General features: G+C 35.2%; 61 protein-coding genes and 3 pseudogenes (1 of these 64 cut by a window edge). 45 read left to right on the top strand and 19 right to left on the bottom strand.

All coding sequences use genetic code 11. The features are described from left to right. Positions 1 to 98: 98 nt before the first annotated feature. Positions 99 to 1,139, bottom strand: coding sequence for a tyrosine-type recombinase/integrase (locus IGL07_RS11050; RefSeq protein WP_010817604.1), 1,041 nt, complete (start codon positions 1,137 to 1,139; stop codon positions 99 to 101). A gap of 170 nt (positions 1,140 to 1,309) precedes the next feature. Between IGL07_RS11050 and IGL07_RS11045 the strand changes: the two genes are divergently transcribed. Then, on the top strand, positions 1,310 to 1,957 hold the full coding sequence (locus IGL07_RS11045; protein WP_010817603.1) for a hypothetical protein: 648 nt from the start codon (positions 1,310 to 1,312) through the stop codon (positions 1,955 to 1,957). 1 nt (position 1,958) lies between these two features. On the opposite strand, the gene IGL07_RS11040 is transcribed toward IGL07_RS11045, so the two are convergent. The 3 genes from IGL07_RS11040 to IGL07_RS11030 form a co-directional block, all read right to left on the bottom strand. Next, on the bottom strand, positions 1,959 to 2,150 hold the full coding sequence (locus IGL07_RS11040; protein ID WP_181033788.1) for a hypothetical protein: 192 nt from the start codon (positions 2,148 to 2,150) through the stop codon (positions 1,959 to 1,961). Between the two features lie 89 nt (positions 2,151 to 2,239). Continuing rightward, positions 2,240 to 2,707: a hypothetical protein gene (locus IGL07_RS11035; RefSeq protein ID WP_010817601.1), complete on the bottom strand. Its 468-nt coding sequence runs from the start codon at positions 2,705 to 2,707 to the stop codon at positions 2,240 to 2,242. Positions 2,708 to 2,761: 54 nt separating this feature from the next. Next, positions 2,762 to 3,298 carry a helix-turn-helix domain-containing protein gene (locus IGL07_RS11030; protein ID WP_258080278.1) on the bottom strand — a complete coding sequence of 179 codons (537 nt, stop codon included), beginning with the start codon at positions 3,296 to 3,298 and terminating at the stop codon, positions 2,762 to 2,764. Between the two features lie 58 nt (positions 3,299 to 3,356). On the opposite strand from IGL07_RS11030, the gene IGL07_RS11025 reads away from it, so the two are divergent. Both IGL07_RS11025 and IGL07_RS11020 read left to right on the top strand, forming a co-directional pair. Continuing rightward, entirely contained in the window at positions 3,357 to 3,536 is a 180-nt protein-coding gene (locus IGL07_RS11025; RefSeq protein WP_010817599.1) for a hypothetical protein, read from the top strand. Positions 3,537 to 3,631: 95 nt separating this feature from the next. Further along, the gene (locus IGL07_RS11020; protein ID WP_010817598.1) at positions 3,632 to 3,862 is read left to right on the top strand and encodes a hypothetical protein; all 231 of its coding nucleotides are present in this window, start codon (positions 3,632 to 3,634) and stop codon (positions 3,860 to 3,862) included. 23 nt (positions 3,863 to 3,885) lie between these two features. Here the strand turns inward: IGL07_RS11020 and IGL07_RS11015 are convergent, their stop codons facing one another. The 3 genes from IGL07_RS11015 to IGL07_RS11005 all read right to left on the bottom strand — a co-directional run bounded on the left by IGL07_RS11015 (position 3,886) and on the right by IGL07_RS11005 (position 5,889). Further along, on the bottom strand, positions 3,886 to 4,260 hold the full coding sequence (locus tag IGL07_RS11015) for a hypothetical protein (RefSeq protein ID WP_010817597.1): 375 nt from the start codon (positions 4,258 to 4,260) through the stop codon (positions 3,886 to 3,888). A gap of 236 nt (positions 4,261 to 4,496) precedes the next feature. Then, positions 4,497 to 4,979, bottom strand: a complete 483-nt coding sequence (locus IGL07_RS11010; RefSeq protein ID WP_010817596.1) for a DUF2321 domain-containing protein — start codon at positions 4,977 to 4,979, stop codon at positions 4,497 to 4,499. 286 nt (positions 4,980 to 5,265) lie between these two features. After that, positions 5,266 to 5,889 carry a hypothetical protein gene (locus IGL07_RS11005; RefSeq protein ID WP_010817594.1) on the bottom strand — a complete coding sequence of 208 codons (624 nt, stop codon included), beginning with the start codon at positions 5,887 to 5,889 and terminating at the stop codon, positions 5,266 to 5,268. Positions 5,890 to 5,962: 73 nt separating this feature from the next. On the opposite strand from IGL07_RS11005, the gene IGL07_RS11000 reads away from it, so the two are divergent. From IGL07_RS11000 to IGL07_RS10945, 12 genes and pseudogenes are all read left to right on the top strand, one after another. Then, the gene (locus IGL07_RS11000; RefSeq protein WP_010817593.1) at positions 5,963 to 6,244 is read left to right on the top strand and encodes a hypothetical protein; all 282 of its coding nucleotides are present in this window, start codon (positions 5,963 to 5,965) and stop codon (positions 6,242 to 6,244) included. Positions 6,245 to 6,301: 57 nt separating this feature from the next. Continuing rightward, entirely contained in the window at positions 6,302 to 6,463 is a 162-nt protein-coding gene (locus IGL07_RS10995) for a hypothetical protein (RefSeq protein ID WP_010817592.1), read from the top strand. A gap of 197 nt (positions 6,464 to 6,660) precedes the next feature. Continuing rightward, positions 6,661 to 6,795, top strand: coding sequence for a hypothetical protein (locus IGL07_RS10990; protein ID WP_010784281.1), 135 nt, complete (start codon positions 6,661 to 6,663; stop codon positions 6,793 to 6,795). After that, complete coding sequence (locus tag IGL07_RS10985) at positions 6,788 to 7,018, top strand: hypothetical protein (RefSeq protein ID WP_010784282.1); 231 nt, start codon at positions 6,788 to 6,790, stop codon at positions 7,016 to 7,018. The genes IGL07_RS10990 and IGL07_RS10985 overlap by 8 nt, the downstream gene beginning before the upstream one ends. Before the next feature lie 106 nt (positions 7,019 to 7,124). Continuing rightward, positions 7,125 to 7,559, top strand: a complete 435-nt coding sequence (locus IGL07_RS10980) for a hypothetical protein (RefSeq protein ID WP_010817590.1) — start codon at positions 7,125 to 7,127, stop codon at positions 7,557 to 7,559. A 20-nt stretch (positions 7,560 to 7,579) separates the two neighbouring features. Then, entirely contained in the window at positions 7,580 to 8,320 is a 741-nt protein-coding gene (locus tag IGL07_RS10975; protein WP_438747400.1) for a hypothetical protein, read from the top strand. A gap of 259 nt (positions 8,321 to 8,579) precedes the next feature. Next, complete coding sequence (locus IGL07_RS10970) at positions 8,580 to 8,876, top strand: hypothetical protein (RefSeq protein ID WP_010817588.1); 297 nt, start codon at positions 8,580 to 8,582, stop codon at positions 8,874 to 8,876. 203 nt (positions 8,877 to 9,079) lie between these two features. Then, complete coding sequence (locus tag IGL07_RS10965) at positions 9,080 to 9,385, top strand: hypothetical protein (protein ID WP_010817587.1); 306 nt, start codon at positions 9,080 to 9,082, stop codon at positions 9,383 to 9,385. Between the two features lies 1 nt (position 9,386). Next, positions 9,387 to 9,548, top strand: coding sequence for a hypothetical protein (locus IGL07_RS10960; RefSeq protein ID WP_010817586.1), 162 nt, complete (start codon positions 9,387 to 9,389; stop codon positions 9,546 to 9,548). 33 nt (positions 9,549 to 9,581) lie between these two features. After that, positions 9,582 to 9,908, top strand: a pseudogene (locus IGL07_RS10955) (Holliday junction resolvase RecU); the annotation flags it as partial. After that, positions 9,902 to 10,081 (top strand): hypothetical protein, encoded by a 180-nt coding sequence (locus IGL07_RS10950; RefSeq protein WP_010817584.1) that lies wholly within the window; start codon positions 9,902 to 9,904, stop codon positions 10,079 to 10,081. The pseudogene IGL07_RS10955 and the gene IGL07_RS10950, both read left to right, overlap by 7 nt. 73 nt (positions 10,082 to 10,154) lie before the next feature. Next, a pseudogene (locus IGL07_RS10945) lies at positions 10,155 to 10,287 on the top strand (1,4-beta-N-acetylmuramidase); the annotation flags it as partial. Positions 10,288 to 10,331: 44 nt separating this feature from the next. Here the strand turns inward: IGL07_RS10945 and IGL07_RS10940 are convergent. After that, positions 10,332 to 11,476, bottom strand: a protein-coding gene (locus IGL07_RS10940; RefSeq protein ID WP_104879641.1) for an IS3 family transposase whose coding sequence is annotated in 2 segments (ribosomal slippage) — positions 10,332 to 11,203 and positions 11,203 to 11,476 — 1,146 coding nt in all. Because the reading frame shifts where the segments join, the coding sequence is not laid out codon by codon here. 84 nt (positions 11,477 to 11,560) lie between these two features. On the opposite strand from IGL07_RS10940, the pseudogene IGL07_RS10935 reads away from it, so the two are divergent. From IGL07_RS10935 to IGL07_RS10915, 5 genes and pseudogenes are all read left to right on the top strand, one after another. Further along, positions 11,561 to 12,350, top strand: a pseudogene (locus IGL07_RS10935) (LysM peptidoglycan-binding domain-containing protein); the annotation flags it as partial. A 105-nt stretch (positions 12,351 to 12,455) separates the two neighbouring features. Then, a complete protein-coding gene (locus IGL07_RS10930) occupies positions 12,456 to 13,190 on the top strand; it encodes a hypothetical protein (protein WP_010817580.1) in 735 nt (244 codons plus the stop codon). 344 nt (positions 13,191 to 13,534) lie between these two features. Then, positions 13,535 to 14,743 (top strand): hypothetical protein, encoded by a 1,209-nt coding sequence (locus tag IGL07_RS10925; RefSeq protein WP_010817579.1) that lies wholly within the window; start codon positions 13,535 to 13,537, stop codon positions 14,741 to 14,743. A 36-nt stretch (positions 14,744 to 14,779) separates the two neighbouring features. After that, complete coding sequence (locus IGL07_RS10920) at positions 14,780 to 15,175, top strand: hypothetical protein (RefSeq protein WP_010817578.1); 396 nt, start codon at positions 14,780 to 14,782, stop codon at positions 15,173 to 15,175. 104 nt (positions 15,176 to 15,279) lie between these two features. Further along, entirely contained in the window at positions 15,280 to 15,582 is a 303-nt protein-coding gene (locus IGL07_RS10915; protein WP_010817577.1) for a hypothetical protein, read from the top strand. Positions 15,583 to 16,023: 441 nt separating this feature from the next. On the opposite strand, the gene IGL07_RS10910 is transcribed toward IGL07_RS10915, so the two are convergent. Continuing rightward, positions 16,024 to 17,526 carry a glucosyltransferase domain-containing protein gene (locus IGL07_RS10910; RefSeq protein WP_002374072.1) on the bottom strand — a complete coding sequence of 501 codons (1,503 nt, stop codon included), beginning with the start codon at positions 17,524 to 17,526 and terminating at the stop codon, positions 16,024 to 16,026. A gap of 194 nt (positions 17,527 to 17,720) precedes the next feature. Beyond that, positions 17,721 to 18,551, bottom strand: a complete 831-nt coding sequence (locus IGL07_RS10905; protein WP_002356429.1) for an AraC family transcriptional regulator — start codon at positions 18,549 to 18,551, stop codon at positions 17,721 to 17,723. 148 nt (positions 18,552 to 18,699) lie between these two features. Here IGL07_RS10905 and IGL07_RS10900 point away from each other — a divergent pair, with 148 nt between their 5' ends. From IGL07_RS10900 to IGL07_RS10890, 3 genes are all read left to right on the top strand, one after another. Further along, positions 18,700 to 20,199 (top strand): amino acid permease, encoded by a 1,500-nt coding sequence (locus IGL07_RS10900; RefSeq protein ID WP_002376526.1) that lies wholly within the window; start codon positions 18,700 to 18,702, stop codon positions 20,197 to 20,199. Then, entirely contained in the window at positions 20,177 to 23,254 is a 3,078-nt protein-coding gene (gene ebgA / locus IGL07_RS10895; protein ID WP_010817576.1) for a beta-galactosidase subunit alpha, read from the top strand. The genes IGL07_RS10900 and ebgA overlap by 23 nt, the downstream gene beginning before the upstream one ends. A gap of 180 nt (positions 23,255 to 23,434) precedes the next feature. Next, complete coding sequence (locus tag IGL07_RS10890) at positions 23,435 to 23,683, top strand: GlsB/YeaQ/YmgE family stress response membrane protein (RefSeq protein WP_002356434.1); 249 nt, start codon at positions 23,435 to 23,437, stop codon at positions 23,681 to 23,683. Between the two features lie 71 nt (positions 23,684 to 23,754). Here the strand turns inward: IGL07_RS10890 and rlmD are convergent, their stop codons facing one another. Then, positions 23,755 to 25,125 (bottom strand): 23S rRNA (uracil(1939)-C(5))-methyltransferase RlmD, encoded by a 1,371-nt coding sequence (gene rlmD / locus IGL07_RS10885; protein WP_002384079.1) that lies wholly within the window; start codon positions 25,123 to 25,125, stop codon positions 23,755 to 23,757. Positions 25,126 to 25,256: 131 nt separating this feature from the next. Between rlmD and recX the strand changes: the two genes are divergently transcribed. The 4 genes from recX to IGL07_RS10865 all read left to right on the top strand — a co-directional run bounded on the left by recX (position 25,257) and on the right by IGL07_RS10865 (position 29,159). Next, complete coding sequence (recX, locus tag IGL07_RS10880) at positions 25,257 to 26,057, top strand: recombination regulator RecX (RefSeq protein WP_010817575.1); 801 nt, start codon at positions 25,257 to 25,259, stop codon at positions 26,055 to 26,057. Next, positions 26,047 to 27,231, top strand: coding sequence for an A/G-specific adenine glycosylase (gene mutY, locus IGL07_RS10875; RefSeq protein ID WP_010817574.1), 1,185 nt, complete (start codon positions 26,047 to 26,049; stop codon positions 27,229 to 27,231). Before recX ends, mutY begins: the two co-directional genes overlap by 11 nt. A 180-nt stretch (positions 27,232 to 27,411) precedes the next feature. Next, positions 27,412 to 28,536, top strand: a complete 1,125-nt coding sequence (locus tag IGL07_RS10870; RefSeq protein WP_002368824.1) for an LCP family protein — start codon at positions 27,412 to 27,414, stop codon at positions 28,534 to 28,536. A gap of 137 nt (positions 28,537 to 28,673) precedes the next feature. Then, the gene (locus tag IGL07_RS10865) at positions 28,674 to 29,159 is read left to right on the top strand and encodes a hypothetical protein (RefSeq protein WP_002356444.1); all 486 of its coding nucleotides are present in this window, start codon (positions 28,674 to 28,676) and stop codon (positions 29,157 to 29,159) included. Positions 29,160 to 29,203: 44 nt separating this feature from the next. Here IGL07_RS10865 and IGL07_RS10860 read toward each other — a convergent pair whose 3' ends face one another. The 4 genes from IGL07_RS10860 to IGL07_RS10845 form a co-directional block, all read right to left on the bottom strand. Next, a complete protein-coding gene (locus IGL07_RS10860; protein ID WP_002356445.1) occupies positions 29,204 to 29,728 on the bottom strand; it encodes a GNAT family N-acetyltransferase in 525 nt (174 codons plus the stop codon). Between the two features lie 16 nt (positions 29,729 to 29,744). Then, the gene (locus tag IGL07_RS10855) at positions 29,745 to 30,584 is read right to left on the bottom strand and encodes an NUDIX domain-containing protein (RefSeq protein WP_002384084.1); all 840 of its coding nucleotides are present in this window, start codon (positions 30,582 to 30,584) and stop codon (positions 29,745 to 29,747) included. Between the two features lie 144 nt (positions 30,585 to 30,728). Continuing rightward, positions 30,729 to 31,916, bottom strand: coding sequence for a toxic anion resistance protein (locus IGL07_RS10850; protein ID WP_010817573.1), 1,188 nt, complete (start codon positions 31,914 to 31,916; stop codon positions 30,729 to 30,731). A 19-nt stretch (positions 31,917 to 31,935) separates the two neighbouring features. Further along, the gene (locus IGL07_RS10845; protein WP_002356448.1) at positions 31,936 to 32,616 is read right to left on the bottom strand and encodes a 5-bromo-4-chloroindolyl phosphate hydrolysis family protein; all 681 of its coding nucleotides are present in this window, start codon (positions 32,614 to 32,616) and stop codon (positions 31,936 to 31,938) included. Between the two features lie 402 nt (positions 32,617 to 33,018). Here IGL07_RS10845 and IGL07_RS10840 point away from each other — a divergent pair, with 402 nt between their 5' ends. Genes IGL07_RS10840 through IGL07_RS10830 form a run of 3 tightly spaced genes read left to right on the top strand, consistent with a single transcriptional unit; the run spans position 33,019 to position 34,607 of the window. Then, complete coding sequence (locus IGL07_RS10840; RefSeq protein ID WP_002367189.1) at positions 33,019 to 33,603, top strand: NUDIX domain-containing protein; 585 nt, start codon at positions 33,019 to 33,021, stop codon at positions 33,601 to 33,603. Beyond that, positions 33,600 to 33,896 (top strand): cell wall synthase accessory phosphoprotein MacP, encoded by a 297-nt coding sequence (gene macP / locus IGL07_RS10835; protein WP_002356451.1) that lies wholly within the window; start codon positions 33,600 to 33,602, stop codon positions 33,894 to 33,896. Before IGL07_RS10840 ends, macP begins: the two co-directional genes overlap by 4 nt. A gap of 15 nt (positions 33,897 to 33,911) precedes the next feature. Further along, positions 33,912 to 34,607, top strand: a complete 696-nt coding sequence (locus IGL07_RS10830; RefSeq protein ID WP_010817572.1) for a 5'-methylthioadenosine/adenosylhomocysteine nucleosidase — start codon at positions 33,912 to 33,914, stop codon at positions 34,605 to 34,607. Positions 34,608 to 34,673: 66 nt separating this feature from the next. Here IGL07_RS10830 and IGL07_RS10825 read toward each other — a convergent pair whose 3' ends face one another. After that, positions 34,674 to 34,940, bottom strand: a complete 267-nt coding sequence (locus IGL07_RS10825; protein WP_002356455.1) for a GIY-YIG nuclease family protein — start codon at positions 34,938 to 34,940, stop codon at positions 34,674 to 34,676. Beyond that, positions 34,930 to 35,664, bottom strand: coding sequence for a tRNA1(Val) (adenine(37)-N6)-methyltransferase (locus IGL07_RS10820; protein ID WP_002356457.1), 735 nt, complete (start codon positions 35,662 to 35,664; stop codon positions 34,930 to 34,932). Before IGL07_RS10820 ends, IGL07_RS10825 begins: the two co-directional genes overlap by 11 nt. A gap of 188 nt (positions 35,665 to 35,852) precedes the next feature. Between IGL07_RS10820 and IGL07_RS10815 the strand changes: the two genes are divergently transcribed. From IGL07_RS10815 to elrE, 10 genes are all read left to right on the top strand, one after another. Further along, positions 35,853 to 36,479 (top strand): lysophospholipid acyltransferase family protein, encoded by a 627-nt coding sequence (locus IGL07_RS10815; protein ID WP_002356461.1) that lies wholly within the window; start codon positions 35,853 to 35,855, stop codon positions 36,477 to 36,479. Between the two features lie 51 nt (positions 36,480 to 36,530). Further along, complete coding sequence (locus IGL07_RS10810; protein ID WP_173958990.1) at positions 36,531 to 37,799, top strand: exonuclease SbcCD subunit D; 1,269 nt, start codon at positions 36,531 to 36,533, stop codon at positions 37,797 to 37,799. A gap of 4 nt (positions 37,800 to 37,803) precedes the next feature. Continuing rightward, positions 37,804 to 40,941 (top strand): SbcC/MukB-like Walker B domain-containing protein, encoded by a 3,138-nt coding sequence (locus tag IGL07_RS10805; protein WP_010817570.1) that lies wholly within the window; start codon positions 37,804 to 37,806, stop codon positions 40,939 to 40,941. Positions 40,942 to 40,960: 19 nt separating this feature from the next. Further along, a complete protein-coding gene (locus tag IGL07_RS10800) occupies positions 40,961 to 44,158 on the top strand; it encodes a DEAD/DEAH box helicase (protein WP_010817569.1) in 3,198 nt (1,065 codons plus the stop codon). A 67-nt stretch (positions 44,159 to 44,225) separates the two neighbouring features. After that, on the top strand, positions 44,226 to 45,131 hold the full coding sequence (elrR, locus tag IGL07_RS10795; protein ID WP_002385708.1) for an Rgg family transcriptional regulator ElrR: 906 nt from the start codon (positions 44,226 to 44,228) through the stop codon (positions 45,129 to 45,131). A gap of 189 nt (positions 45,132 to 45,320) precedes the next feature. Beyond that, on the top strand, positions 45,321 to 47,492 hold the full coding sequence (gene elrA / locus IGL07_RS10790) for an enterococcal leucine-rich protein ElrA (RefSeq protein ID WP_010817568.1): 2,172 nt from the start codon (positions 45,321 to 45,323) through the stop codon (positions 47,490 to 47,492). A gap of 3 nt (positions 47,493 to 47,495) precedes the next feature. Then, the gene (elrB, locus tag IGL07_RS10785; protein WP_002356469.1) at positions 47,496 to 47,864 is read left to right on the top strand and encodes an LPXTG anchor domain-containing protein ElrB; all 369 of its coding nucleotides are present in this window, start codon (positions 47,496 to 47,498) and stop codon (positions 47,862 to 47,864) included. Position 47,865: 1 nt separating this feature from the next. Beyond that, the gene (gene elrC, locus IGL07_RS10780) at positions 47,866 to 48,648 is read left to right on the top strand and encodes a WxL domain-containing protein ElrC (protein WP_195526172.1); all 783 of its coding nucleotides are present in this window, start codon (positions 47,866 to 47,868) and stop codon (positions 48,646 to 48,648) included. Between the two features lie 39 nt (positions 48,649 to 48,687). After that, on the top strand, positions 48,688 to 49,464 hold the full coding sequence (elrD, locus tag IGL07_RS10775; RefSeq protein WP_002376545.1) for a WxL domain-containing protein ElrD: 777 nt from the start codon (positions 48,688 to 48,690) through the stop codon (positions 49,462 to 49,464). A gap of 74 nt (positions 49,465 to 49,538) precedes the next feature. Further along, positions 49,539 to 50,564, top strand: coding sequence for a transmembrane protein ElrE (elrE, locus tag IGL07_RS10770; RefSeq protein ID WP_002376547.1), 1,026 nt, complete (start codon positions 49,539 to 49,541; stop codon positions 50,562 to 50,564). Between the two features lie 36 nt (positions 50,565 to 50,600). Here the strand turns inward: elrE and IGL07_RS10765 are convergent, their stop codons facing one another. After that, on the bottom strand, positions 50,601 to 51,314 hold the full coding sequence (locus tag IGL07_RS10765; protein ID WP_002356474.1) for an HAD family hydrolase: 714 nt from the start codon (positions 51,312 to 51,314) through the stop codon (positions 50,601 to 50,603). Between the two features lie 327 nt (positions 51,315 to 51,641). Between IGL07_RS10765 and IGL07_RS10760 the strand changes: the two genes are divergently transcribed. After that, positions 51,642 to 53,357 (top strand): ABC transporter ATP-binding protein, encoded by a 1,716-nt coding sequence (locus tag IGL07_RS10760; protein WP_104879668.1) that lies wholly within the window; start codon positions 51,642 to 51,644, stop codon positions 53,355 to 53,357. Between the two features lie 43 nt (positions 53,358 to 53,400). Here IGL07_RS10760 and trpS read toward each other — a convergent pair whose 3' ends face one another. Beyond that, positions 53,401 to 54,411 (bottom strand): tryptophan--tRNA ligase, encoded by a 1,011-nt coding sequence (gene trpS / locus IGL07_RS10755; RefSeq protein WP_002359559.1) that lies wholly within the window; start codon positions 54,409 to 54,411, stop codon positions 53,401 to 53,403. A gap of 359 nt (positions 54,412 to 54,770) precedes the next feature. On the opposite strand from trpS, the gene spxA reads away from it, so the two are divergent. The 4 genes from spxA to pepF all read left to right on the top strand — a co-directional run. Continuing rightward, on the top strand, positions 54,771 to 55,169 hold the full coding sequence (spxA, locus tag IGL07_RS10750; RefSeq protein ID WP_002356477.1) for a transcriptional regulator SpxA: 399 nt from the start codon (positions 54,771 to 54,773) through the stop codon (positions 55,167 to 55,169). A gap of 342 nt (positions 55,170 to 55,511) precedes the next feature. Further along, on the top strand, positions 55,512 to 56,174 hold the full coding sequence (locus tag IGL07_RS10745) for an adaptor protein MecA (RefSeq protein WP_010712746.1): 663 nt from the start codon (positions 55,512 to 55,514) through the stop codon (positions 56,172 to 56,174). Positions 56,175 to 56,262: 88 nt separating this feature from the next. Then, a complete protein-coding gene (locus tag IGL07_RS10740; RefSeq protein ID WP_010712745.1) occupies positions 56,263 to 57,438 on the top strand; it encodes a competence protein CoiA in 1,176 nt (391 codons plus the stop codon). A 50-nt stretch (positions 57,439 to 57,488) separates the two neighbouring features. Beyond that, positions 57,489 to 57,671 carry the beginning of an oligoendopeptidase F gene (gene pepF / locus IGL07_RS10735; RefSeq protein WP_010817567.1) on the top strand. It continues 1,629 nt past the right edge of the window, so only the first 183 of its 1,812 coding nucleotides appear in the window; its start codon is at positions 57,489 to 57,491; its stop codon lies beyond the right edge, outside the window.

Here is a 57,671-nt window from a genome sequence, read left to right as displayed (position 1 = left end):
GTTACATGGTTGTAGATATTTAGGGTTGTTTGAATTTTAGAGTGTCCCATTCTTTCTTGAATAACTTTCAACCATTGGCTAATATCTCCGTTTTGAGATTACTCCATAGCACTTTCAAATAACAAACTACAATGAGTGTGTCTAAAGCCGTGTATTTTTATATCTTCAAAATGGTATTCTTTACATACATATTTCAGCCATCGATTAGGGGTAGTTAAAGCAACTATTCCATTTTTTTCTGTTGAAAATACTTGCTGTTCTTTTTGTAAAGAAATTCCTCGCTTAAAGAATTCTTCTTTTTGTGGCATGTACCATTTCTTTAGAACAAGCATAGTTTTTTCATCTATACTTAAAGTACGTACAGAAGCTTTTATTTTAGGTGTTAACCCTAGTATTAATTCACCATTGGAATTTTTTGTTATAGTTCGTTTAACATGTATTTGAGATTTTGAAAAATTGATATTATCCCAAGTTAATGCCAACATTTCGCCTTTTCGTAATCCTGAAAAAGAAACTAATCTAAAAAAAGTAAAGATATGATAAGGTTGAGTTTTTTCTACGGTTTCAAGGAATTTTATTAATGTATCTTTTTCATAAAATTTAATTTTATCAGTACTGTATTTCTTTCTAGGGGTATCAATGATAATCATTGGGTTAGAATCAATTATTTCTAATTTTTGTGCATAGTTGAAAACTTTTGTAGTATATGATTTTAACGCACCAAACGTAGTGTATTTTTCATACCAATCATTTATCACTTTTTGGCAATAAGCTGGTTTGATGTGTTCAATACGTAGATTACCAAAAGCTGGAAGTATTTGTTTTTTAAACAAACTTTTAACACGTATAAAAGTATTTGGTGTAACAGTTCGTTCGTAAGATTCTATCCACAAATTATAGACATCTTCAAAATTATATTTAACTTTTAAATCTCTAATTGATAATCCTTTTTCTGCTACTTCAATTTTTAAACGAGAAAGAGCAAGATCAGCTTTCTTTTTAGTTTTGAATCCTCGCCGTGTAGTAAATTTTTGCTTACCTGTTAAGGGGTCAGTACCCAAATATACTTTAAATAGATATGCTTTAGTACCATCTTTTTTTGTATATTCTTTTATTGATTTACTATATTGTTGAACCATTTATTATTACCTACTTTCTTATTTCTTTAAATGCTCGCCAGCGTATAGAAAGAAATGTATTATAGGGAATGTATGTTCTTGTTTTTTTATAAAGAAAAGCCCTAAGGCTAATCTTTATGTTATAATTGGATTAGGTAAAACTAATCCAATTTGAAGGGGTACGTAAATATATGTTAGAGCAAAAAGATATATTAGATATAATATTGAAATTAGTAGGAACATCAGTACCAGGATATGTTGCATATTTGACCTTATACAAATTAAACATGATTTCTATAAATCGTCAGCGTTCAGACGAAAATAAAGTAATATTGGCAATTTTGTCAGGAATTAATTGTTTCCTAGGTTTATCTATACTACAAACATTTGAAAGTAATCAAATCTTAGGGAATCCAATTATTGTTAGCATATTGATTTTAATCATATCTGTGTTGATATATCCCAAGGTGTTTCCTCTAACAAGTGAATATTATCAAAAGTATATAAATAAATTTAGAAGGAAACAAGAGTTTGGAGAGGTAAGACAGCTATCAAGATATAAACAAGTTTTTGATAAAAGTGGAAAACTACGTATAGCAATTTTTGATTTTAATGGAACCTGTATAATTAATGGTAGAGTTGCTTCAATGCCAGAAGATATTGAATTTGATTATTTTGACATAGTTTTTACATCAATTATAGAAAATCCTAGTGATTGGTCTGAAGCAGAAATAATTGATTTGTACAAAGAAAATGAAAAAAAAGGAGCAGGTACTTATTCAGTCTACATAGATATAGAGAAAAAGATTAAGATACATGTCTTTCATCAATTAGCTTAAGTTATTTTTTCTTAAATAAATCATCTCCTGTAGTTTCGTGAGTTTCAAATTTTAGCGAGTTTCTATATTCAGTGTTATTTGAATGTTTTAATATTTCATCGCTACTTGGATACTTTTTACTAGGTGCTGGTTCTCTGCGTGGGTGCGTACTTGATTTGTCATAATTTGGTTTTTTTGTTGTCATTTCAATCAATCCTCATTTCTGATATAATTAATTTGGTTTTTTTATGTCCTGATCGTTTACTAGCGATTGGGATTTTTTTGTGAGAAATAGTATTAAATTTAAAATTCTTTGATAAAAAGAGAAGATTCAGTAACAAAGTTAAATTGATAATTTTTGTAAGTAAAACTCACACCATTCTTTTCTTTAATATGTTGAATGGCTTTATAAACATATTCAGAAGTAAAACCTAGGAATTCAGCGCATTCCCAATAGTAAATATGCCCAAGTTTCCAAGATGCTATTAAATCATCAAGGCTAATAGCTAATTCTGAACCATAATTTCTAGCAAGTTTTTCTTGCTTTCTATTTTCTGTAACGTCTTGAGAGAGAATTATACCAGCACTAGTTTTATAGTGCCCGTATTCCTCATACAACCGTTCTTTTTTATCAATAGTACATAAATCTTTATCAATAAATATAGTACCTCTGTAGAAATAAGCCGTATCGTTAGTTTTAGATTTCAGGCTTATTTCTTTTATCGGTACTTCTTTATTAACTATATCAACTAACGCTTCATAATCATTCATAGGGGACACCTGCTTAAGTTATGTGTATTTCTTTGTATATATAAATACTATGTTTTATTCGTCAATAAATTGATCTAAATATTCCATGATACCTTTTATTTCTTCTTTGGAATAAACACGACCATCAATTTCAGAATGAGCGGCTAAATCAATAACTTCTTCTTTTTTTAGTAGATGAGTTATTTTATTAGCTGACTTGTTTTCTTGTTTAGCAAGTTTTTGTTCAGCGTAGTTATATACATCTTGTTGATTCTCTTCGGTAAGTTTAGTATAAATACTTATTATGTTTAAATTATCATTATTACTTGTTGCATGTTCAAATAAATATTGAGGAGTTACATTTAATGCTTTTGCATAGATGTTAATGTCAACTTCATCTAAAGAACGATTCATATTTTCATGATTAGAAATAGTATTTTGACTAAACCCAGTTAATTTACTTAAATCTTTTTGAGTAAGTCCTTTACTTTTTCTTATGTCACGTATGACATTTCCGAGTATGTTTTTCATTGTTTCACCACCTCTTGAGATAAATATATCACATTGAGATATTTTAGTAAATAATAAAATCTCTTTTTGAGATATTTCCACCTTGACTTATATCTCAAATTGAGATGTATTTGTTGTGACAAGAAGGGAGGATATAAAAATGTCAGTAAAACAAATAGATAAAAAAGCTTTAAAAGTACAATATTTACTACCAAAAACAAAGCTTAAAGAAGTAAGACGTTTGAAGAAAGTAACCACAGCCGAAATTGCAAAAGTTATCGGTGTATCTCGTGAACATTATGAAAAAAAAAGCTGGAAAGTATCCGTTTCAAGATTATGAAATGATTTTGATTTCTCAAGAATTAGGAGAAGAAGTATCAAAATTATTTTTTTAAATAGAAATATCTCAATTTGAGATATGTAGGTGGTGAGAAGATGGACAATGTAAAAGACAGAGTGAGAAAAGCCCAGTGGAAACTTATGGAAGTCACAAAGCAACTAGCTAAAGAATTACTAGATGATAGTGAAACTTATGAAGAAGCACGTAAAAAATTGAAAGATGTTCGTTGGAATCTAATTGGTTCTTATAGTGAGGAACTCATAGAAACAGTAGATGCAATAATTGAAAAACAGGCAATGAAAGAAAAAATTAGTGTCGGTCGTTAAACAGACACTAATTAAATAAGTTGTTACTTGTTAATAGAATTTGAGTAGTTTTTAAGCATTTCATCAACTATTTCATGTTCATCTTGGTAATTTTCAAACTCACCTACTAAATAAGATTTGTTTGAATCACCATTTTCAACTATTTCTTTCATTTCCTGAAAGGTTCTATCCCAGAAAGAAATAAGTGAAGTTAGTTCGTAGTGTTGTAGTTCAAACTTTATTTTAAGAAATAAATCCAATTTATCTCTTAAAGAATAAATTTCGGAAAGTCGGAAATCGATGATAGGTATATCAGAAATATCTGTAGTAGTCATTTCTTTATATAATAATTTAGTTTTTAAATATAAATCAGTTTCCAAATTTATCGTTTCATCTACAAAATACGGCTTATCTTCCATTAGTATTCACCTCACTTTCATAATAATTATATCAATAAATGAAGTGAGAAAGAAACATCAATTAGCTTAGAAAGGTGGTGAGTAGATGAAACGTAGAATTAAGAAAAAAGTAAAGAAGATGTTTTATAAAAACTTCTATTTTAAATATTTAAAAAGAAAACACGACTATACCAACTGTTATTGGTGTAATCGTGTAATTAAGAAAAATTCAAATTATTGTCAATGGTGTAGTAAGCCTAATTTGGAAAAATAGACTTTTTAACTGTTTCAGAAACAACGTCTACAAGTAAATTATAAAGAGAATCTTTCACTAACGATGAAGCTCTTGAAAATCCCTTTTTAAATTTAGCTTCAGCGACTTTTGTTTTAGGCGTATCAATTAGTAAATCTGGAAGTGCAGTTTTAATTAATTCTTTATCAGTTTCAGAAATTTCATCATCAAGAGCTAGTAATTCAGTTGCACCATCCAATATTAATTTTGTCCAAGGATATGGCTGAGCGCATTGTTTACAATAGTATGGTAATTCAGCAGTACGCTTAGTTAAGTCAAGTATACCGTCTACTTTGTAGTAACCTCCAATAGGGTAGTGACATTCTTGGCAAGTAGAAATTAATTTTTTACCGCATTTCTCACAAAATTCTTTTGGGTCTTCTGGAACGTTAGAAGTAACGCTAACTTGATGACCGTTGATACAAACTTTTTGAAATTGTTGTCCCATAGTATTCACCTCACTTTCAACTTGATTATACCAATAAATAAAGTGAGAAATAAACATTAATCAGCTTAGAAAGGTGGTGGGAAGATGACAAATAAAAACTCCTCCAAAGCTATTTGTGAGGAATTAGAGAAAATTACTAATGGTATGCTGAATAATTTTATTGAACAACAAGGAAAACCACCAGAAAAGATTGAGATTACTTTAAACGAGAGAAAAGCTTTTCAATTGCAAAAGTACAACCTTGAAGCAGAAATAGATATGTTTGTTAATCAATATAACTATTATCCTAATCAAATAGAGATTCTTCTGGAGGGACGTAGCCAGTCTTCAATTTGGATACGTAGGATTTACAAACAGTTAAAGGTACAGTTTTAAGACCTCTTGATGTACGTATATTAAGCTTGTTAGTTCCTACTAAAGACTGTTTGTAATGGAAAAATAGAATTCCTGCAGTAGATTCGTAGGGTGCTAAAGTTACGGGGAGGCTAATCATATGTTTTTCATTTAAGACATGAGTAATAGCTTCTTCGCCGTCAGTAGTAAATGCAATTACTCCATTTCCGAGTTCAGTTGTATTTGTTTGATAAGTTGTTGTATAAGAATTTCCGTATTCGGTGAATAATGTATAAGATTCTTCATTATTCAGTTGAAAATCTATAAGTGTAATTGGGCGTGAACTATTATTTGTAAGTACTACATTGGGGAATAATCTGTATTTTGTATGCCAATATTTATCAGGTGTATCATTACTACTTCTATCTACTAAGCATTCAAACAGGCATTCATCTAAAAGAATAACTTCAAGATTAAATTTTTGGCTAAATTCTCTTTTTAAAGAAAGATATAAAGCTACTGCTGAAATGAATAGTGATACTATGCTAAAAAAATTATTTTGTATAAATTCTAACATTTTAGATGTCTCGCTTTCAGTCTAATTAAACCAGTAAATGAAGCGAAAAATAAATATAGAAAGGAAGTTTTAAATGGAAGTAATGTTACCAATTCAATTACCTGATTCATTCAAAGATGAATTAAAAGAAGATATTAAAAATCTGGCTTTAAATGTTTTTAGTCAAACTGCTCAAGGTTTAGAAGATTTGCCACCTTATTCGAAAAAAGCAGAAGTGAAGAAAGTTCTTCATATTGGAGAAGATAAGCTCAACCAATGGATTTCAGAAGGTTTACACCTAGTTAAATTTTCAGCAAATGACCATAGAATTGATAAAGAAGAATTAAAAATGTTTTTAAACAGTAGAAAAATATAAGAACGCTCGCCAGCGTATGGAAAGAAAAAGTAATCATTTTGATTGGAGAAATATAGTATGAAAAAACATATTAAAACAGCTTTACCTGATTTTATTTTATTAGCATCGCTAGTTTATATTACAACCTTAAATGCAAAAACAGGAATTGTAATGGTCATTTCCTTGTTTATTTCAAGTTTAATTGCGGAGAGTGAAAAAAATGGATACAAAAACTTATAATGAAATATTTATAGAAAGTGATGAAAGATGTCTATGCCCTAGATGTGGCGTGAATTATATGGAACGTGAACTAGAAAAAAATGCTTTATCACGACATGAACCAAATGTTTACATTTGCTCTTTATGTGTGGGACAGATGAAGCGGTATTAGATATGTTTGGTGAGAAAGTGCCATCAGAGAAATGGAGTTGCAACGCATGGTAAAGAAAAAACATAAAGGCTATTTTAAACAGCCTACCCAAGTGTTAAAGGATATTGAGGTAAAGAAAGTAAATAAACTGTACAATTCTTTATTTTCTGAAATGAGAAAAAGAGGTAATAAACATGGTTAAAGTAAACACATTAAACGCAATTGCAAATATTGTTGTTGAAGATCCAGAAAATGGTATTTCAACAATTAGCGCCACAGAATTTTTCTTTAATGTCTGTGAAGGTGTTGTTTCTAACCTTCTTAGATTAGTGGAAGGTCGATTAGTAGAAGTTGGTGGGGTTAAATATTATATTGCCCCATATTTCGAGCATGATAAAGTAGCACAAGCTTATTTAGAAAGTTAGTTGATTATTATGGAAAAAGAGCAAATAAGAAGCTGTGCAGGGCAAACTACACAGCAAACGAAAAGTTAAGTTATTTAAATTATAGCATGAAAGGACTGTAAAGCAAGTGAAAAATATTAATTTGGATTTATCTACTATTGGCGAAGGCGCATTACAAGAGCGTTTTATAGCTTCAATGGAAAAAGTAATTGAAAACATTCTTGATTTAAACACAGAAGCAACAAAGAAACGTTCTGTAGTTATTCAGTTAGACTTTACACCAGATGAGTACCGAGAAGTAACCAATATTGAAATGCAAACTAAAGAAAAATTAGTACCACGTACCCAAGTATCTGCTCGAATGATTGTTAATAGAAGCTTTGAAACTGGTTATCCAGAAGCAAATGAACTTTTAAGTAATGTTAAGGGACAAACGTATATGGATTTCCAAAAAGGAGAATTAGCAACAGATACTGGGCAACCAGTGAGTGAGGTAGAAAAACAGGAAGCTACCGAAGCTCAAGAAGAAATGACTGTTATTGATTTTAGAAAAATTAATTAAACATAAAAAGGAGAATGAATATGTCAGAAGAAAATATTAAATCAGCGTTACAGTATGCAGTGGACTTAGCCGAAGGTCAAAATGTTATCTACGAACAAGAACACGGTAAGTCATTTTATGATGCAAGCAAAGCAAGCTTGAAAGAATTATATCCAATTCCGTACGCAAGTTCTTTAGAAGTTAATTCATTAACAGAACTAGTTGACTATTTAAAATCTGATGCAGATTTTACTTACAAACCAATAATTCTACATGTAGAATCACCAACACTAGTTAAAGTTTTAAGTCCACTGAACGAAGATAGAAAGCGTGAATGTTTAGTTTATGCCAAAGCTATTTTAGATGATTTCCCGTTTAGTCGTTTTATGGATTCAGAAAGCTTCATTATTAATATTATGTCGCTGTTTGATAGAACGGAAGATGTAGAGGCAATTAGAGCTTGCACTAGTTCTTTACGAATTGAAGGCGGAGCTGACATTAAAGACGATGGTACTTCTCAAGTTGTCGCTGTGAAGCAAGTTGCTACAGTCCAACAAGCGAAAGTACCAAGTCCTGCGATTTTAAGACCATACCGCACCTTTTTAGAGGTTGTACAGCCAGAAAGCCCATTTATTTTCCGTGTTAATGATCGTGCAGATTGTGCGTTATTCGATGCCGATGGCGGTTTATGGAAATACGAAGCTATGAACAATATCAAAGAGTATTTATCTGAAGCGTTACAAGAAGAAACTGAAAATGAACTAATTAAAATCATTGCTTAAATGAGTAATAAAAAAATAGCAATCCATTGCCCCAAAAAAAATCGGGCTCTAGTTTTGCTAAAAAATAAAAGACCCAAGTTTACCAAAGCAAACTCAAGTCTATAGTTATTTCGACAAGACAACTATAACATATTTTTGCTTCAGTAACAAGATTAAACGCTGAAATAACAAGCGTTTGACGTCCTTGTATAGGGTATTAACATTCACGGGAAACTAAAAAGTGTAAATATCAAAATAGAAATTAAGGAGATAGCAAAATATGTTTATTAGAGAAAAAGTCTTATCTTGTGGAGAATATGTAGAGGTATATTTAATTCCAAGAACTGTAGATGCAGAAAGAGCAGCTAGAGGAGTGAAGGCAAAAAAGAAAAAGTTATCACGTTCTGCACAAGATAAAGTGAACCATAAAAATTCAGCAAGAAGTATTACACAGTTAGCAAACGTCAATTTTAAGAATTATGGAGATTATTGGCTAACGTTAACTTATCAACCTAAATTTTTACCAGCAACTTTAAAAGAAGCAGAAAAAGAAATAAAAAATATTTGGAACGCTTGAGCTATCGTTATAGAAAAATAGATAAAGAATTGAAATACATTCTAGTAACAGAATACGAATTAGACGAAGAAGGCAACCAAGTTAAAAATTTCCATCATCATTTAATTTAAATGATGTTTTAGATTGCGAGGAAATAGAAGGGTGTTGGTCTAAAGGGCGGGGAAAAAAATAAAGAGAGAATTGGGAGGGCAAATTGTCGCCGTTTGCAATTTGATAATGATGGTATAGCAGGCATTGCTAATTATGTGATGAAACCAAGATTCGGTAAAAGAGATAAGAAAAAATGGTCAAGTTCACGTAATTTAAAAAGACCAACTTTAATTGCTAACGATTATAAATATACACCAAATCAAATAGAAAAAATGGCTTTATCAAACGATTACGGGGAAGAACACCTTGTACGTATTTATAAAAATTATGACATTGCAGAAGTTCAACCAATTTACTACGAAGATACGGGTCGGCATTTCTATTTGAGAATGTGGAAGAAAAAAAGAAAGGTGGAGTGATATGTATAGTAAGTCAGTTCAAAGCAAGATGAAAAACGAACAAGGAAAGAGGTTTGAAAAATTAATTCTCGCTGGTTGTGATTATTACAAGAAAAAGGGGATGGCGATTATTGAAAAAACTCCAGAGCCATTTTCCGTTAAACGTAAGATGCAGGGTGGGTAATTTGTCGGACAGTTCCACAAAAACCAAAAAGCCCAACCTGATTTCCAAGGAACATTAACAGGTGGTAGGTCAATTATTTTTGAAGCTAAGAGTACCTTAGAAGATAAAATTAAGCAATCAGTAGTGAGTGATGCACAATTTAATTATTTAAAATTACATGAAGAATTAGGTGCTTGCGCTGGTGTTTGTGTTCAAGTGAAAAAAACTTATGCTTTTATTCCGTTTGATATCTGGCGTGATATGAAAGAATTGTATGGACGTAAATACATGACTGAAAACGAAATAAAGAAATTTGAAGTAAATACATTTGGTTATATTGCTTTTCTTGATTATGTAACAGAGGAGCGATGGGAATGTTAACAGAAGATATTTTAAAAACCATTTTAGAAGCATACTTTGAAAAACATGAAATAATTTTTGAGGGTTCCTATCCAATTAATGAAAAAGGGCAACGTGTATTAATGATTCAAGCTTTTGGAAAGAAAGGGCGCTTTATGATGAAGATGGGAGATGATTTTAAATTATGGTGCTAGTCATTAAGTGGCAAATGGTTTTTAATTGAAAGTTATAGCGTAGAACAGGAGGCAAAGTAAAAAAGAGGACTTAGTAGAGTTCTCAAAAACTACAATGGATTATTTCTTGCCTAAGATTCAAACGCCTAAAAATTCCATCGTTGCATTAGATTTTGAACAATGCGCAAGCTCGAATAAAAAAAGCTGGATATACGCCGATGTATTATGGAACTGACCTAAGATTGTGAGACAGGAATAAAAAAGCATTTTCCTAGACTGCTGATTTCCGATAGTCTATCGGCGATTGGTAGTCTAGTTTTTGTTGAATTCGACTTTCATTATAATAAGTAATGTATTTTTTTACAATTTCTATTACAATAGATGTAGGTTCATTTGTGAGCCCATCTAAGTAGAACGTTTCAGACTTTAGTGAGGCATGAAACGATTCGATGCAGGCATTATCTGAAGGTGTCCCTTTGCGGGACATACTCATGGTAATGCCTTTTGTTTTTATTTGATTCTGGTAGTCAAAAGAAGTATAAACAGAGCCTTGATCACTATGCAATAGACAATCCGTTGTTTGGGGTAATTGATCAAGTGTATCCAGAATAAAAGCCGTATCTTGCTTATCACCGATGGTATAGGCGATAATTTCACTATTGTATAAATCCATAATTGAAGATAAATACAATTGCTTTTGACCAAAAGGCAGATAAGTAATATCTGTTACCAATTTCTTTAAAGGAGCATCTGAAGAAAATTGTCTATTCAGCTTGTTCTCGACAACCGTGTAAGGTTGTCCCACTTTACTGCGTTTCTTCATTTTCACACGACAATTCCAATGATATTTCTGCATAATCTTTTGTACGGTGTTTTTATTTACTTTGTATTCCTTGTTAATCAGCGCAGTAATTTTTCGATAGCCATATCGAAACTTGTGCTGGAAACAAAGACGACGAACAGCTTCTTCAAGAGGTGTTAACTTTCCCAAGTCTTTTCGATGAGTCCAACGATAATAAGTCGCTCGCGAAACGCCGAAAAGTTGACACAATGCAGTAATGGTTAATTTCCCTTTCACTCTTTTAACTAATTCTACAAATACTTCTGGCTCCACATCCTTTCCAATTCTTTGTACTTTTTTAGCACTTCAATGTGCATTTTTAAAAATTTATTTTCATTTTTAAGCTGTTGTTCCTTGGATTGATTTTCTGGCCCTTTTCCATACGAATATTGTTTTCCAACCGGTTGAACCAATCGATGATTCTCACCATTACGGTACCAACGCCACCATGTTTCAATTTGTGTTTTGTTTTTAATTCCTAATTCTTCCATGATCGTTTTTACAGGAATGTTCTCTTTTTTCATTTGTATAGCCATTTCTTTGATGTGAATCGGATAAGAAACTCGATTTCCCATTGAAAAAGCACCTCCTAGTTAAATTCATTTTAACGTGAATTCAACAAGAGGTGCTTTTTTATTTTGTCTCAGTTTATTGGGTCAGTTCATTATAGCCATAAACCTTTTACATTGAAATACGTGGAATCCATAAAGAATTTCCCAATTCTTTATGGATCGCTGGTTATCCTAGTTACGATGTAACACCAAATCCATTATATAGCTATTTCCCAAGCATGGATGGCATTGCTATTTGGCAATTCACATCCACTTACATTACTGGTGGACTAGATGGTAATGTGGATTTAACAGGAGTTACGGATAATGGTTATACAGATACTGATAAGCCAGCAACAGATACTCCAGCAACTAACGATAAGCCAAAATCAGAAATTAAAACAGGAGATACTGTTAAAGTGAAATTTAACGTTGATGCTTGGGTAACTGGTGAATTAGTTCCTCAATTGGTAAAAGGAAATAGTTACAAAGTCCAAGAAGTAACTGGAAGCAAAGTATTGCTGGAAGGTATCTTGTCATGGATTAGTAAAGGCGATATTGAGCTATTACCAGATGCGAATGCGGTTCCTGATAAACAATCAGAAACAATACATGTGGTACAATGTGGAGAAACTCTATCTTCAATCGCTACAAAATATGGAACAACCTATCAAGCATTAGCATCATTAAATGGCTTGAGTGATACTAACATGATTTATGTTGGGCAAGTCTTAAAAGTGAGCGGAACAACAAGTACTACTAGAACATCACAGTTCAATCAGGAGATAATTTATCATCAATCGCATCTAAACTAGGTACAACGTATCAAGTATTAGCACAGAAAAATGGACTATCAAATCCTAATTTGATTTATCCTGGGCAAGTGCTATCATACTAAAAATATCCCCTCAAATTTTGAGGGGAAGTACATAAAATGTATAGCTTATTCAATTAGGATATGTGATAATTGTATTATATAAAATAATTAGAAAGGGATTTGAAAATGGATAAAAAATGGGTAAATGAGCATCCAATAAAATTCTTGTTATGTATGTTTACTCCAATCGGAATTATTACTTTATCGGGTAAAGAATGGCAAATTGTAGCAATATTTTTAGTAGCCACAATAATATATTTTGTTTTAAACGGTTTAGGAGATTTTGATGTTTTTAAAATTACCAAAGAAGGTATTGAATTAAAAAGAACAATTAATAAAGCAAAAGATACGTTAGAAGAAATTTCAAAACAATCTATTACAATTTTAAAAATGAATTTAAGGCAATCATTAAAATTAGGCTATTTGAATGGATTGTATGCAATTATAGATTATAAATTTTTTAAAAAATACTATGTAGAGGTAGAAGGAACTGATAAGGAATTAGATAATTTATTTTTAGAATTGAAACAGAATGTACTACATCTAATTAGTTATAATATTATACATTCTATTAACAACGTATATGATTATTTGAAAACATTGAACGATAATTATACTCAAATCTTAATAGAGTTAGAAACAATAAAAAGTAAAATGAACAATGACAATATTCCGTTATGGGAATTAAAAGATAAAAATGAGTATTTTTATGAATTTGATTTTTTAAGAGAAACTCTAAATAAGGAAGCCGAAATTTTTGAAGTCCTTAAACAGGAGGGTATTTTTGAATCAGAAGAAACCAAGCAAATTTATAAATATTTTAATGAGTTGTTAAAAGAATTCGAAGATTTATTGGATTAATAATATTTCATCAGAAAAGAACCTTAACTAATTATTCTTTGGCTGAGTTTTTTTGTACCGCAAGCATTTTTCGATACATCATGTATTAATCTTTGACCACAAAATACAGAACTCTACAGAATCATATATAAATGTAGACTATCACATATTATTCAATATGCGTAATTTCTCAAATGAAGTGCACCACTTAAAGTTAGATTTTTAGTTTAGAGGGTGTACTTCATTGAAGATTAATACATAAAAATAAAAATTTTTCTTTTCTCTATTAAAGTACTGAATAATCTGGTAAAATTTATGTAGATTTTAGGTTAATACATAAATATATTTTTTGCGGAGGAAGAAGATTGGAAGAAAAAATAGATGAGGTAGAAGTAATAGAAAATATAGAACATAAGAATACTTTTGCAGACATTTTGACTTTTTATGATTTACAAAAATTGCCATCTGATATTCTGAAAGAAGTTGCAGAAAATTTAGGTTATGAGCCTAGTAACCATAAAAAAGTAGCTTTATCTGAATTAATTTGGGAACAAATTAGTTCAGATAAAGCTACCAAACAAAATGCTTTTTCTGATTTTGAACTGTCTTTATTTTCCAATAAAGTTACATTTACTTGGTATAAAGCAGTAACTTTAAAAGGATTAATGGATTTGATCGTTAAAGATAAAGGGGCAGTGGTTTTGGATGGAATATTTAATATAGATGAAGAAACTATTACAACCGTACCTCAATTAATAGCTATTGCTCCATGTCCAAGTGAAATGTTTGGTAGTAATTGCTTCCTAGCACGTTACTTATATCAAGATGGTTTTTACTATGTACCTACTGCAAGCGGAAATCAAAGATTTAAAAAAATTAAGTCTTTAACAGCATTCGTAGATGAAGAAAATGGTATTATTGAAGTTAGAGCCAAAGGAAAGCTTATTAAAAGAGTTGTGGAAAATTTAGTTAGCTTTTTTGGTGACAGACCAGATGCCTATGAGTATTCCATTTTAGCAAACCATGAAGATAACACTGAAAATTTAGCAAAAGCTTTAGATGGATATCTTATTGAATCTGTCGGAGAGCCAACACTTTCATTGGAAAATTTATCTGATGAACAATTAGAGGCTATAAAATCGGTGTTAAATGTTATTGACGAAGGTCTAAGTAAGGAAGATGTTGAACCAGATTATAGCTTGACCATTGATGCTGCGAGAGAGGTTTTATTCGATACTCAAGACCCAGTGCCATTCTTGGCTTTAGTTTTAGCCGGATTAGATAAAGTAAGTTTAAGTACTCTATATCAATCGTTAATTAGTTCGCCATTGTACTCTTCTTTATCACCTTATTTGACAAATCAAGGCGGATATGTTAAATTTCATTCTTCATTTAATGGTATTAAAACAGAAAATACGATACAAGTTGCTCGACGTAGCAATTCTGTATATTTACCTGGTAATTCTAATGAAATAACTATAAAAAAAATTAGAGATACTATTTTTCAGCAAAAAAACAAAACTGTTAATGCTACAGAAGTAGATAAACTAGTGGAGGTTTCAGTAGCTGAATAAAATAGATAAACTCAAGGTAAAAGGGAGGAATGTGAAATGTCAATTAGCCATAGAACAATGCGTAACAAGGTAGATGGTTTTATTGATTATGTTTCTAAAAGGAATGTGAGTCATTTTTATTTAGAAACAATTTCAACCTACACAAAATTACCGATTGTAGTTTTTGCTGACTATGTTTTCCAATTAGTAGAGTGGGAAGAACTAATTGTTAAATATGAATTAAGATGCCCTGAGTATGAATGTAGTGGGCGTACAGTATATGATGTTTACGAGGAAATCCCTTTTAATGAATATATTGAAGATTATCGTGGGCATGAAGTTTTTGTTGAAAAAGATATCATTGTTCCTTTTTTTGAAATTCCAAGACATTTAAAAAAAACAGGAGGAAATCACCAAAAAAAGTTCTTAGTATCTTCTCCAATGGTGAAATAGAGACCAAGCGAGAGGATATTGAAAACGTTGAAGGAAATTTGACACTAAAGGATCTTGAAACTTTTAAATTTCAAAATCTTAATATTATATTTGGAGGTATAACTGTGAGCAAAATCTATCAAGATATAACAAATTCTGGTAATTTTATTAATTCTAATGGTGACGGAAACAATGTTACACTAAGTGTTGAGGATAACTCTATTTATAAATTAGCAGTTAAGGAAATTATAGAGAATGTCCAAGGAACCGATCAAGAGGATGCAAAAGATGTTATAGAGTCAATAGAAGATGCAATGAATAAAGAGAAACCTAGATTGGCGCAGCGTTTACATAACAGCTTACCAGATGTTGCGAAAACTTTGCCTGCTATAGTCCAAATTGGGCAAGCGATTGCTAATTTGTTATAATATACGATACTTATAAAAAATCTCAATTATTTTTGATTGAGTTTTTTTGCTCTTCAAGTAATTTTATGTATAATAATCTATATCTTCAACGGGGTCTATTTTGTCAAACCCTTATGCTCATTAATCGTTCCTATATAGTAAGAGGTTAGATTTGCACATTTCTTTCTATACGCTGGCGAACGGTTGACTAAACTTTGACTACAAAATATAGAAAAACACAGCACTCTACAGAATCATATAATAGTAGAAACACGTTTTTCTTGAGGTTAGAACTTGCTAGGGTATGATAGAACTTTCCTTTTTTATTACAGTAAAATAATTCATTCAACTTTTGAATGTTCGAGAACCCTTGTGTGGCAAGGGTTCTTTTTTTATAGCAAACGGTAGTTGTCTTTTGCTAAAACAACTACCGCTAGTAAAATATCTATAAAATTTAATTGTCTACTTTGACAAATTAACAACAATACAATCATCTACCACTCGGATAGAATCTTTGCTAGGCCAGACATTCATTTCTGCTTGTAAAGCTTTGTGTTTTTCAAAATCTTCTGGTGTAGGATCATTAAAATTTAATCCAAATGTTTTCATATAGAGTAAAGTATTTAAACTAGTATGCACCGAGTTAGGCATGAATTCAAATAATGAGACACCATTTGTTTCACCTTTTATATTTGAAACATTCCGAGGAGAACGATTTCCATACATTAAAAGTTTATAGGATTCTGGATTCTCAATTTCCATTGAATAAATATTATTTGTAATCATTTCCGCAGTACGTAAATCTTCTTCCGCTGTTAGATACTCAGAATATTCTAGGTTGGTTGTTTCCCGAACTTGAATAAAAGTAAAGAGAATTACTATGCCAATTAATAAATGTTTAAGCACAAAGTTGTATCCCCAGTAAATCATAATAAAGATAAGTAATAATGCTAAAACAGCAGGGAAGTTAGGCACTTCACCTCTAATTGCCGGACGTTTTCCACCTAAAATTGTAAACATGAGTGGAGTGATTACAATACCTAACAAGGTAATAAAGATGAAGAAAACATTTTTTCGTTTCAGATAGGACATATTAATTAATACAATGACCAGTAAAAGAACACATATCAAAAACAGCGGTGTAAAAAAAGTGTCTCCGACTGGAGGGAAGAATAGTTCTTTGGCGTAATCTTTAATATCATTGATAGAATCTATCAAGGGACGTTTACCCCAAAGAATCATATTATCTAGATAGGAGCTTTCAACGTTTAAAACTTTTTTCGCTAACACCGTCATTAGTTGAGATAGAACGAGAGATGAAATAGCTAGTAGAATAAAATGACCAATTTTGAAGGCATAGTCTTTAAAAGAAATTTTAAGGTCATTCAACTGAGCAAAATACAATGTCATTAAAATCTTGAACAAAATTAAGGTACACGCAAATACAAAGAATGATTGGTACATAGTAAGTGTAAATGTCAGCAACAAAAAGCCGAATAATTTAAAAATTTTATTGGGAATATGGTAAATAGCAATGAGAGAAAGTATAACCAAACAGATACCTAATGAAAATTCAAAATTTTGTAGGACGAAGTAAAATTGTTCGCTAAATAATTGACTGGTTGGAAAAATACTTGGGATAATATATAAATACTTTTTGTTATAAATCTGCTTAGTTGAAAGATCAACATAATAGCACAACAAGATAGTGGCGATAGCAAAGAAAATAATAGCTAACAAATTTAAAAAATAAACATTTACATAGTTGTATGTTAAAAGCTTTAAAGCTACTAATCCTGGTCTACCAATCGAAACCCAATGTTTTAAGTAGCCTCTGTAGTTAGTCATTAAGTGCATAGTATCAATAGCGTAAGTATTGTTAAATAGTTTAATACCATAAGTAGCAAAGACAATTAAAAAGCTGTAGATGGCTAAACCTTTGTTTTCTTTAATAAAATGTTTCATTTTTCTCTCCAATATTGTTTATTTGCTAAAACTTGTAAATTATTTATTGATTTTGATTAGTCTATATATCACACTCCCACCTATAATAAAACCCTAATTAATTATAAAATAGATAAGTTATAAGAACTACCTAAATTTGAAAATTATCAAATAAATCGTTTTTTACTTTAACTACAGATAAGTAACAATTTATTTTAAGTCAAAAACTGTTGACGATATTGTCGAGGTGTCATCTCTTTTTTCTGGAAGAAAAATTTTGAAAAATAAGAAGGTGAAGAAAAACCTGCTTCAAAACTGATTTCCGTGATGGTTAAGGAACTTTTTCTTAACAGAGAACAGGCTTTTTGCAATTTTAAGTTTTGTACATAAATACTAGGATTTGTTTGTTCATAACGCTGAAATAGCTTAAATAAATAGCTACGATCAATGTTATACTCAGAAGCTAATTGACTAATTGAAAGATTGTTTGAAAAATTTTCGTGAATAGCCATTTTAATTTGGTTAAATAATTGTTGGCTTTGGTTTTCGTGCTGTGTAACGGAATGATGCTCTAGATAATTCAACAATTGAAAGCTTTCACTTAAACTGCCAAAATGATTATGTTTCTTCGCTTCTTGGTAAATATTTTTAAATAAACTTTCTAATTTCTTATCAACAGTTCCTTTTAAAATACAATTTTCGGTAGTCAGGCCTATTTTTTCTAAATACTGAGACGAAAGATCTCCAACAAAACCGACCCAATGATAGGTCCAAGGATTTTGCCGATTAGGATAATAAATATTGCGACAATTGGCTGGAATCATAAACAAATCGCCAGCGGTAATGTGTTGTTTTTCCATAAAGGGTGTTGAAAAATAGCCTTCACCATCGCTACAATAATGCAAAACCCAATAATTAATGGGAGCAAACTCAGTTGGTTTTGTCGGACGGCATTTTTCATAGCCAGCTTCATAAAGATGAAATTCTTGGCTAATAGGTTGATCATTAATCAGGATGCTGACATTATTTGTAAAAACATTTTGCATGCTATCACCTCTTTATAAGAGTATGTAAAGGCTTTCTAAAAGTCAACATCTTTACAAGAAATAGGCAACATTTTTTATTTTCAAAAAACTGTAAGCGTTTTACAATGTGTGAGTACTAATTAATTTGATAAAGAGAGGATGTAGTAAAATGGCAACACATTCACGGGAACGATTAGGTTCTGTCGCATTGATGCTCATGACTTTTTCAGCGGTTTTTGCCTTTCCCAGCATTGTTAACAACAGTATTCAGATTGGCCTAGCAACTATTCCAGGCTATTTATTCGGCTCTATTTTTTACTTTTTACCATTTATTCTAATGATTGCAGAATTTGCTTCTGCTAATTCTGAAAATGAATCAGGTGTTCACAGTTGGTTGGAATCTGTGTTAGGACCTAAATGGGCATTTTTAGGCGCTTGGTCATATTTCTTTGTCAACTTGTTTTTCTTCTGTTCATTACTACCGAATACATTGATTTATGGTTCATACGCTTTTTTAGGTCAAAACGTTTTTCAAGGAAACCATAGTACTAAAATAATTGCAGTGATTTCTATTCTGTTATTTTGGTTAATGACATGGGTTTGTATTAAAGGGGTTTCGTGGATTTCGAAAGTGACTAGCTTAGCGGGTGGTGCTCGTTTATTTATGGGCGTAGCTTTTGTGGTTTTAGCCTTTGTCGTCGTGTTTGGTTTTGGCAATGAGCCAGCACAAGAGTTTACCACGACGTCAATTATGCCAACTTTTAATTGGACTTTTTTCATGACGATGGCGTGGATTTTACAAGCTGTTGGCGGTGGTGAAAGTATCGGCGTATACATTAAGGATGTTAAAGGCGGCAATAAAACGTTTGTCCGCACGATGATTGGTGCGACGATTGCGGTCGGCATCATGTATATTCTTGGTGCCGTTGCTGTAGGTTTGGTAGTGCCAACGGACGTCTTAAAAGGAAATTTTTCAAATGGTATTTTTGATATCTTTAAAATTTTAGGTACGTATTTCCATATTCCCGCAGCAATGATGGTGCGCTTAGTAGGAATTATCTTATTTGTCGGAAGTCTTGGTTCTTTGGCTCTGTGGACGGCAGCACCAGTTAAAGTATTTTTCTCAGAAATTCCTGATGGGGTCTTCGGTAAGTGGCTAGTGAAAACGAACGAAGAGGGAAATCCAACCAATGCTTTGTTAGTTCAAGGAATTATTGTGACGATTTTAGTTGCCATTCCAGCACTAGGAATTGGAAATATGGATAGCTTTTTAGAAACGTTAATTAATATGACAGCTTCTACGTCATTAGTGCCTGTCTTGTTCTTGTTAATCGCCTATATTGGGCTTCGTTGGAAAAAAGAAACAATGCCGAGAAGTTTCCGCTTTGGTAATCGAACCTTTGGCTTAATTGCGGGAATTTTCTTATTAGCCATTTTTATCTTTGTATTCTTTATGTCAACTGTGCCGGATCCAAAATTAATCATGGAAGAAATCAATGGCACGTTACCGAAAGGAACCGCTAGTCCACTGGGCATGTTGGCGTATAACATCATTGGTTTAATTGTTTTTATGGGCTTTGCTTGGATTTGCTGGAAACGGTATGAAACAAAAGAAAAAAATGAAGTTGGTAAAGGAGAAATAGATTATGAAGACTTGGGAAAATTATAAAGTAGATAGTATTAATCGGTTGCCTGGACGAGCACACTTTTCGAGCTTTCCCTCGAAAGAAACAGCGTTACTAAATGAAAATAAATATACACAAGCATACAAAAATTTAAACGGACGCTGGCATTTTCTCTTTTTAGAAGCGCCAGAATACAGCCCAGAAAACTTTTTTGCGACGGACTTTGATACAAGCCAAATGGATCAAATCACTGTTCCTGGAAATTGGCAAGTCCAAGGATATGGCAAAATGCATTACTCTGATTTATGGTACAATTTTCCCATTAATCCGCCGTATGTACCAACAGAAAACCCAACAGGTATTTACAAACGGACATTTGCTATAGATGAAACATTTCACGATAAAAAAATCATTTTACGTTTTTGTGGCGTAGATTCAGCTTATCATGTTTGGGTGAACGGCCATGAAGTTGGCTACAGTAAAGGTGCACGAAATGAAGCAGAATTTGACATTACGCCTTACGCTAAAATTGGTGAAACAAATGATTTAACGGTGCGAGTCTATCAATGGTCAGATGGTACGTATTTAGAGGATCAAGATATGTGGTGGTTAAGTGGTATTTTTCGTGATGTTGAATTACTCGGTGTACCAGAAAATGGGCTGGAAGATTTCTTTATTATTTCCGATTTAGATGATTCGTATCAAAATGGCCACTTGGCAATTACGGGTAAATTTTGGCAAGACAAAGGACAACAAGTTCAATTGGAGTTGATGGATCAGCAGGGAAAAACGGTTCTTAAAGAGACTGTCGCAGGAAATCAAGGTAAGGTTGAATTTTCAGCAAGTTTACCGTCTGTCACTGCTTGGTCAGCTGAAAAACCATACTTGTATCAACTATTTATCACTGTTTTTTCTGAAGGGGAAGTCGTCGAAGTTATTCCGCAAAAAGTTGGTTTCAGAAATATTCATGTATCTGGTGAGACTTTCTTAGTCAACGGTGTGGCCATTAAACTAAAAGGAATGAATCGTCATGATTATAATCCGAAAAATGGTCGAGTGGTTAGTCGTGAAGAAATTGAAAAAGATATTCGTTTAATGAAACAATTTAATATTAATGCCATTCGAACCAGTCATTATCCAGCATCTGCTTATTTCTATGATTTATGCGATGAATATGGAATGTATGTGATTGATGAAACTGATTTGGAATGTCACGGCTTTGAATTAACCGGAGAATATGATTGGATTAGCAACGATCCAGAATGGGAAACGGCTTATGTTTCTCGGATGGTACGGATGATTCAACGGGATAAAAACCATCCATCAATTCTCTTTTGGTCGTTAGGAAATGAATCTGCGTTTGGTCATAACTTTATTGAAATGGCCCGTATTGCCAAAGAAATGGATCCAACACGTTTGGTTCATTATGAAGGTGATTTTGAGGCAGAGGTCACGGATGTCTATTCTACAATGTATACGTGGTTGGAACACCCAACTAGAGAATTACTGATGAATACGATTATTGAAAATTCAAAAAAACCGCATATTTTATGTGAATATTGTCATGCGATGGGGAATGGCCCTGGGAATTTAAAAGAATACCAAGAGCTATTTTATGCTCATGATAAATTACAAGGTGGCTTTATTTGGGAATGGTTTGACCATGGCATTGAATCTGTAACAGATAACGGTGAAGTTTATTATCGTTATGGCGGCGATTTCGGCGATGATCCAAGTAACAAAGATTTTTGTATTGACGGGATGTTGATGCCTGACCGTACGCCATCTCCTAGCTTGTATGAATACAAAAAAGTCATTGAACCCATTACAACTAGCGCTATTGACGTTCTGTCAGGTGAATTCTCATTATTGAGTCGGTTTGACTTTGAAAACTTGGCTATCTTTAAGCTGGTTTATACAATTACTGAAGATCAAACAGTGATTCAATCAGGGACAGTAGCAGTGCCAGCAATTGCTGCTAGAGCAGAAGGAAGACTGCACTTACCTTATCATTTAGATTTTCCTAAAAAGGCAGGAGCCGCCTATTATTTAACTCTTTCATATCAATTGAAAGAAACGACCGCCTATGCATCTGCTGGTCATGAATTAGCTACCGCACAGTTTGAATTGCCAATTGCAACACCAGGGATTGAGATCACACCAGTTGGCTCGCTGATGGCAAAGGAGATTGGCCCTCATTTATACATTGAAGGACCAAACTTTTCAATTAATTTTGATAAAGTAAAGGGCGCCTTAACGAATGTGACACGAGATGGTAAAAAATTATTGCATAAAGGGCCGAGATTTACATTTTGGCGGGCACCAATCAGTAATGATATGGAAATTATTGATGAAATGAAGAAGAAATATTTCTTACATTTAGAGCATGAAATTGTCCGTTCTTTTGAGTGGAAAAAAGTTGATGATTTTATCCAAGTCATCGTAAAAACAATTAACGGAACGACTAACAGTGCTTGGCATTATCAATGTACCTATCAGTATTTAATTGCACCAAATGGCGAAATTTTCTTCGATTTAAAAGGTAGTCCTGCTGGTAAAATTGAAAATGCGCCAGATATGTTACCACGTTTGGGTGTGACTCTCCATTTAGACAAGTCTCTATCAGAAGTAAAATATTTCGGTAAAGGGCCGAGAGAAAACTATGTAGATTCACAAGAAGCTGGTTTACTTGGCGTTTATGATGCTACAGTGGCGGAAATGTTCACTAATTATGTTGTTCCACAAGCCAATGGTAACCACATGGCGACTAAATGGTCCGCATTCACGGATGATCGCGGCCAAGGGGTAGTAGCAACAGCGGCTGATTCATATAATTTTAGTGTTTCTTATTTTGAAGAACAAGCGCTAGATGTTGCTAAGCATACCAATGAATTACAAGAAAGTGAGTATGTTGTTTTAAATATCGATTACAAACAAAATGCCCTAGGTAGCTACTCTTGTGGTCAGTGGCAATTAGAAAAATACCGGACTACGTTTGAAGAATTCCAATTGGCATTCCGCTTAACACCTTTTAATAATAAAGAGATTCAAGCAGCGGATGTCGCACATGAACGAGTAAAACGACCAACAATTTCTTAAATAAAAGCTCAGAACAGTGCACTTCGGTCTCCTGTTCTGAGCTTTTTTAATGAAATTATCAGAAATTATTGCTTTTTTTTCATGGAAACAAGCAAACTATTTTGTTATCTAATAAAAGTAGTCCATAATAGTAACATAGCGAATTATTCGCTAGATAAAGCATTTAGGAGGAATTATTTTATGCATACTTTATGGGTTTTAATCGTTGGTGCTGTTATCGGTGCTATCGCTGGCGCACTTACAAGCAAAGGTCAATCAATGGGTTGGATTGCGAATATCGTTGCCGGTTTAGTTGGTTCATTTATCGGAGAAAAAATCTTAGGTAGCTGGGGTCCTCACGTAGCAGGTATGGCAATTGTGCCATCAATTATTGGGGCAGTAATCTTAGTTGCTGTGGTTTCATTCTTCTTCGGACGAAAAAATAGCTAATTAAGTAAATAATTGTTTAATTAGTTAAAGGCACCAAGTCTCACGAATTTCGTGAAACTTGGTGCCTTTTTTTATTTTCTCGTTAATTTTACGACAACTTCACAACGAGCGGTTTGTGGAAACATATCAACAGATTGTAAATAGTCTACTTGATATACTTTGGCTAATTGAACTAAATCACGTGCTAACGTGGATACATTACAAGAAATATACACCATTTTCTTAGGTGGTTGTTTCAAAAGGGCCGTTAATAATTTACGATCCAAACCAGTCCGTGGGGGATCAACTACAATGGCATCAGGTTTAAAGCCTTCTTTGAACCATTTAGGTAATAAGTCTTCAGCTGTTCCAACAGCATAATGTGTGTTCGTAACACCAAGTCGTTTTGCATTGAATCTAGCATCGTCAATTGCGGCGGGAATGGTATCCATACCACGAACTTGATGCGCTTGTTTCGCTAAACTTAAGCCAATGGTCCCGACGCCACAATAAGCATCAACAACAGTTTCATTTGGTTGTAAATTTAAGGCCTTGATTCCTTCATTATATAAAACTTCCGTTTGTTCTGGATTCAATTGGAAAAATGCTCGCGGCGATAAATCAAAGACAACGTCGTTAATGTGTTCTTCAATGCTTTCTTTGCCCCATAAGTGAAGGGTATCATCACCCATTACTAGAGAGGTTTTTTTATTTTGGACATTTTGCATAATAGAAACAACTTCTGGTAATTGTTCATTAATTGCGCGAACCATTTTTTCTTTTTGTGGAAATTTCTGCGATTGTGTAATGAAAACTACTTGGACTTCGCCAGTTTGGATGCCCACTCGAACCATTAATGTTCGAAAGATACCACTATTTTTACGTTCATCATAAATTGGTAATTGAAAGTCATTCAATAAATCAACTAATGTATTCATCACCTTGGTTGTCGCAGGCTGTTGGACCAAACAGTTATCAATCGGTACTAATTGATGTGAATCAGCTTGATAGAGACCAGCTTCTACTTGGCCATCGATTTGGCGTAATTGGAATTGGGCTTTATTTCGATAATTCCAAGGATTCTCCATCCCAATTGTTTTTCGTAGTTCATAGTTTTGATAATTGGCTGGTTTAAATTTGTTAAGTGCCTGCTTTAATAAATCTTTTTTAAAGTCTAATTGTGCTTTGTAGGCTAAATGTTGTAGTTGGCAGCCGCCACATGTTTCATAGACAGGACAAGGAGGGACCACGCGATCTTTAGCAGCTTTTTTGACAGATTGAAGGGTTCCTTCAGCAAATTTGGGTGTAACATTTGTGATCGTGGCAGTCACTTCTTCTTTCGGTAGCGCCCCAGGAACGAAAATAATTAATTTTTTATAATAGCCGATACCTTCGCCATTAATTCCTAATCGTTTAATTTTTAAAGAAATTTGTTGGCCTTTTTTTACTAGTTGTTGGGTCATATTCTTTCATCCTTTAGTCATCTCACATTTTTCACTTCCTCCCATTTTAGCACATTTTTATTTATTTGGCTTCCAAGGATTCTATGGTATAGTAGAATATATGTTCTGATTTAGAGGGGCAGGAGAATAAGATGACAACAATCACACGAATTAGTAAAGATAAAGGTGAATTTTATCTACTTTGGCTATCTTCAGGCGAAAAACTGCGTGTCTCGGAAGATATTTTAGTACGGCAGCGTCTGCTAAAAGGCCAAGAGTTATCAGATACTTTAATAGAAGAAATAAAAAAAGCCAGTTCTTATGATGTCGGGTTACAAATGGCGATGAATTATTTAAGCTATCAATTACGTTCAAAGAAAGAGATTTTTACTTATTTAAAAGAGAAAGAAATTGTACCTGAAGATCGAGTAAAAATCGTTCAACGTTTAGAAGAGCTGCGGTTGTTGGATGATGCAATTTTTAGTGAAAGTTACGTACGGACAGCTATGCGAACCAGTGATAAAGGACCACGAAATGTGGCACAACAATTAAAGCAAAAAGGCATTAGTGAAGAAGATATTCAGCATGGCTTGACCTTTTATACGTTAGATGAACAACTTAATGTTGCCACAGCAACTGCAGAAAAAGCCATGAAACGCTATCGAACTAAAAGTTTTAAAGATGCACTACAGAAAACGCGTCTGCATCTGATGCAAAAGGGCTTTACAAATGAAATCATTGATCTAGCTTTGGAATCTTTAGCTTTTAAAAAGGACGAAGAACAAGAACAACAAGCGTTAAACAAGGAAGGCGAACGTTTATGGCGTGCCAATCAGCGATTTGATTTTTCTAAAAAAGTCCAAAAAGTCAAACAAAGCTTATTCCAAAAAGGGTTTGACTATGATTTGATTCAGCAATTTATTAGCGAAAAGGAAGTAGAACATGACGAATAAAGAGCCTTGGGAGGCGTGGAGTCCCGCAAAAGTTAGTTTATTCCAGGAAGATTTTTTAGCTTGGTATGAACGAGAAAAACGCAATTTACCTTGGCGAGCGAATACAGATGCATATCGTATTTGGATTTCTGAAATTATGCTACAACAAACTCGCGTAGATACAGTCATTGATTATTTTTATCGATTTATGGAATGGTTTCCGACGATTCAAGATTTAGCGGAAGCGCCAGATGATAAGTTGTTGAAAGCTTGGGAAGGGTTAGGCTACTATTCACGAGCACGTAATTTAAAAGTGGCAGCGCAACAGATTGTTTCAGAATTTGGTGGGAAAATGCCTGATACAATCGAAGATATTCGGAGTTTAAAAGGAATCGGTCCCTATACGGCTGGTGCGATTGGCAGTATTACCTTTAATCTCCCCGAACCAGCAATTGACGGTAACGTCATGCGGGTAGTGAGCCGTTTATTTGAAATTGATGCAGATATTGCAAAAGCGAGTAGTCGTAAAGTATTTGAAGCGGCGATGCTTAAAATCATCGATCGTGAGCGTCCAGGGGATTTTAATCAAGCCTTAATGGATCTAGGCTCAGCCGTCTGCACCCCAACTTCCCCTAAGTGTGAAAGCTGTCCGCTTCAGCAATATTGTGCGGCCTATCAGGCAGATAAAATGACCGCTTATCCAGTCAAATCAAAAAAAGTTAAGCCGAAAGATGTGTATTATGTCGGCACTATTATTGAAAATAAAAAGCAAGAATTTTTATTAGAACAACGACCTGAAACCGGTTTGTTAGCCAATATGTGGCTGTTTCCGATTGAAGAAATTAGCAAAAAACAATTTCAACAATTGCAAAAACTGGCGCAACCAGCAGAAACGGAAAAACAATTAACTTTAGAGTTAGAGCCTGTAACAGAGCCTTTGGTCGCTGAAGAACCTGTCAGCTTTTTTACGGACTATGAAACAGTTGTCTGGCAAAAACGTGCCTTAGGCGAAGTCGTTCATATTTTCAGTCATTTAAAATGGCATATCTTAGTCTTTTATGGCCGAAATACAGGCGAATTAGCCACACTAGAGTCGCAGCGATGGGTAGCAGCACAACAATTTTCGGACTATGTTTTTCCAAAACCACAGCAAAAAATGGTGGAATTGTTCAAAAAAGAACACAAAAATAAATAACAAAAAAGAGAGGCTTTTAAACAAACAAGCCCCTCTTTTTTGTTTCCTCTAGGTTATACCCCTATATAAATTCTGCTATGTTTAGTTTTGAAGGGGACTGGTAAGATAGACTTGTCTCTTGTCTGCTTAGAGGAGTAGTAATGATGGTGGAGACTTTTCAAGAGAGAGGAAGTACAGCCAATGAGTAGGAAGCGAAAAATCAGCTTAATTAGTTTAGTCATCATTTTGTTTTTTGTCACAGTCGGCTCAGCATACTTTGCTGTAGCTGGTAGCTATTTAAAGAAAACAATTGATAAAGGCTATGTTCCCATAAAAAATGATTATACTGAAGCGCAAAATAAAGATAGTCAATCGTTTTTGGTCATGGGTCTAGACAATACAATTGAACGGAAATTAGGCACAACTAGGACTGATGCTATGATGGTGATTACCGTGAATAACAAGACGAAGAAAATAACCTATTTAAGTTTGCCACGGGATAGTTTTGTTCAAATTGATGCAAAAAATTACCAAGGGATGCAACGAATTGAAGCCGCCTATACCTACGATGGACCAACAGCTTCTGTTAACACAGTTGAGAAATTATTGAATATTCCAATCAATCATTACGTTGTGTTTAACTTTTTATCTTTTATTAAGTTAATTGATGCAGTTGGCGGCATAGATGTCAATGTCAAGCAGGCGTTTGATGGTGTCACCAAAGACGGGCCAGGATCCATTCATTTTGATGCAGGGAAACAGCATTTAGATGGTACGAAAGCTTTATCTTATGCCCGTGAAAGACATAGCGATAACGATATTATGCGTGGATTCCGACAACAAGAAATTATTCAAGCAGTTGAAGACAAGTTGAAATCTGGTCAATCAATCATGAAAATAATGGACATTATTGATTCGTTAAATGGAAACATTCAAACTGATGTGGATTCCAATGAATTGACTCATTTAGTCAAAGAAGGCTTGACTTGGACCAATTATGATAAACAACAGCTTTCTTTTGACTGGCGCACTTTTAGTAATGAAGGGCGCAGTATGGTTGAACTATATCCAGATAGTATTGAAAATGTCCGTCATCAATTACGCGTGTCTTTAAATTTAGAAAAGCCAGATGAACGAGATCAAGACGGCTATGTCTTCCATACGAACGGTGAATTTTTATATCAAAGTGATTATACCGTTCAAGATGAAGCAGCTGAGGAAAACGAAATGACTTCCATCAACGGCAATACGTATATTGGTGTTCCTGGCAATACACAGACTGGCCCGTTGCCATCAGTTAAAACGGAAAATGGCTTTATAAAATAATTTATTTTCCAAGTCTAGAAAATCCGAACATAACAGATTAAGTAATCCGCTTACTTATTATTCTTCTAAGGAAAAAACGAAGGATTTTAGCAAGAAAACAGCGTATCATTTGATATAAACCCAACATTCCCTTTATAATGAAAGTAACAAGCAAATTTTTGTTACTTAGAAGGGGAAGGGAGCAAGGAGTTATGTTTAGTTATACAGATACCATTTTGTCAATTATGCAAAGAATTGAAGTATACAACGAAATTTTCAAAGCCATCTCTAAAGAAGTTCAAGAATACGGTTGTAATCAGGCTGCACATCGGAGAGGCCGTGACACTTATATGTTTTGCCGAAATAATGTGAATCGTTTTTTTACAGAAGAAATGATGTTTCGTAAAAATTTAGAGCCGTATTATGATAAAGAAGCAACGAAAATCTTGCTAGAAGGATTAGATACGTATAAAGAAGGAGTATTTTTCTGGTTAGAGGCATTAAGTGAATCTTGCCAAGTGACAGATGAATTGAAATATCAATTAGGAATCCGCCAAAAAGAATCCTCTTATTTATTAATTAATCAAGCTTGTAAAGAAGCCTGTGAGGGCATTCAAAGCGCTCATAGTGTTCATAAGATGTAAAAAGTTAGGGATAGCTGTCAATCTGGCAGTTATCCCTAACTTTTTTATTTCAATATCATCTGATAAGCATAACGTTCGCCATCGTTAACATCTAAAATCACGTCACCTTGATAAACAAAGCCAGCTTTTTTAATCAGGTGCTGCATAGCGAGATTTTGTGGATGTGTATCGATTCGAATATCAGTAGCACCTTGCAAACGAGCGGCTGTAACCAGTGAGCGCAAAAGCACCAAAGCCAGTCCTTGACCTTGAAAGGAACTTTTTAGAGCAACACGATGAATTGCCGTATACGTAGTTTGAGAATGAGGTTGCCAAGAACCATTAAAAATCGCTTCATAAGCAGGATCAATCTCCGAACATAAAACACCAACGCCTGCCAAGGTATCCTCAACCATTAAAATATAGCAAGTTTGCTGGTCGATATCTTTTGCTAAAATTTCTTGATTCGGGCCATCGCCGTTTTGCCATTGGGGAATGCCACTTTTTTGTAAGGTGCGGCGTCCATCTTCAATGATAGCAAGGATGTCAGGCAAATCAGAAGGTTCTGCTTTTCTTAAGTAAACAGTCAAAAAATATTCCCTCCTCTTAGAAACCTGTTGTTGTTTTCAATTGGTAAATTTTTGAAGGGCGGCCAATGCCAACGGGACGTTCACCTAATTCTTCAAAATATTGTGTCATGGCTTTTTTAAAATTTGAATGGTCAATGCTGCGATAATCAACGCCGAGGAACTTCGCAAAAACTTTACGGGCTTCCGTAATGGTGAAATCTTTTCCTAAGACTTGAAGCACTTGCGGTTCATGTTCCATTTTATCAACAACACGATTAAACGCCTTAATTATAATTTCACTATGGTCGAAGGCTAATGTATCTTTACCAAGAGAGGCCGCTGTTTTCAAGTCTAAAGTAATTTCCACATCTTCATGAGATAACGTGATGTGTTGACCATGCCGTTCAAGATTGAACCAATGGACTTCTTTGGCATCGTCGCCAGCAATTAAAGGTTCTTCACCAATAAAGGCTAAATAGCTGACTGTCACGACCCAGCCACGAGGATCTCGATCTGGGCGACTAAAGCTGTGTAATTGTTCAATATTTTCTTGAGAAATCACCACACCAGTTTCCTCTTTTGTTTCTCTTAAAACACTATCTTCAGTAGATTCGTTGCGATTAACAAAACCGCCAGGAAGCGCCCATGAGTTTCTAAAGGGGTGACCTTTACGTTGAATCAGTAAGACTTTCAATTGATCGGCTTCCTTGTTGTAACAAAGAAGAACCATATCAACGGTTAAAGAGGGTTTTTCATATTCAGGTAATTCTTGTTGATGATACCAAGTTAAAAACTCTGCTAAGCTGGCTTGGCGTTCATAATAATTTTTTTCTTCGGCTTTAGAAGCAAATTGTGGCACAATTGCTCCTCCTTTCAAAAAGAAACATGGTTTTCTTTTATTGTATCATTAAGTGGCTGAAATACAATATTCAAGCGTAAAAAGAAAAGCAAGCCTGGGACAAAAATCACTTTGGATTTTTGTCCCAGGCTTGTACTATAAGAAGTTTGTTCTAAACGTTGTTTATTGTGTTAATTCTAATAATTTATTTTTCAAATCTTCTTCCATATGGCCAAGTTCGATTTCGGCAGCTTGGCGTTTTTCTTTTCCTTCTTGTTGAATACGTAATGTTTCTTGGATAGTTTCAATTAAATCATTTTGTGTTTTTTGTAATGTTTCAATATCGACTAGGCCACGTTCGTTTTCTTTTGCTGTTTCAATTGCAGAAATTTTTAGCATTTCTGAATTTTTCTTCAGTAAGTCATTGGTGGTTTCAGAGACTTGGCGTTGAGCAGTCACAGCATCTTTTTGACGGAGTAAGGTCAAGGCGATGACTACTTGGTTTTTCCATAACGGAATCGCTGTATTCACCGATGATTGAATTTTCTCAGCCAAAGCTTGGTTAGTATTTTGGATTAAACGAATTTGTGGGGCTTGTTGAATCGTAATTTGACGAGCCAAGCGTAAATCATGGGTTCTTTTTTCTAAACGGTCTAGGAATTGGTTATAATCATTAACAATTTGGACATCCATTTGATCTCCAGATTCTTCCGCTTTTTTCATGGCTTCAGGAATAATTTGCGTCCGTAATTCTTCTGCTTTTAATTCCCCAGCGGCAATATAGATGTTTAAGGCATCAAAATAATCTTTATTTTTTTGATACAATTGATCTAACATGGCATTATCTTTTAAAAGACCATCTTTTTCATGGGTTAATTTGACAGCAATTTTGTCAATTTGCGCACCAATTTTTTGATATTTGGCGGTAATTTCGTAAACGGATTGTTTGACTTTACCTAACATTTTTTGAATAAAGTTGCCTTCGCCAGCACGTAATTCATTGGGATTGGCTTCATTTAAACGAAACATTAAATCGGTCAGTGAATCACCAACAGGACCAATGTCTTGTGCTTGAACGTGGTTTAACATCGCTTGCGAAAATTCGCCGAGTTTGATTTGGGCATTTGAACCATAGGTAATTACTGCTTGTGAATCTTGGACGTCAATTTTTGAAGCTAACTCTTTTGCTTGGGCTTGACGTTCTTGTGGTAATTTATCAATTAAACGAGGAGCTGCTTGCTGTTCTTTTAACTCAGATAGTTCATTTTGTTGCGTTGGTGTTAGTTCATCCATTGATAAAAATGGATTACTTAATAAATCGTCCAATGTATTGGTTACAGATGTTGTTTCTTTGGGTTGTTGCTCAGTCATTTTTTTTCCTCCCTAATGATTATTGCTGGTCTTCGTTTACTTGAGGTGATTCCTCAGTTGCAGCTTTTTGCGACAAGCTGCTTTTAGCGATCGACATTTCGACATCTAAATCGTCTAAGTCATCGGAAACGATTTCCTCATAATCATTTTTAACTAATTTTGACAATTGGTCAATGATTTGTGCGCTTTCTTCTAATTTTTCATACGTTTGTTTGTTTTTTACTTCATGTTGTTCGATTTCTAAATGCTTACTTGTTAAGTCAACGATATTTGGTAAATGTGTGTAGAGAAAGTGATTGGCTAAGTGTAACTTTTTAGGTTCTTTCACTAACTCTTTAAACAGAGCTTTAGAAACCTTCGTTGTATCATTACGTAAGTCAATCGCCCGTAATTTAGTTGAACGATTCATGTTTTCTTGTAATTGTATGATTTGTTTTTTGGCTGTGCTCATTGTACTTCTGAAAAAATCAATTTCTTGTGGAGATAACCCCAACTCACGATAATGGGCTTCTTTATCTTTCGTTAAGTAAGGCATTTGATCGCTCTTGTCGGCGGCATTTTTCTTTTTTCGATAGAGAACGAATACTAAAAAGCCTACCAGAATCACAAAAGCGAAGAAGCCATATTCTCTAGCAACAGCAATGATTAAGGCTCCTAAAAGAATATAGCCAATCAGTAATTTTGTATTTAATTTGTTCATTTATATAGTTCCTCCTATCTATCTAATCCTCGAAAGAGTCAGCTCTCGTTACAATAGTTATTTTAGCATACTCTGTGAGAGAAAAGACATACAGCGGAAGATGTATTTTATGATTTAGTGAAATCCTAAGAAAAAAAGTATAAAACGCAAAAAAAGACCCGTCCTAATTGGGGGTAGGACGGGAAAGGAGTTAAAAATGAAAAAGTGTTTTGTTAGGGTTGTTTGTTGGTATGCTTAAATAATACAAGGAAGTTGTGAATTTTTTATGTCTATTTTTTTTCGAAAATGTAATTTTTTTCTAAAGCAATAAATTTTTTTCTTTGAAAAGGGTTTAACTAGAGAAGAAGGGGTGCGATTTTTATCATTTTAGGGTATGATAAACAAGAAAGGTTGGTGAAAGATATGTTAAATTATGAGGACTTCGAAGAAAAAACACTTCAACGTCGAGAAATTTTTAAAGGAAAGATTATTGATGTTTTTTTGGATGACGTGGCTTTACCGACAGGCGGCACTGCTAAACGCGAATTGGTTTTTCATTCAGGTGCAGTAGCTATGATTCCGTTAACCGCAGAAGGAAAAATCGTCTTAGTTAAACAATTTAGAAAACCCTTGGAACAAGTAATTTTAGAAATTCCGGCGGGAAAAATTGATCCTGGAGAAGAAAATCAATTGGAAATGACGGCTATGCGGGAATTAGAAGAAGAAACTGGGTATCGTGCAGGTCAGCTCACCTACATAAATTCAATGTATCTGTCACCAGGATTTGCTAATGAAAAATTGGCTCTCTATTTGGCAACGGATTTGCAGAAAGTCGAAAATCCGCGTCCTCAAGATGAAGATGAAATCTTGGAACTTTACGAGCTAACAATAGCTGAAGCCAAAGCAGAAGTGGCAAAGGGCACGATTTGTGATGCCAAAACACTTTTTGCTATACAATACTGGGAATTGTATTTACTGCAGAGACAGTTTAAGGAGGACACGCAATGAGCAAAGGTCCGTTAGTCACTCGGACAGAACTTCGCAAACGCAGAGAAGCAGAAGAAAAAGAAGCGGAACGTCGTCAGCAGGAAGAGCAGAAGCTGGCGGAAAAAGCGTATAAGCGAAAAGAAAAAGAAATTTCGACGTTTTATCGTAAAGAAAAGAAAAAACAAAAACCGATTAACAAGTCGCGAGTAGGAGAATACTCGAAGCGTCGAGAACGGAGTACTTGGTTAAACAAGGCAATTATTATTGTAGCGATTTTATTAGCCGTTGTGGCATATATCGTTTTGAATTTATAGAAAAGAGGAATCACTATGAAAATTGGAATTATTGGAGCAATGGATCAAGAGGTCAAAATTCTAAAAGAAAAATTGACAGACACGATGTCATGGGAACGAGCAGGCGCTTTATTTGTTTCTGGTTCGTTAGGAAGACACGAGGTGATTGTGGTTCGTTCAGGAATTGGTAAAGTGGCCTCAGCTGTGACCACGACTTTATTGATTCATCAATATGGCGTAAATATGGTGATTAATACAGGTTCTGCTGGTGGTATCGGTGAAGGACTAAAAGTCGGCGATTTAGTCATTGCAGACAAATTAGCTTACTTTGATGTTGATGTCACTGGTTTTGGTTATGCCTATGGACAATTGCCTGGTGGTGTGCCTTTGTATTTTGAAACAAGTGAATACTTGCGGATGGAAATTGCGAAAGCCGCTGAAAAAACTGGTTTAGCTATTCGTAAAGGATTGATTGTTACTGGAGATACTTTTGTGGACAGCGCTGAGAAAATCGCCAAAATTAAGAAAGAGTTTCCTGAAGCCTTAGCTTGTGAAATGGAAGGCGCAGCAATTGGCCAAGCCGCTTCACAGTTCAATATTCCATTCTTAGTTGTACGGGCAATGAGTGATACAGCAGATGGCGAAGCAACTCAAAGCTTTGACGAATTCATCGATGAAGCTGGGAAAAAATCAGCCGAAATGGTTATTCAATTTGTCGAGAACTTAGTTTAAAAAGAGAAAGAAACAGCCATCATTTCATCAATGAAATGATGGCTGTTTCTTTTTGCTTGTTGTCATTTAATGAAAGGTTTTTAAATACTGTTCTTTTTGTTTGCGCGTTAATTTTTTAAAGGCGGCTTCGGCTTTGGTGGCCGCGCTACGTGTTTCAAATTTCTCTGTATGAATCATTTTGACTGGCCGTCGTTTGGCTAATCGAGTATATTTTGCACCAGTTCCGCTATTATGTTCGGTTAATCGACGTTCTGGCTCAGTTGTATAGCCACCGTAAAAGGAACCATCTTGGCAAAGTAAAACATAAAAATAATGGGATTTCTTATTCTCCATACAGCATAGCCTTCATTTCTGCTTCGTATTCGTTCTTTTCATTGTATGTAAAAAGAGGTGGTAACACACGAAAACCGTCTTTTTTGCCTTGTTTAATGCCTTCAATTAGTAAAACGTTGGCTTCTTTGCCTGGCTTCGGATAAACAAACCGAGCTTTTTTCGGCGCAATATTGGCGTTTTCCATGGCATGTAAAATATCAAGGAAACGATCAGGTCGATGAACCATTGCGAGGCGACCATTTGTTTTTAATAAATCCGCCGACACAGTGACCACTTCTTGAAGAGACGTGTGAATTTCATGACGGGCAATCGCTAAATGCGGGTTTGGATTTTTTTGGCTAGTTGGTCGTTCTTTAAAGTATGGGGGATTACATAGTACTAAATCGACAGAATCTTTTTTGATGACCTCTGTCGCTTGTTTTAAATCACGTTCATACATCGTTACTTGTTTTTCCAATTTATTTAATAGAATACTTCGTTGACCCATATCTGCCAAACGAGGTTGTAATTCGATTTGGTCGATCTTTGCAGCTGTTTTCCGACTAACGAAGAGGCCGACCGCGCCATTGCCAGCACACAAATCGACAATCTTGCCTTTTTTTGGTAGTTGCGGAAAATTAGCCAATAAGACTGCATCAATGGAAAAAGAAAAGACTTCTTTGCTTTGAATAATTTGAATATCATCCGCATATAATTGATCAATCCGTTCGCCGGATAATAACATAGATTAAGAACCTCCAACTTTTCATCTGATTGTTCATGTATTATACTACTTTTAAACCCGTATGACAAAATCTGTTCCCTAGATTAGTAGGGACATGTTATTTCTCTAATTGATAGACGTAAAAAAAGCTTGTCAAAAGGTAGAGCTTTCGGCATACTAGAAAGCGGAGAGAAGAAAGGAAGAAAATTATGTTTTTTACATTTATGCGTGGCGTGGTTCGCGTCATTTTATTTGTGATTAATGGAAATGCACATTATGAAAATAAAGAAAAATTACCAAAAGACCAAAACTATGTCTTAGTTGCGCCGCATCGAACATGGTGGGAACCGCTGTATTTAGCTGTTGCTGGCAGTCCTAAGAAGTTTAGTTTTATGGCAAAAAAAGAGTTGTTTAAAAATCCTGTTTTACGTTTCATTTTAAAACATGCGAATGCGTTTCCGGTGGATCGTGAGAAGCCCGGTCCCAGCGCGATTAAAACACCTGTCAAAATTTTAAAAAATTCTGATTTAAGTTTGATTATGTTCCCTAGTGGCACGCGTCATTCCTCAGAATTAAAAGGCGGGGTAGCCTTGATTGCTAAAATGGGGCGAGTACCTATCGTGCCATCTGTTTATCAAGGTCCGTTAACTTTAAAAGAGTTGTTTAAACGTAAAAAAGTAACGGTTCGTTTTGGGGAGCCAATCGATATTAGCGATATTAAAAAAATGGATAAAGACGGTTTAGCTGAAGTGGAACGTCGGATGCAAGAAGCATTTGATCAGTTAGATAAAGAAATTGATCCAACTTTTAAATATGAATCAACAGAAAAAGAATAAAACGAACCGCTACAGATTAGGAATGTTATTGGCAGGTAGTCTCATCAAAAGATGATGCTCCCTGTCTTTTTTCTTGCGTTAAGAAAAAAGTTTGTTAAAAATCTAATTCTTCTGTCCGATTTTCTTAAAAAATACCAGAAATTTGTTATAATAATAAGAAGGACTTTTTTAGGCGGTGAAAAAATGAAATTTTTACATACAGCAGATTGGCATATTGGCAAAAAATTACATGGTTTTGATTTGTTGGCAGAACAAAGGGAAGCCTTTAAACAAATCTTAGCAATTGCGAAAGAAGAGCAAGTAGATGCTGTTGTGATCGCTGGAGATTTGTATGATCGCTCTGTTCCAGCGGTTGAAGCAGTCGAGATTTTTAATGAAATGATGATTCAAATGAATCTCAAAGAGCATTTCCCCGTGTTAGCTATTTCGGGAAACCATGATAGCAGCACGCGTTTAGAAACAGGAGGCCCTTGGTTTAACCAAACGCAATTTCATTTGAATACGCGTTTAGAACAAGCCTTTCAACCAATTGAAATCGACAATACCCAATTTTATTTGTTGCCTTATTTTGAACCGATTGCGGCTCGCTTATATTTTGAAGATGAAACGATTCGAACGATTCAGGCGGCGATGGAAAAAGTTGTCGCGAAAATGCAGGAATCTTTTCTCCCCAACAAAAAACAAGTGTTAGTTAGTCATTTTTTTGTCGCTGGCAGTGAAAAAACTGATTCTGAAACAAAATTAACAGTGGGTGGTTTGGATGTTGTACCGACGGCTTTGTTAGATCCTTTTGATTACGTCGCGTTGGGCCACTTACATGGAAAAAATGCGTTGCAGGCACCTAATGCTCGATACAGTGGCTCGCCTGTAAAATTTTCTTTATCAGAAATGACACAAGAAAAGGGTGTATGGCTTGTTGAAACAGAAACTGAAGTTCATTTTCAATTCCGTGCTTTGAAACCATTGCGAGACATTCAACAATTGACGGGCTCGTTTCAGCAGTTAACGGATCCCGCTTTTTATCAAGAAGTGAATCGGGAAAATTATTTACATGTCCAATTAACCGACCGAGCGATCATTCCCAACATGATGAATCAATTGCGAAAAATTTACCCCAAAATTATTGGGCTGGAACGTTTGAATGGTCGAGAAACAAGCAGCGGAAATCAGAAAAAAATGGTACAAATAGAACAACGCTCACCAGAAGAACATCTGCATGACTTTTTTTACGATGTGACAGGAGAGGCCCTGACAGAACAACAAGCACAATGGGTCCAAGAAGAACTGAGTACACTTAATCAATTAGAAAGAGGGAAGTAATAGGATGAAACCATTATCTTTAACATTGAAAAACTTCGGACCGTATATTAATGAAACCATTGATTTTACGAAGTTTGAAGATTCTTCACTTTTTCTAATTAGTGGAAAAACAGGGTCTGGGAAAACAACGATTTTTGATGGAATGAGCTATGCTTTGTTTGGTGAAAGTTCTGGAAAATTACGTTTAGGCAAAGAAATGCGTTCCACATTTGCTGACCCCTCAGAAGCCACTGAAGTTACTTTGCTTTTTAAACATAACGAGTATCTCTATGAACTGAACCGCCTTCCCGAACAAGAACTTTTTAAAAAACGTGGCACAGGAGTCCGTAAACAAAGTGCCAAAATTTCTTTAATTGTCAAAGATGCTCAAGGGAAAGAACTACGAGCCTATTCTAAAAGACGCGAAGTGGACGAACTCATTCAAGAATTATTGCATTTGAATGCCAATCAATTTGCTCAAATTGTATTGTTACCACAAGGAGAGTTTCGGACTTTTTTAATTGCTAAAAGTGATGAAAAAGAAAAGGTTTTGCGTAATTTATTCGGAACAGAATTGTATCAGTTGTTCAGCGAAAATTTAAAAGAACGCTTAAAAATTGCCAATCAAGAGATTCAAGAAACCCAGCAAAAAATTGAACTGAAAACAGAACAGTTGCATTGGTCAGAAGAACCTGAACCGACAATGACACTTTTTGAAAAACTTCAATTATTAGAAAGCCAACAACAAGAGGCTCAGCAACAACTATTAGTTGAAAGAGAACAAATTGCAACCTTAAAACAAGCCAAACAAGCAAAAGAGCAAGTTCGTTATGCTATTGAAGAACGACAAAACTTGCAACAGCAAAAAGAAGAATTACTGGAAAAGAAAACAAAACAAGCTGAACAGGAAACCGTCATTGAGCGGCTAAAGGAACAGATTCAGCAATTAAAATGGAGCCAAAAACAGCAATCTTTAGCTGAAAAAGTCTTTGAAAAACGAAGCGAAAAACAACAAAAAGAACAAGAAACAAAGTCCAAACAACAAGCTCTCATGGAAACGCAACAAGCATTGACGGATTGGCAAGCAATCCTGAGTGAGTTGGAAGAACAACAACCATTGATTGCTGAAAAACAAGAACGTCTTCAAACGATTCAACGTCAATTACCACAATACCAAGAATATGAACAGTTAGCCCAACAACAAATAGCAGAACAAGCCAATTATCAAGCTATTCAAAAAGAGTATGAATCTTGCCAACAGGAAAAAATAACATTAGCGGATAAAGTGGCGACAGCCAAACAATTTATTGAACAAGAAGGAACACTTGAAAAAGCAAATTTTGAATGTTCTAGTGTAGCAGATCATTGGCAAAATTTTGTAGAACGTTGGCAAAAAAATCAAAAAGCTTGGCAAAAAATTAGTCAAAACCAAGTGGAATTGCACGAGTTGACACAACGGTTTGCTGTTGAACAGCAACAAAAAAGCGCCGAAGAAGCGAAGTTGCAGACAAAGAAAAGTCAATGGGCCTCTTTACAAATCCAACGATTAAGCTTGTTACTTGAAGAGGGGGAACCTTGCCCAGTTTGTGGCTCTTTAGAACATCCAAAGCAACAAACTCATCAAGAAGTTTCCTTAGAAGAGATTGATCAAGCGGAACGGGAATTAACGGAAGTTGAAAAAACGGTTCAACGATTTACTGAAACGCTCTCTGCATTAGGGGCGGAAAAGCAACAGAAAGAAAGCCAATTACAAGAACAGGAAGCTGCGTATACTGAGGAACAAGAACAATTAGCAGCGCAGTTTGCTGACTTGCAGTTGCCGTTAACAGGACTAACTTTTTCACAAGTAACACCTGCAGAAATTGCGGAAGTTGAGTCGCAATTAGCTAAAGAAAAACAACAAATAGCACAAAAACTAACGGAAATTTCAGTCGAAAAGGACCGTCTGGCGGAACTAGAAGAACAAGTAGCTGAAAATTCCCAACGCTTTGAAGTGCTCCGACAACAAGTAGAAACAATGCAACAAAGTCTGGAAAGAATCACTATCCAGCAGCAAATGATTGCTAGCCAATTATTGGATGCAACCGTCACATACGAAGAAATGACCAAACAACAAGCTTTGCTTCAAGAAGAACTCTCTGCATTTGAACGTCAAAAAGAAAACGTGACGACACAAGGAGAAACCTTGAAGAAAGAAGAAATGATCCTTGAAAGTACGTTGACGCATTTGGAGAAAGAACAACAAACACTTCAACAAACAGTCGCGCAACTTGAGAGTCAGTTAAAGGCAGTTTTAACGGAACAAGGCGTGACAGAGGACCAATTGACGGAGTGGTTGAAAGAGGTACCGACACTAGAAAGTCAGCAAGAACAAATTGCTTTATTTGAACAAGAGCAAACCCAACTGACTATCCAACTCGCTGAAATTGAGAAAAAATTATCTAGTGATACGTTCCCAGAATTATCTTTAATCACCACAGAAATTGAACAAATAATACAACAAATTGAAGAGCAAGAAAAAAAATACTATCAACTGCATGAAAAAATGTTGAACAACCAACAGTTGGTTCAAGAAATTAATGCGCAAAGAACAACAATTGAAGACAAGTTTGAGGAAGTTACTGCACTTCAACAGTTGGCAGATACGGTGAATGGCAATAATCCTAAAAAAATTAGTTTTGAACGGTATATGTTACAAACGTATTTAGAAAGAGTGCTGACAGTCGCTAATCAGCGTTTAGACCGCCTGACCAATAGTCGTTATCAATTTGAATTGAATCACGAAGCAGGTAGTTATCGGAATCAAACGGGGCTAGAAATCAATATTTATGATGACAATTCAGGGACGGTGCGCAGCGCTCACACGTTATCAGGCGGGGAAAGTTTTATAGCAGCGTTAGCGTTGGCACTTTCTTTAGCAGAAGTGATTCAAGAACAAGCAGGCGGAGTCTTAATTGATGCGTTGTTTATTGATGAAGGCTTTGGTTCCTTAGATGAAGAAGCATTGGAAATGGCAATGGAGGCGTTAGAAACGATTGAAAATGAAGGCCGCATGATTGGGATTATTAGTCATATTGGCGAATTAAAAGCACGAATTCCACAACAATTACAAATAAAAAGCAATGGGAATGGTCAAAGTACCGTTCACTATCAGCTAGCTTAGTAGAAGAGGAGGTGAGTCGATGAAATGGAGTATTCCAGAGCGAATCGTTGAACAAGGACGCGAATATATGCAAGAAGGCCGGGTCTTATCTATCGTTCAAAATCCAGAAAAAAGGATCTGGTTGTCTGAGGTTTTAGGGGAAGAACTTTATCTTGTTGAATTGGATGGTACCGCCAAAGAACAAGATGTTTGTGAATGTCAATATTGGATGGAACATGGCTATTGCAAGCATACAGTGGCTGTTGAACTGGCACTGAAACAACGAGGCGTGTCAAGAATTATTCAAGCGAATCAAACAGTCAGTTTTGAGAAAACAAATCGATCAACAGCTGAAATGTTTACCAAAGGCTTTGCCAAATTAAGCAAAGCTTCTGCCGAAGTTCCCTTGCAGCCTTTACGTTTAGAATTTCATTTAGATGTGATCGAAACGAATAATTACTATCCAGAATTATCAACGATTGGTCTTTCTTTAAAAATTGGTTTGGAAGGCACCAAACCTAAAACATATATTGTGAAAAATATTGGTGATTTTTTACAAGCATATGAAAAAGAAATGACTTTTATGGTGAATAAGCAACACCAATTTACTTTGCTACATGATTCTTTTTCAATGGAGATTCAAGCAATTTTAACAGAACTTGCGGCAATTTATCATACCAGCCAATTATTAGGTGCAAACGGTATTCAAGTTAAAGGGAAAATCGACAAACGTTATCTATTATTACCAATTGATCGCAGTCAATCGTTAGTTGAAAAAATGAATCGAACGGGTCAGTTTATATTAACCAATCAAACTCATAAGTATCGCTATCTAACGTTCAAAGAAACCAGTTTGCCACTTACGTTTACAGTGCAAAAAACCGAGGAACAAAGCTTCAAATTAACTATTCAGAATCCTATTACAACGTTTCTAGCCCACTATCACTGGGCGATTGCGGATCAAACGGTTTATTTACTAACAGAAGAGCAGGAAGCCATCTACACCACGTTACTTCAATTAATGAAACGCTTGGAAGAGCCGTCCATTATTTATGAAAAAGAAACAGTTTCTGATTTATTTAGTGAAGTGTTACCATTATTGGAAAAAATTGGTCGAGTGTCTGTTGAAGAATCAGTTGAAGAATTAGTCGTCCATCATCCTTTAAAAGCAGTCTTTATTTTTAAGAAAATTAAAGGTCGGATTAACGCTCGGATTGACTATCACTATGGAGAAGTCATTTTCTCGACAAACCCGAAATATGCTCAATTACCTGAAGTCAATCAAGAAATCGTTCGAGATAAAGCAAAAGAAACAGCAATTAAGCAGCAATTTCAACAGTTTGCCTATCAGCAAACAACCACAGGCTTTGAAAAAGTCTTACCTGCTGGGGAGTCCTTGTATTATTTCTTTAAAGCCGAAGTACCAGCTTTCCGTCAATTAGGAGAAGTTCGGATGGGACGGAAATTACGGGAATTGTATTTAGATGCCCAGCATCATCAACCAACGATTGAAGTTGCGGAAGGGGATTCTTGGTTAGATATTCGGTTTGATGTCACTGGCATTGATGAAACCGAAATTGATGCAGTATTGACTAGTCTGCTACGTAATGATGCTTTTTATACGTTAAAAAGTGGTGAAATTCTTGCTTTTGATTCAGAGGAATTTTTCCATACAAGTGCAATTTTAACGAAGCTGCGAAAAAATATGCATCAAGAAGACAATGTCATTCATGTGCCCAAAAACCAAGGCCTCATGATCGAAAGTTTATTAGAAGACAACGAGCGGGCACATTTTTCAGATTCCTTTAAAAAAATGGTCACGGATTTAACGCATCCAGAAAACTTTGAAGCGCAAGTCCCCAAAACCTTACAAGCAACGTTACGCCATTACCAAGAAACAGGGTATAAATGGCTGAAAATGCTTAGCCATTATCAATTTGGCGGTATTTTAGCTGATGAAATGGGTTTAGGGAAGACACTGCAAACCATTACCTATTTACTTTCGGAAAAAGAAGAAGAGCGCTTGAAAGGGACAGCTTTGATTGTCGCTCCTGCAAGTTTAACCTATAACTGGTTAGCCGAAGTCAAACGTTTTGCGCCAACCTTAAATGTTCAAGTGGTTTCTGGCAATCGCCAAGAACGAGCAGCGCTTTTACAAAATAGCACCGAAGATATTCTGATTACTTCTTATGCAAGTATGCGACAAGATGTTCAGCTTTATCAGGAAATGAGTGTCGGCTATTTGATTCTAGATGAGGCTCAAATGGTTAAAAATAGTGGGACTAAAACGGCGCAAGCCTTAAAAAGTTTAAAAGTACCGCAACGTTTTGCATTAAGTGGCACACCAATTGAAAATAATTTAGATGAACTGTGGTCAATTTTCCAAATGATCTTACCGGGATTGTTCCCAGGCAAAAAAGCCTTTCGAGAAATTAAGCCGGAAGAAATTGCCAAAATGGTTCAACCATTCATTTTACGACGAGACAAGAAAACGGTGCTTGCAGACTTACCAGAAAAAATTGAAAATAATATGTACAGTGTCTTAACAGAAGAACAAAAAACGGTTTATTTGGCCTATCTAAAACAAATGCAAGCAGATGTTAGTCAAATGGATCAGGCGACCTTCAAGAAAAATCGCATGAGTATTTTAGCAGGCTTGACCCGTTTACGACAAATCTGTTGCGATCCGCGTTTGTTTATTGAGGATTACACGGGAGGTTCTGGCAAAGTGGAACAAGTCAAAGACTTTTTAGTGGCTGCCAAAGAAAACAATCGTCGTGTCCTATTATTTTCTCAGTTCACAAGTATGCTTTCTATCTTAGAAAAAGAATTGAATGAATTAGGTTTAGAGACGTTCTATTTACGAGGAAGTACGAAGCCTCAAGATCGGTTAACGATGGCGAATGCCTTCAATGAAGGAGAAAAAGATGTCTTCTTAATTTCATTGAAAGCAGGGGGAACCGGACTAAATTTAACTGGTGCAGATACAGTTATTTTATACGATTTATGGTGGAATCCCGCAGTCGAAGAACAAGCGGCTGGTCGGGCACACCGCATGGGACAAAAAAAGGTTGTTGAAGTGTGGCGGATGATTGCAGAAGGAACGGTTGAAGAAAAAATGAATTCCTTACAGCAAGAGAAACGCGAGCTGTTCCAAAAAGTGATTCAAGGAAATGAAGAGCAATTAGCGAAAATGACGGAAGAAGATATTCGCACAATTTTAAGCATTGGAGAATAGCCGTTCAACTTAGTTGCTATCTTATTTAAAGAGAAATGGAGTAATTCGTTTGAAACAAAAAGAATATATGGAATATCGGCCGCTAGGTGAAGAAATTGAACGGATTCGTAAAGGGAAAAATATTCCTCTGCGTGTCTTTGATGAAAATGGTGTTTCTAGTCGAAGTTATCAACGCTTTGTCCAAGGAAATAGTGAATTGCGTATTTCGGATTTAGCCATTATTGTGGAAATCTTGTCTATTTCGCCGATGGAAATGACAGAAAAATTAACGCCAATGTCCAAAACAGTTTTAGCTAAGGAGCAGTTTAATCAAGCAATCTTTAGTAAAAATTTTCAAGAAAGTAGTCGAATCGTTGCAGATTATCGGGCGTATTATGAGAAATCGTCTTTTGCTTTAGGAAAGCAAGAAGTAATGTATTCGATGTTGGCGTTGGAATATCTTTTTAACCCTCAAACGGTTGTGACAAAAGAGGAAATTATTGCATTAGAAAATCAGATTCTGGAACGATTAATTAATGCCGATGTGTATACTATTTTTAATTTGAAATTTTTAGCATTACAAAAAAACGTTGGCTTGCAGCCGTTTCCAACTTCGTTACTTTTTCGTGTACTACAATCTGTCAATGAGCGGGAAATTATTGATATTCGCTCGCTAGAAATTATCGAGCAAGTAATTATTGATTTTTTATTTGCGGCGATTGTCAGCCAAAATGTTCCCCATATTCTTCATGTATTAAGCATGTTTAAAGAATATGAAGTGGGTGAAAATAACTGGCGAATGATCCTCTGGAAAAAAATAGCAGAAAAAATAGAAATGATTTTAACCAATGAAGAAATATTCGCAGATTGGTCAATCTTTAAAGAACAGATCCTTTTATCTATCACATTGTTTTTACCAAAAGCCAAACAAGAATTTTTTGCTGGGCAATTGGAAAAAATAGAGGATAGTTTAAAAGAAATAAAAGAAAACTAGGCATAATTGAGAATTTGTCATAATAAATTCTGGTTGTGTTTAGCGACAAAGAGCGCCAAATAGGGATAGAAAACCCTATTTGGTGCTCTTTGTCTTGCCTATACAAGTTTATTTGGACAGTTTGTCGTAATTGAACCCATTTTCAGTTGATATTCACTATAATTAAGGAAATATCAGGAGGTGAAGTTTATGAAAAAAATGTGCATCTCCGCAGTTAGTGCCTTACTTTTGGCTAATAGTTTGCTACTTCCTGTAACAACTTTCGCCGAAACGTCCGAAACAATCGCATCCTCCAGTGAAGAAAATGTTTCATCTGTTTCAGAAGAAAAGATTCCAGAAACTTCATCAGCAGAAGAGCAAAACTCAGCAACCAGTAGTTCGGAGATTCCCCAATCAGAAGAGTTAACGACTGTTGAAACAAGTGAAGAGCCGCCAAATGAAGCACTAGCGATAACGGAAGCACAACTGATGATGCCCCAATTATACGCAGGTGCTGTCTTAGATAAAGCGACGCCTATCAGTACACTATTTCCTGATCCAGCCTTTGCGGAAAATATCAGAAAACAGTTAAGCAAATCTCGGACCTCTAATACTGTCACCCAAGCAGAATTGGATAAACTGAATAAAGTTATTTTAGAAAATGTCGTTGTTTCTAATGTGGAAGGAGTTCAATACCTAAGAAACTTAGAAGAATTATCTTTTCAAGATTCACTCAATGTAACAGATTTGAGTCCTTTTGCTAAAGGTGAATTTAAGCTATTACGTTTTTTATATATGAGAAACAATAAAATAGCTGATCTTAGTCCGTTAGGTCAAGCAGGATTAATTAGTTTAGAAGGCTTGTATGTTGAGAACAATCAATTAACGACATTAAATGGACTTGAAGGAATGCCTGCTTTAAAAAATTTAAGTATCCAAAATACGACAGATCATCCGTCAAAAATCACGCCGAATAATCGAGTGACTTCCTTCGACCCGCTTCGTTCTCTCCGTAATTTAGAAACCATTTGGGCTGCCAACAATCAGATTGCTACTTTAGATGGGCTTACGGAAGCAAATAACCTACTCCGTCTTTATGTGGAAAATAATCAATTAAAAACAATTGCGCCCTTGGCGAATAAACAACGTCTAGAAGAGTTGAGTATTATGAATCAAACGATTACTAGTCTGGAAGCTTTAAGCACTGTTCCTAATCTGCGTGTACTGTATGCAAGAAACAATCAAATTTCTTCCTTGGCACCGTTAGAGAAAACACTCAATCTAACAGTTTTAGATGTGGGAGAAAATCAAATTTCAGATATCAGTCCGTTAAAAGGCTTAACGGCCATTACAGGGTTAGATGTATCTAATCAAATGATTATCTTATCTTCTGTCGATTATATTGCTGGGAAACCCCTGCAATTAAAAAATAAGGTGGTATCTCGTGATGGTCAACTATTTCCACCGCTGACGATTAGCCCTTATGGAAGTTACGATGCTACAAAAGGACTGTTTGAATGGAATTTACCCAAAGCTCATGAAGGTGTTTCTTATATCTGGGAATCAACGGATAAAGCATACTTGGGGAATTTTTCTGGAACGGTCGTCCAACCTGTCAAAGAAGTTTTCTTAAGTGAAACGAAACTATCTTGGTCAAAAGAGCGTATAGAAAAGTCGTTGGAAAAAACAATCGATATTGATGACTTTCAAAAAACAGCCCTGCCTTTTTATTGGCAAGATGTCGATGCTGGGAATAGATTACAATTTATTGTCAAAAAAGAGGGCCAAGAAATCCAGAAATTAGCAGATGAAACAACCACTAATTCTAAAACATTTAAGGAAAAAGCCTTGTTATTACCAGAACTAACTTATGGAAAACAGCAGTTGGTCGTGGAAGTCTATGATAAAGGCTACAAGATTGATGAATTAGCGCTAACAGTCACTGTGGTTGGCTCTGTCAGGTTCAAAACGGTACCAACAGCGATTTCCTTTGGGAATGAGCTGCAAATCGCTAGTAGTACGACCCAATATCCAATTGTTTCCATGGATCAACCATTAGTGATACGAGATACTCGTCAAACGGGGAATAATTGGTCGCTTGCACTAACCGTTACTTCTGATTTCAAATCTGAATCAGGTGCTACATTGCCAAATGTTTTAAAATTTAGAACCAACCATCGCTTACAGGACATTCCAGAAGGCCAATCGATTCTTGTTCACAACCAAGTCAATGGACACCAAGAAACAAATATTTCTGATCAATGGAAAGAAAATGACCAAGAGTTGTTATTATCTGTTCCTGGAGGGACGGCCAAAGCAGAAGAATACGAAGCAAAACTAACTTGGCACTTGATGGACGTACCTGATGGCAGTGCAAAATAGGGGGTGAGTCTTATCAAAAAAATAGTTAGCGGTGTATTGCTATTAGGATTGATTTCATCAGTTGATGTATTTGCTGAAACAAATGCCTATCCGACAAATGCAGAAGTTTCTTTTTATGGCGAGTATGAGCCACCAGCCAACAAAGAAAAACCAGATGGTAAGATACCACAGCGTTTCCCCAAGCAGTCGGAAGCAATACCAGCAGTGAGTGGAGAATCATTGAAGCATTCAACAAGTAAAACGGTTGATCAAAAAGGCTCAGGCTTCTTACCTCGAACTGGTACTAAACAGCAACAAATGTTTAATTATCTCGGAATAATAGTCATCTTTATGGCTAGTTTTATTTTAAAAAAAAGAAAGAAGGAACAATAAAATGAAAAAAATTATCTTATCAACAATCCCCGCTATCACTTTAGGCGTGGCTATTGCACCAGAAGTGAATGCAGAAGAAAAAAACTATGAATCAAATGCCATCGTAGAATTTACACCGGATGCCTCTATCAACAAACCTGTCGATCCAGTGAATCCAGATACCGAAAAACCTGTTGAACCCTTTGATCCAACGACACCAGACACAGGCAATAAGCCAAATGAAGGAACAACTGGTCCACTAAGTATCGATTATGCTTCTAATTTAGACTTTGGCAAAAATAAAATTTCAAATAAAGATGAAAAATATTATGCAAATCCACAATACTTTTTCTTGGCAGACGGTTCTGGTCCTGATTTGACTAATCCTAAACCAAATTATGTACAAATTTCCGACAAACGCGGAACGAATGCCGGTTGGGCTTTAACAGTTAAACAAGAAACACAATTAACAGCGACAAAAGAAACATTAAATAAAGTTTTAGACGGTTCAGAAATTAAATTAAGTCAAAACAAAGCAGTGTCAAATTCCAAAGCAGTTACACCAACTGCGCATGAAGTAACTTTAGTAGCTGGCGATTCATCAAATGTGATGTCTGCCGCTGAAGGTCAAGGTTCTGGAACTTGGCTTAGTGCGTTCGGTGGGATTGAAAAAGTGGAAGTTGACGGTGAAAGCGTAGATAAAAATACAGCGATCACATTAACTGTACCAGGAGCAACACCAAAAGATGCTGTTCAATACAAAACTGTTTTAACATGGACAATCGCTGATTTACCAAGCGTATAATTATTGAAACTATAACAATAGAAGAGAAGGAGCACTAACATGAAAAAAATGACCATCGCAAGCAGCTTAATTTTAGCAACCATCGCGGTAGGCACACTACCAGTTCAAGCAGAGGAAGTGGCTAATCGCGACACAGATGCTATTGTAAAATTTAAAGCACCAGATGAAAAAGATCCCAACAGCAAAAATCCTGTAGTGGATCCAGAAGACAAAGACGGCAAAGATCCTGTGACACCTATCGACCCAGTAAATCCTGACAAACCAGTTGATGAAGGTTCTACAGGTCCCTTAACCTTGGACTATGCTTCAAGTTTAAACTTTGGTGAAAATATCATCAGCACAAAAGATGAAACCTATTTTGCATCAGCACAAGTTTTAAAAGATAAAAATAATGTTGAAAAAACGGGCCCATTATTTGCTCAAATTACAGATAATCGTGGAACTTTAGAAGGCTGGACTTTATCTGCAAAACAAAATTCTGCATTTACTTCTGCTACAAAAGGTCAGACACTTGAAGGAACTGAAATTGTCTTTCAAAATGCTTCAGCTGTGACAGCAGGACAAAGTGCTGCACCAACAAGTTTAGCGAGCGTAACTTTTGGTACAGTGGGTGAAAGTCATAACGTGATGGTAGCCGTAACAGATCAAGGTGCTGGGAAATGGTCATACTTATACGGCAATGCTAGTTCAATTGCTGAAGTTGACGGCCGTCAAGTAATGAAAGATGTTCAATTAAAAGTGCCAGGTAAATCAGTTAAATTAAACGATGCCTACAAAACAACAATTACTTGGACATTAGCTAATACGCCAGTATAAAAAGAACCTTTTGGGAGAAAGGAAGAGGGGAACTCAGCCTTTCTCCTTTACATAGAAATGGAGTGTAGAGCGAAATGAAAAATAGATATTTTATTCTGATGATTCTAAGTTTTTATTTCTTTGCTTTTGGGATTGAAACCTCAGCAGCAGAATTACGATTTAGTGTTGAAACAGAAATTCCAGAAAACCAAATAGATAAAACAAAAACATATTTTGATTTAATGATGAAACCAGACCAAGAACAAATTTTGAAAGTTCGAGCGGCCAATAGTACAGATGAAAATTTAGTGATTGATGTTAGTGTGAAGTCGGCCACAACAAACAGCAACGGAGTGATTGAATATGGCGAGTCGTTGACAGCATTAGATAAATCTGCACCAGCAGATTTATCAGAAATCATTCAACTGAAAGACGGCGGTGAGAGTGTTGAATTGCCTGCTAAAAGTGAAAAAGTAGTTGAATTGCGAGTGAAGATGCCTAAAGAAGAGTTTTCAGGGCAACTAGCGGGCGGGATCACGTTTAGTGAAAAAGTCGATGAAACGAAAGACAAGCAAAAAGAAAATACAAACGGCTTAGCAATTGAAAATCGCTATGCCTATACAGTAGCTGTTTTACTTCGAGAAAATGAAACAGTTGTGCAACCTGAATTGTCTTTAGAGAAAGTTGAACCGACGCAAAGAAATGCGCGCAGTGTTATTTCTGCAACACTGCTAAACCATGAAGCAGCCTATCTTCAATCAATGAAAGTAACGGCAAATGTTAAAAATAAGAAAACAAATAACGTTATTTTAGAGAAAGAACAAGAAGATATGCAAATGGCGCCCAATTCAATTTTTAATTTTCCTATTCCTTATGAAGAAAATGAAATGGAAGCTGGGACGTATGTATTGGCAATGACTGTGGAAGGCTCAGGAAAAAAATGGCAATTTACGAAAGAATTTACGATCTCAAAAGAGGAAGCAAAAACATTTAATGAGAAAGATGTAACCGTCAAAAAAACGGAATCTAAACTTATTTATCTCTTAATCGGTTTATTGATCCTTTTATTGATAATCTGCCTGTTCATCATTTTACGTCTGAAAAAACAAAAAAATAAATAAAAAAAGCCGTTCTTCAATTTGAAGAGCGGCTTTTTTTTAAAGATTAAATAATTTCTCCACAGTCGGACAAAGTTCGGTGAAACAAGTGACTTCTGCAAGGTGTGATGCAGGTTGGCAACTTGGTAGTTCTCGAGAGCGGTGGTTAAACCAAAGAGAATGCCAGCCACCATTACGAGCGCCTACAATATCATTGTCATAACTATCACCAACATATAAAGTATGTTCAGGTTCCATACAAAATTGATTACAGGCTAAATCAAAAATTTCCTTTTCAGGTTTTTGGAAACCCGTACTTTGAGAAATAATGATATTTTGGCTTGGAACCCATTTTTCAAGATTCAATTGTTTAACTTTTTTAAATTGATGGTCTGTTGGACCATTTGTAATAATCCCCATCGGAATTTCTTTCTCTTGTAAAGTATCAAGAAGCTTAGTAACTTCTGGATGCATCGTAATATTATCCAATTCTTCTTCATAAACTTGTTGAAAAATTTTTCCTTCTTCTTGTGAAATTCCTGGATAGTTTAGATCCTTTAATGTTTCATTCATCCGGAAAAACCGCATGAAATCTAGGGACCATTCATTGGCTAAAACTTTCGGAAACGTTTCATCGCTGTGGTGTCTAAAACGAAGATACAATTCATGCATATCCTCTGTCGCAACGTTCGGGAAAATTTTAGTCATCGCATTTCGAAAGGGTTGTTGCTGATCGTACAGCGTGTCATCAACATCAAAAACAATGGTTCTCATTTAACAAGTGCACCTCTTAACTTTTTTACAAAACTTTTCATATGTTATATTGTAGCCGATATTTTCACAAATAAATAGAGTATTTTTCACTGTATTTCAAGGTTTTGAACAGAAATCAAAGCCTTGCGGGAAAAGACAATTATAGTTATTTTTACCGAAAAAATGGAAACGGTAAATGAAAAAATATTCTGATAATGAAAAGTTTGTGAAAATTATTTTGAGTCAAAGTTACTTAAATAACACGCGTTCTGATAGAGGTTAGAATTTTGCAAGAGACAGTCTTTTTCCGTATAATGAATGAGAATGAAGGGGGAGAGTTAGGGAGTTATGTTAAAGCGTTTTTTTGGGTATTATCGGCCGTATCGTCGATTATTTATTTTGGATTTTGGGTGTGCCGTTTTTGCGGGGCTGTTAGAGTTGGCTTTTCCAGTAGCAGTCAACCAAGTAATTGATAAGATTATGCCAAAAGGAGATTTTCGCCTCATTGCATTAGCTAGTGCGGGCTTATTTGCATTTTATATAATCAATACGTTTTTACAATTTATTGTGGTTTATTTTGGTCATATGTTAGGCGTGAATATTGAAACAGATATGCGTGAAGAATTATATCAACATCTTCAAACACAACCGTTTGAGTATTATGATAATCAAAAAACAGGGAAATTAATGAGCCGTTTGACCACTGATCTTTTTGAAATTTCGGAAGTGGCGCATCATGGTCCAGAAGACGTCTTTATTACGATTATGACGTTAGCAGGTTCTTTTTTATTAATGTTAACCATTCACGTGAAATTAGCCATCGCTACGTTTATTTTATTGCCATTTATCACGATTGCGCTAGGCTATTTTAATAAAAAAATGACAAAAGCGAATACGGATATTTACGATAATTTAGGTGAATTTAATGCTGGGATTGAAGCGTCAGTAAGTGGGATACGTGTCACGCAATCTTTTGCAAATGAACCATTTGAACGAAAACAGTTTAATTATTTAAATCAAATGTATCGAAAATCGAAATTATATTTTTATAAGGTGATGGGTGTCAGTTCCGCCTATAATTACTTATTAATTCGTCTGATAAATTTATTTTCATTAATTTTTGGTGCGTATTATACAATTAAAGGAGAAATTACAGAAGGTCAGTTTGTAGGCTTTATTTTATTAGCCAATATTTTTATTCGGCCGATTGAAAAAGTCAATAATATGATTGAAAGTTATCCCAAAGGATTTGCTGGCTTTAAACGTTTTACGGAAGAAATGGACAAACAACCGTCCATCAAAGATTTGCCAGGAGCTGTTGCTGTTTCACATTTAGAAGGAACGATTGCCTATAAAGATGTTTCATTTGCTTATGAAGATGGCACAAAAGTTTTAGACCATATCAATTTAAAAATTCAACCTGGTGAAACCGTTGCTTTCGTTGGCCAAAGTGGTTCAGGAAAAACGACCTTGTGCAATCTGTTGCCTCGTTTTTATGAAGTCAGTATTGGTGAAATTTCGATTGACGGTAGAAATATCCAGCAAATGACCTTGGCTTCATTACGTAAGCAGATTGGAATTGTTCAACAAGATGTGTTTTTATTCCCTGGAACATTACGAGAAAATATTGCTTATGGGAATTTAAATGCTACAGAAATAGACATTCAACAAGCGGTGAAATTAGCACATTTAGAACATGTAATTCAGCTAATGCCAGATGGCTTGGACACAATTATTGGCGAACGTGGCGTGAAATTATCGGGCGGTCAAAAGCAGCGAGTGGCAATTGCGCGAATGTTCTTGAAGAACCCGCCAATTTTAATTCTAGATGAAGCGACTTCTGCATTAGATACAGAAACAGAGCAAGTGATTCAAGAGTCATTAAACTCGTTAGCTGACGGGCGAACAACATTAATTATTGCCCACAGACTGGCAACGATTAAACATGCTGATCGAATAATCGTAGTGAGTGACCAAGGAATTTTAGAAGATGGAACACATGAAACTTTGTACGCGCAAAGAGGCCACTATCGTCGGCTGTACGATGCTCAATTTAGAACATAAAAAAAACCGCGAATAAAACTTCGCGGTTTTTTTTTATGTTTAGTTAGCGCCGAACTTTTCTTCCCAAACCAACAGCATTTTTCATTCGTTGAAGTGTTTTGTTGGCTACCTGGCGAGCGTTTTCTGCACCCTCATCTAAAATCATATCTAATTCTTCTGAAGCTAGAAGCTCTTGGTAGCGCACTTGAATAGGTTCTAATAAGGCAACTACTGCTTCTGCTAAATCTGCTTTGAAGTCTCCATAGCCTTTGCCTTCGTAAGCTTGAACAAGTTCCTCAACAGTTTGACCTGTCGCAGCAGAATAAATATTTAGTAAGTTAGTAATACCAGGCTTTTCTTCTTTATTATATTCAATTACACCAGTTGAATCAGTTACAGCAGAGCGGATTTTTTTGCGAATCACTGCTGGCTCATCAAGCATTGAAATAAAGCCCTTCACATTTGTATCAGACTTACTCATCTTTTTCGTTGGTTCTTGTAAGCTCATAATTCGACTACCTTGCTCAGCGATTTTTACTTCAGGCATCGTTAAAATTTCTTGATTTTTTTGAGCGTAACGTTTGTTGAAGCGTTCCACAAAATCACGTGTTAATTCTAAGTGTTGTTTTTGATCATCTCCGACTGGCACTAAGTCAGCGTTGTACAACACGATATCACCAACCATTAATGGAGGGTATGTTAAAAGACCAGCGCTTACGCCAGCACGACCATTTTTTTGCGATTTATCTTTAAATTGTGTCATTCGCTCTAACTCACCAATAGAAGTATTGCACTGAATGATCCAACCAGCTTCTGCATGCGCACTCACTTCAGACTGTATGAAAATTGTTGCTTTTTGTGGGTCTAAACCAACCGCTAGGTAAAGAGCTGCTAAGCTACGAATTTGTTGGCGTAGCTTTTGCGGTTCTTGGGGAACGGTAATGGCATGTTCATCCACAATACAAAAATAACAATTGTATTCATTTTGTAATTCGATAAATTGTTTCATTGCACCAATGTAATTTCCGATTGTCGGAGTACCACTGGGCTGAATACCAGAAAAAATTGTTTTCATTAAATAACCACCTGACTTTAGACTTAAGATAGTGAATAGTTCTATTATACATTTTATTAGAAAAAAATACATGGGAACTTCTTGAAAAATCACCAAGAGAAGTAAATTATAACAGCAACTATAAAAATAGAAAACTGTATTACTTTTTTACAGAATCATAACGAACATCCATAAAATTTCATAAAAATTAACCCTAATTTTACACGGGTGTAATGAAGGAAAAATAAACAAAGTTAATAAAAAATGTTTAAAAACCCCTAGTATTTTTATTAGAAATTAGGTATACTGGTTTTAAATAGAGGAACAGTACAGTTCCCTGTTTCAGAAACGCGATGATTCGCGAAAAGGAGTGATGCACAATGTTGACACTTTATACTTCCCCGAGTTGCACGTCATGTCGTAAGGCTAGAGCCTGGTTGCAAGAGCACGAAATTCCTTTTAAAGAAAGAAATATTTTTTCTGAACCTTTAAATATTGAGGAATTAAAAGCAATTTTAATCATGACAGAAGATGGAACAGAAGAGATTATCTCTACTCGCTCTAAAGTTTTCCAAAAATTAAATATGGATTTGGACGAGCTTCCACTTCAAGATTTATTAGAGTTGGTTCAAGAAAACCCTGGATTGTTGCGTCGGCCAATTATGATTGATGAGAAAAGATTACAAGTCGGTTTTAACGAAGATGAAATTCGTCGATTCTTACCAAGAGATGTTCGACAACTGGAATTGCGCCAAGCACAATTAATGGCAGGTTTATAAAAAATATAAAATTTTGTTCTTTATTTGTTAATTGTAATAAAGAACGATTCATATGAATTTAGGGCCAGGGATTTTTATCTCTGGCTTTTTAATACATATTTAGAACTTGTATTCATTTGATTTGGCAGAACGTGGTCAAGGAAAAATAGTATCTTTTTTGGAGAGACTGCGTTAAGATGAAGAGGTAGAAGGAGCGAAAAACCAATCGTTAAAAAAGTTCAAAGTTTATAAAATGTTCGCTAGTTTTCGAGGATTTACAGACTTTCCACTTTACTTTTGTGTAGTTTTCGCTACAATGAACGTAAGAAGTTTCCTGATTGAAGCAAAGAGAGGTGTAGCGCTATGGAAATGGAACATATTAATGAAAATACGATTCGTGTGTTAATTGGCAACGAAGACCTGGCGGATAGAGGGATTACTTTTCTTGACTTACTAGGAAACCACAAAGATGTTGAAAATTTCTTTTATAGTATTTTAGAAGAAGTTGATGTCGAAGATGAATTCCAAGGCAGTGAAGCAGTCACTTTCCAAGTCTTGCCTAAAAATGATGGTTTAGAACTGTTTATTAGTAAAAATGTCGCTATGGACGACTTGTCTTCCTTAGAAGGTCTGAGCGAAGTCAATGCAGATGTTAGCGAATTGATTCGCAAACAAATTGAAGCAGACAAAGCAGCCGCCGATGAACTTGACGAGATGGAAGCCACAGATGAAACAAACAGAAATGTAATCTTTGAATTAGATAATTTTGAAGCGATGATCCAATTATCCAAAGAAGTCTTCATGCAATCTGTTTTGACTAACTTATATACGTACAACGATTGTTATTACTTACAAGTTTTGTTCTTAACCGATGAATTAGAAAAAACAAATGTTGACAATGAAATTGCACAGATTTTAGAATTTGCTCATAAAACAACTGTCACTCAGGATACTTTAGTCGAATATGGCACTTGTATTATGGAACGCAGTGCGCTAGAATTAACACGTTATTACTTTAATGATTAAGCAAAAAAGCAAAAACTTTCGGGTTTTTGCTTTTTTTTTGATGAAAATTAAGAAACTTTGCGTAGTTTATTTATGAGAGGTGAAAATCATGTTAACAGCTTTAACGGCAGACAACCAAGAATTATTTTCTTTAATCGATTGCTCGATTGATGAATTAACACAGATACGAAGCGAACAAGCTTTTGTGTGTCCAATGTGTCATCAATCGGTCATTTTGAAGGCAGGCCCCATTAAAATACCCCATTTTGCTCATCGTAAAAAGAATAGTTGTTGGTACGAAGCAGAGGCTGAAACAGAAGAACACCTCCGCTTGAAGCAGCTTTTTGCGGAAAAGTGTTTACGCGAAAAGCTGTCCTTTCAAGTTGAGGCATACTTACCCACCTTGAAGCAACGCCCAGATTTACTCATTGGGAAGATAGCCATTGAAATTCAATGTAGTCCATTGCCAATTAAACGTTTGGTGGAACGGACGGAGACTTATCAAACTCATGGCTATCAAGTTGTTTGGATTTTAGGTGAACGATTAGTGCCTAAAGACAAGCTCACGCAGTTAACGAAACAATTCCTTTATTTTTCGGAGTCCTTGGGATTTTATTTATGGTCGGCCAATAAGAAACAAGAACGAATAGAGTTACTTTGTCATATTGAAGAGAGTCAATGTCAACAATTTTATAGAAGAAAACAATCATGGGATTTTTACGAAAAAAAATTACTAGAAATCATCCAACTACCGACTGCTAATTTAAATTTACTGCCAGGTAGACGGCACACTGGTCAATTGATGTATGATTATTATCAAAAATTGACTCAACAACTTGGTTACAGAAATGCTCAGTTGCTTAGAACACAGAGCTTTTTATATACGAAAGGTTGTCACATTCTCCAGTTACCTCCTTGGTTTTACTATCCTGGATTGAAGCTATTACCTTCTTCTGAAGAAGATATTCATTTAAAAATGCTTGTTTGGGAAGCACTAAAAACCAAAGAAGGATATTTAGTGACCAAACAGGAACTATGGCGTATCTTGGAAGTTAGTTTTTTGGAAGAAGGAAACTTTATTTGGCAACCACTGCCGAATATTGACTTAAAAAAGATTTTTAAAATCGTGGGGAATAGGTTATTGAGCTGGTTACAAGAATGTTATGTGTTAATTAAAGTAAACAATAAGTACCTAATAACTAGCATTTTCCTAAGAGAAGATCCTGAAAAGCTCATTCATTGGCTAAAAAAAGTGAAAAAACAACATTTTTTTAGTCACACGTGATAAATTATGATAGTATAATGAGTAAAACGTTTCTTAAAGGAGAGTAAACTATGAGCGAAATTAAACAATTACCAACACGTGATGAAGTTCCAACTTCATTAACTTGGGATTTAACCAAAATTTTTAAAGATGATGCTGCTTTTGATGCTGCGTATAATCAGTTGACAGAGGAGCTAAATCAAGCAGAGTCATTTAAAGGTACCTTAGGGAATGGCGCAGATGCTTTTCTAGCT

The organism is Enterococcus sp. DIV1368f (assembly GCF_051712245.1).
Taxonomy (GTDB): domain Bacteria; phylum Bacillota; class Bacilli; order Lactobacillales; family Enterococcaceae; genus Enterococcus; species Enterococcus faecalis.
Note: the sequence above shows the minus strand (reverse complement) of the source record. Positions and strands in the feature narration are given on the sequence as shown.

Coding starts and splice junctions, on each gene's coding strand:
- IGL07_RS10825 (WP_002356455.1), bottom strand. CDS start 34,940: ATGGAGAATAAGAAATCCCATTATTTTTATGTTTTACTTTGCCAAGAT.
- IGL07_RS10800 (WP_010817569.1), top strand. CDS start 40,961: ATGAAATGGAGTATTCCAGAGCGAATCGTTGAACAAGGACGCGAATAT.
- IGL07_RS10890 (WP_002356434.1), top strand. CDS start 23,435: ATGCATACTTTATGGGTTTTAATCGTTGGTGCTGTTATCGGTGCTATC.
- ebgA (WP_010817576.1), top strand. CDS start 20,177: ATGAAGACTTGGGAAAATTATAAAGTAGATAGTATTAATCGGTTGCCT.
- IGL07_RS10985 (WP_010784282.1), top strand. CDS start 6,788: ATGGTTAAAGTAAACACATTAAACGCAATTGCAAATATTGTTGTTGAA.
- IGL07_RS11025 (WP_010817599.1), top strand. CDS start 3,357: ATGTCAGTAAAACAAATAGATAAAAAAGCTTTAAAAGTACAATATTTA.
- macP (WP_002356451.1), top strand. CDS start 33,600: ATGAGCAAAGGTCCGTTAGTCACTCGGACAGAACTTCGCAAACGCAGA.
- elrD (WP_002376545.1), top strand. CDS start 48,688: ATGAAAAAAATGACCATCGCAAGCAGCTTAATTTTAGCAACCATCGCG.
- IGL07_RS10740 (WP_010712745.1), top strand. CDS start 56,263: ATGTTAACAGCTTTAACGGCAGACAACCAAGAATTATTTTCTTTAATC.
- IGL07_RS10820 (WP_002356457.1), bottom strand. CDS start 35,664: ATGTTATTATCCGGCGAACGGATTGATCAATTATATGCGGATGATATT.
- IGL07_RS10850 (WP_010817573.1), bottom strand. CDS start 31,916: ATGACTGAGCAACAACCCAAAGAAACAACATCTGTAACCAATACATTG.
- IGL07_RS10970 (WP_010817588.1), top strand. CDS start 8,580: ATGTTTATTAGAGAAAAAGTCTTATCTTGTGGAGAATATGTAGAGGTA.
- IGL07_RS10830 (WP_010817572.1), top strand. CDS start 33,912: ATGAAAATTGGAATTATTGGAGCAATGGATCAAGAGGTCAAAATTCTA.
- rlmD (WP_002384079.1), bottom strand. CDS start 25,125: ATGACCCAACAACTAGTAAAAAAAGGCCAACAAATTTCTTTAAAAATT.
- IGL07_RS10870 (WP_002368824.1), top strand. CDS start 27,412: ATGAGTAGGAAGCGAAAAATCAGCTTAATTAGTTTAGTCATCATTTTG.
- IGL07_RS10990 (WP_010784281.1), top strand. CDS start 6,661: ATGGTAAAGAAAAAACATAAAGGCTATTTTAAACAGCCTACCCAAGTG.
- IGL07_RS11015 (WP_010817597.1), bottom strand. CDS start 4,260: ATGGAAGATAAGCCGTATTTTGTAGATGAAACGATAAATTTGGAAACT.
- IGL07_RS10805 (WP_010817570.1), top strand. CDS start 37,804: ATGAAACCATTATCTTTAACATTGAAAAACTTCGGACCGTATATTAAT.
- spxA (WP_002356477.1), top strand. CDS start 54,771: ATGTTGACACTTTATACTTCCCCGAGTTGCACGTCATGTCGTAAGGCT.
- IGL07_RS10975 (WP_438747400.1), top strand. CDS start 7,580: ATGTCAGAAGAAAATATTAAATCAGCGTTACAGTATGCAGTGGACTTA.
- IGL07_RS10865 (WP_002356444.1), top strand. CDS start 28,674: ATGAAAGTAACAAGCAAATTTTTGTTACTTAGAAGGGGAAGGGAGCAA.
- IGL07_RS11005 (WP_010817594.1), bottom strand. CDS start 5,889: ATGTTAGAATTTATACAAAATAATTTTTTTAGCATAGTATCACTATTC.
- IGL07_RS11000 (WP_010817593.1), top strand. CDS start 5,963: ATGGAAGTAATGTTACCAATTCAATTACCTGATTCATTCAAAGATGAA.
- IGL07_RS10845 (WP_002356448.1), bottom strand. CDS start 32,616: ATGAACAAATTAAATACAAAATTACTGATTGGCTATATTCTTTTAGGA.
- IGL07_RS10745 (WP_010712746.1), top strand. CDS start 55,512: ATGGAAATGGAACATATTAATGAAAATACGATTCGTGTGTTAATTGGC.
- IGL07_RS10910 (WP_002374072.1), bottom strand. CDS start 17,526: ATGAAACATTTTATTAAAGAAAACAAAGGTTTAGCCATCTACAGCTTT.
- IGL07_RS10840 (WP_002367189.1), top strand. CDS start 33,019: ATGTTAAATTATGAGGACTTCGAAGAAAAAACACTTCAACGTCGAGAA.
- IGL07_RS10905 (WP_002356429.1), bottom strand. CDS start 18,551: ATGCAAAATGTTTTTACAAATAATGTCAGCATCCTGATTAATGATCAA.
- IGL07_RS11045 (WP_010817603.1), top strand. CDS start 1,310: ATGTTAGAGCAAAAAGATATATTAGATATAATATTGAAATTAGTAGGA.
- IGL07_RS10810 (WP_173958990.1), top strand. CDS start 36,531: ATGATGCTCCCTGTCTTTTTTCTTGCGTTAAGAAAAAAGTTTGTTAAA.
- elrE (WP_002376547.1), top strand. CDS start 49,539: ATGAAAAATAGATATTTTATTCTGATGATTCTAAGTTTTTATTTCTTT.
- elrA (WP_010817568.1), top strand. CDS start 45,321: ATGAAAAAAATGTGCATCTCCGCAGTTAGTGCCTTACTTTTGGCTAAT.
- IGL07_RS10995 (WP_010817592.1), top strand. CDS start 6,302: ATGAAAAAACATATTAAAACAGCTTTACCTGATTTTATTTTATTAGCA.
- elrC (WP_195526172.1), top strand. CDS start 47,866: ATGAAAAAAATTATCTTATCAACAATCCCCGCTATCACTTTAGGCGTG.
- IGL07_RS11010 (WP_010817596.1), bottom strand. CDS start 4,979: ATGGGACAACAATTTCAAAAAGTTTGTATCAACGGTCATCAAGTTAGC.
- IGL07_RS10760 (WP_104879668.1), top strand. CDS start 51,642: ATGTTAAAGCGTTTTTTTGGGTATTATCGGCCGTATCGTCGATTATTT.
- IGL07_RS11020 (WP_010817598.1), top strand. CDS start 3,632: ATGGACAATGTAAAAGACAGAGTGAGAAAAGCCCAGTGGAAACTTATG.
- elrR (WP_002385708.1), top strand. CDS start 44,226: ATGGAATATCGGCCGCTAGGTGAAGAAATTGAACGGATTCGTAAAGGG.
- IGL07_RS10960 (WP_010817586.1), top strand. CDS start 9,387: ATGTATAGTAAGTCAGTTCAAAGCAAGATGAAAAACGAACAAGGAAAG.
- IGL07_RS10930 (WP_010817580.1), top strand. CDS start 12,456: ATGGATAAAAAATGGGTAAATGAGCATCCAATAAAATTCTTGTTATGT.
- mutY (WP_010817574.1), top strand. CDS start 26,047: ATGACGAATAAAGAGCCTTGGGAGGCGTGGAGTCCCGCAAAAGTTAGT.
- IGL07_RS11050 (WP_010817604.1), bottom strand. CDS start 1,139: ATGGTTCAACAATATAGTAAATCAATAAAAGAATATACAAAAAAAGAT.
- IGL07_RS11035 (WP_010817601.1), bottom strand. CDS start 2,707: ATGAATGATTATGAAGCGTTAGTTGATATAGTTAATAAAGAAGTACCG.
- recX (WP_010817575.1), top strand. CDS start 25,257: ATGACAACAATCACACGAATTAGTAAAGATAAAGGTGAATTTTATCTA.
- IGL07_RS10920 (WP_010817578.1), top strand. CDS start 14,780: ATGTCAATTAGCCATAGAACAATGCGTAACAAGGTAGATGGTTTTATT.
- trpS (WP_002359559.1), bottom strand. CDS start 54,411: ATGAAAACAATTTTTTCTGGTATTCAGCCCAGTGGTACTCCGACAATC.
- IGL07_RS10900 (WP_002376526.1), top strand. CDS start 18,700: ATGGCAACACATTCACGGGAACGATTAGGTTCTGTCGCATTGATGCTC.
- IGL07_RS10765 (WP_002356474.1), bottom strand. CDS start 51,314: ATGAGAACCATTGTTTTTGATGTTGATGACACGCTGTACGATCAGCAA.
- IGL07_RS10950 (WP_010817584.1), top strand. CDS start 9,902: ATGTTAACAGAAGATATTTTAAAAACCATTTTAGAAGCATACTTTGAA.
- IGL07_RS10815 (WP_002356461.1), top strand. CDS start 35,853: ATGTTTTTTACATTTATGCGTGGCGTGGTTCGCGTCATTTTATTTGTG.